The organism is Neorhizobium sp. DAR64872/K0K18, from assembly GCF_050500175.1.
Classification (GTDB): Bacteria; Pseudomonadota; Alphaproteobacteria; order Rhizobiales; family Rhizobiaceae; genus Neorhizobium; species Neorhizobium soli.
In genome coordinates this window covers 54,590-95,400 of the sequence record NZ_CP191447.1, presented here as the reverse complement: position 1 = coordinate 95,400, position 40,811 = coordinate 54,590, and the positions used below count along the sequence as shown (strand labels likewise).

The following is a 40,811-nucleotide window of genomic DNA, read 5'->3' as shown; positions in this document are numbered from 1 at the left end:
ATCCCTGACGGAAATGATCTCGTAAAGTGATCAGAACCGTCAAGAGGATTGAATGTTGCAGCTAGCTTCTCAGAGCGTCAGAGACACTGCGTCGAAGATCGAGGTCTACACCTCGAAACTCTCTGCGGAGCTGAACGATATGCGTGAAGCTGTCTATCCACCCTCTGCGCAGAAAACATTTGGCCGGACATTCTCAACCCTTGACCTAGTGAGGCTACTCAAGGTTCCGGAAAGTACTCTTCGCCAGTTGACGCTGGAAGGGAAGGGGCCTTTGCCCGAGCGCGCAGAAAACAATAGGCGAACGTACACGATAGAGCAGGTCAAGGAACTGAGGCGATTCCTGGCCGAACTTCGTCCTGACGAAGCTGGCGAGCTGCTTCCGCATCGTCGCAAAGGGGAAAAGCTTCAGGTAATTGCTACGGCGAATTTCAAAGGTGGTAGTTCCAAGACAACCACTTCTATCCATCTCGCACATTTTTTAGGGCTTCAGGGTTATCGGGTCTTGTGTCTGGATCTTGATCCGCAAGCATCGATGACTGCGCTATTTGGTATTCAGCCCGAGTTCGATCTCGGCGAGAACCAGACAGCCTATGCAGCCATTCGATATGACAATGAGAGGCGGCCGCTCGCTGAGGTGATCCGGCCAACCTATTTCCCAGGTGTCGATCTAGTTCCTGGCAATCTGGAGCTAATGGACTTTGAGTTTGATACCCCGTCCTATCTGACCTCGAAAACCAGAGATGACCTGGGTTTGTTTTTCGAGCGGTTAAGCAGTGCCCTGGCCCGCGTCGATGATCGATACGATATCGTTATCATCGACACCCCACCGTCCCTTGGATACTCGACACTCGCTGCTCTTTATGCAGCCACGTCCTTAATCATTACCGTTCACCCGGCGATGCTCGACGTTGCATCGTGCAATCAGTTCCTGATCATGATCTCCGATCTATCGGAGGTGCTGGGGCAGTTTGGAGCTAAATTTGAGCATGACTTTTTCCGCTTCCTGCTCACGCGCGTGAACCCGAATGACGGGCCGCAGAAGTACATGTCCGGAGTCATGCGCCGATTGTTTGGTGATGATGTACTCGTGGCGGAGGCGCTCGAAATCGACGGCAATCGCCGGTGCAGCGGTAGCGAAGAAGACCCTATACGAGCTTGAGTCGGGTGAGGTCGGTCGTGAGGCGTTGAAGCGCGCAATTGAGAGCGCTGACCGAGTTAACTCCGAGATCCTCGACCTCGTTCACAAAGTTTGGGGACGTAGCACATGAAGAAAAGCATCCTTCAGCGAATGGCGGCCGCCGAAACCCGGACGGAATCTCCTGTGTCGTCGGACGCGTCCGACAAGCCCTCGCTGGCGCGGCGGCACTCTTCACCTGTCATTTCCAATGTGGGTCGGGCACTGACACAGCTCACAGAAGATAGTGTCATTTCACTCGATCCTGACCGTATCGACCGCTCCCCCTATAGAGATCGCTTTGGCAACGACGAGGACGCGGCCAAAGAGCTCGAGGCGCTTAAGATTTCAATCGCAAGTGAAGGCCAAAAAATTCCGGTTCTTGTTCGGCCGCATCCGACGAAAGCGGATCATTACCAGCTTGCATACGGTTACCGTCGATGGGCAGCGATCAAGGCCATAATGGCAGAATCGGACCGCCCGGAGACCATAAAGATTCGAGCCTATGTTCGAGAACTTTCCGATCGGCAGTTGATTGAAGAGCAATCGCTCGAGAATGGTGTTCGGGAAAACCTGACCTGGATTGAGCAGGCAATGTGGGCCGTACAGCTGAAAAGTGCTGGCCTTTCCCATCGCGCCATGTGCCCAATCTTGGGAGCTTCAGAAGCGGCAATATCGCATCTTTTTCGAGTGACGGAGGCGGTACCCGAAGACATCATTCTTGCGATCGGAAGAGCAAAGGGAGTTGGTCGACCGAAATGGACCGCATTTGCCGAGTTGCTGAAAGATCCGAGCAGCGCAGCACGTGTTCGTAAAATAATCGACACGGTCGAGTTTCGAGGCGCTGACAGCTCCAGCCGTATTGCACAAGCGATACGTGCTGCAAGTTCGGCGGCCGACAAAGTGACTACGGAGCCAGCTGAAGAGATTGTTGACTTCGCCGTGGGTGACCGAGTTTTTGGCCGCATGAAGAGTAATTCGGCTGGAACTACGGTCTCAATCCCGAAGCAGGAACGCGCTTTCGCGCGCTGGCTCGCGGACCGAATGCCTGATCTTCTAAGCGAATACAACAATCGTTCAGATCCAACTCACAAAGAGGTGTGATCGAGACACTCGTTAATTGGTCAAGAGGAGAGACCGCGACAAAAGAAAAAGGCCCCCAAAACGTTTCCGTCATGGAAGCCTCTCTCAATTCCTAGCAAGATAGAGAATCGCATTTCCATGAATCCCAGTCAAGAGTCTTTGGCATCGTTTTGGTGAGCGGATTTCTTTTGCCTGAAGAAAGGTGAAGGAATATGCAGACGGGAAATGTGACGACGCCCTTTGGGCGGCGGCCGGCTGTGCTTGCTCTTGTAAAGAGGCAGCTCCAGACGTCCGAGACGAAACCAAGCCGCCAGGTCGAAAAATGGAAAGTGTTTCGCGACGCTTGTGAGGCCCGTGAACGCCTTGGCCTCCAGGACAGGGCGCTGACTGTGCTGGACGCATTGCTGACGTTTTATCCAGAGAGCGAGCTCAACTGCGATAGTGGATTGGTGGTCTTTCCATCCAATGCTCAGCTGTCTGTCAGAGCGCACGGCATAACCGGAACGACCTTGCGGCGGCATTTGGCTGCCTTGGTCGAAGCCGGGCTCATCCAGCGCAAGGATAGTCCGAACGGCAAGCGCTACGCTCACCGGGACAAGGGTGGCGATATCGAGCAGGCTTTTGGATTCGATCTTTCTCCACTTTTGGCTCGTGCTGCGGAACTTGCAGGTCTGGCACAGGAAGTCGCTGCCGAGCGCCTGCAGTTCAGACGAGCCAAAGAAGCGCTGACTATCTGCCGGCGTGATGTACGCAAGCTAATTTCCGCCGCGATGGAAGAGGGGGCCGACGGCGACTGGGAAGCCATCGAAAACATGTATGTCGGCATTGTCAGCCGACTCCCCCGCAATCCTGACCGTCGCCAGGTGGAGGTAATCCTCGACGAGATGCAGCTTTTGCGCACTGAAATCCTCAACCTTCTGGAAAATCAGTTAGATTCTCAAAATATGGACGGCAATGCTGTTCAAAATGGCTGTCACATACAGAATTCAAAACCCGAATCCATCCATGAACTTGAACCTAGCTCTGGAAAAGAGCCGGGCGGAGCCGTCGAGTTGGAAGTAGCACCCAAAGAGGTTGCTCAGCCGTTGGCAAAGCCGGAACAGATGAAGGCGTTCCCGCTGTCGATGGTCCTGAAAGCCTGCCCGCAGATTTTGGATTACGGGCCCGGGGGGACGATCTCCCATTGGCGCGAGCTGATGGGGGCCGCGGTGGTGGTTCGATCAATGCTTGGTGTTAGCCCGTCGGCTTATGAGGAGGCGTGTGAGGTGATGGGGCCCGAGAACGCGGCGGTTGCTATGGCTGCAATCCTGGAGAGGGCAGGGCATATCAATTCGGCAGGTGGATATCTCCGCGATCTCACGCGTCGAGCGAGGGCAGGGGAGTTCGGGCTCGGACCAATGCTGATGTCGTTGATGCGCGCCAATACGAACGGAGGCCGGAAAGCAGGGTGAGGGGCTGTGCTGACGCACTAGGGTGAGGTCTCGATGGAAAAGGCCTGAAGTCAGCCTTCCTACATTGACAGCACTTACAACCGGTTTCAGCTCTCATTCGTCTGTAGGTGTTTCGGTTGTAGATGACTTGCGACCTGGTGGGCGACCAGGCGGACGGCCTCTCCTGCTGGCTCTCGCAGCTTTTCGGTTCAATCGTTGGCGTTCAGCCTCAGCTTGCGCTTCAGCCTCCGCTTCCGCTTTCTGTCGAGCCTCAAGAACATCGCTTGGCGTCAATTGGCCAACTATGCCAATCAAACTGCGTATGGTGTCGTGGGGGAGGTCATGAATAAGTCTGAACAATTCAACCCGATCATCGGCCTCTTGAGGATCTTTGCCGTAAAGATGAGGTGCCGCAGCATGAATCATCTGCATTGGCAGGAAACCAAGGAGCTCGGAAAGGTGGATCATTCGTGATACGGTAAGGCGCGAAATGTTCAGTTCATAGCGGCTATAAACCACTCGTGCGAGACCAGCCAAGGTCGCGAAATCACTCTGGGTCAAACCAGTTTTCGCACGTTCGTCTAAGAGGAATGCGGAAAGCTTTGCGTCGATCTCCCCGAAGCTGACAATGCCGTCGAAGCCCTTCTGGCGGTACAAGGGTCTCTGGAAATCTGGATCTGTGGTCTCAACCAGTTCCCTTGAATTGATATAGTCGGATAGATTCCGCACCGTCGGTATTCCCTCAGTCCCCAAATCCGCCAGTGGCAGATATCACGCACCATAACGTGCCATTAAGGCACTGTCATCCTGCGCGCCAGTCACACAAACCTAACAATATTGGGGGGAATGATCTGTAACATTGCTCTCTTGGGATCGAAATGCGCAACTCAGAGGCGCGTTGTGCCTCGAGTCAAGTTTGACTGCGAGCATTCCTGTTCACCGCCTTCGCAGCAATCAAATTCCAGCTGTGGGCATTGGGTTGAAAAATGCCTTCGAGGATCCTCTCCTCGCTGACCCAACTCAACTTCACGCGCATTTCGCAAGCTAGGGAGAACTGGTCGATGCTGATGCATCTTGTGATCCGGATCTCAGACTTCGGTCCGTGTTCCTCGAAGTCCCACATTGCGAACCGGAACAGCTCGCGTTTGGCGCGATCGTCCGTTGGCCAGTCGGTTTGCTTGAAAGGCTCCGGTGGAGCGGCGCCGACACTGAGAAAAGTTCTCTTTATGGCGCGAATATCGATCCCGACCTTCTCCGTCGCTTCAGGGTTGATCAAAAATCCAAGAGTTGCGCCTAGCGCCACCCCGCCCAGGAATCGAAGGTCGAGGATCAATAACCATTATCCTTCAGAAACTGGTCAATCGCGGCCTTGACGATCACCGTCATTTTCAAGTCGTTTTCAGAGGCTGCTCGCTCCAGACGTTTCTTAGTATCGTAATCAAGGGGGCAGTTGACGAAGTGTTTGCTCTCTCGCGCTTTATTCTGCTTCAGCTCCTGCAGTCGTATTCTGGATGCCTCACGCTCTAACGATCTGCTCGTCGCTCTCTCCCGGCGAGCCTCCGGTGATGGCAGAATCAAGCTCGACCGTTGTGGCACTTGAACGTCAGGGACCTTCGCTGGAGCTTCTTCGATAGCAACCTGGTCTGGATGATCGCTGGCCACCAAGTTTTCTGCTTCGTTGTCTATAGCCGGCGGCGACATTGAATTGGGCACATTCCCCCGTGACCGTCGCGGTGCAACGGGAAAATCAGATATACTGGAAGTCCCTTTAGCCATCTTACGCCCTCTTTTCCTCGTTTGTCAGGAAACGTTCAATTTCTTGCATCATGCCCATAACCTCACTCCGGGCCTTTCTGACCGAGTCGCTGAGCTCAAGCATTTGCAGTGTCCCATATCCTAGTCTGATGTCCCGATAGGGGTTCCGCTCATACAGCTCGGTATCAAGGAGGTGTGAATCATATCCCTGCTCTTGCAGGTTTGCGATGAAGGGGCGGATCAGGCGGTAGGCTTCCAGTGAACGTCCCGGGAGAGTAATCCGGGTTCTGAAGTTGAGATGTGGAATGTTTCGCCCGGTACGATCGCAGGCGTCAGCCACGTCCATTGCTGCCTGGCCAGCAGCAAGGATCTCGTCTTGGTTTGGCTGGATCGGCGTCATAACGATCTGCGAGCCGGCGATGATCGTGTCCCGTAGCACGGTGTCTTGACCGGGCGAGTCGATCAGCACGACGTCAAACCCGGCGGTTTCGTTCTCCAGAATATGCTGAAGTGATGCATTGGTTACCGCCGTGCGAAGCTCAATGCCGTCTGGCCTGTTGTCTTTCGCCTCGGAACGGGACCACCACTCATTGAGGTTTTGTCGGCCATCGGCATCGACCAAGAGCACTTGCTTACCATGAAGCGCATATTCTCCAGCGACCAGGATTACGGCGGTTGTCTTGCCCGCTCCACCCTTGCCGCTTACCAGCGATATGCAGATTGTCATTGCGCGATCCTCTCAGACTAACGGTTCCCCCGCCCCCTAGCGATCCGACGTGGGTTCAATCGGCACATCAGTATCGTCGTTAAAATCTTCACATCGAAGCAAACCTAACATGTGAACACACGCAGGTTAAGATCAAAACAAACGTGTGATCACACGCCGTTGGACATCAATGAAACCACACGAGTTAGTCGTGTGGTTTTTACAAGGTCTGGGTCGAGTGGTGAACCCCGGAGCCGCGTGAGGCCTCACTTGGCGCTCGCACGGAGGGCGCAAGGGCGAAGAGCGAAGCGTCCCTTTCGCCTGAGTACGAGGGACAGACAAAGGCCTTCGAGAGCGGTTTTGGCGGTGAACCCTGGTGAGCGTTCCAACGGAAAGGGTGCGAAGCGAAGCGGAGCGTAGCCAGTCAAGAGGTGGAATTTGGTTGAAATTTTGGGATAGTGCTTTAGGTTTAGAGTGGCAGGATACGCAAAAATGTTTTACATTTTGCACTGCGATCGTGGGACAAGCCCACGATGATGGTCGCAAGGCTCCGGGAAGGCTTAATTGATTGATGAGTGAAGACACGATCGAAGCGCCGACAGCCAAGCAACGCAAGGGGCGTCTAATCAACGTCCGCGTCAGCGATGCAGAGCATTCGGCTATCGAAGAAGCGGCCAAGTCGACCGGTATGAGTGTGTCTGCTTTTTTCCGTTCGCTGCTCCTCGAGGGTGCTGGCGTTCGACCCATTCTGACTGCTGAAGACAGGTTGATCATGGCCGCGTTGCTCGAAGACATGCGGATGATCGGCATCAATTTGAATCAGGTAGCCCGCTCCCTGAATGCAGGAAAGGGTGTCCATCCCTCAGAGCTGGACATCAACCTTGGCAACGTCCAGCGGATTCAGGCGGCCGTTATGAGTGAGCTGCGGACACTTTCGCGCCGTGCCGGGCATGAGCGCCGAGGCGAGGTGTAGGCCGTGGAGTTCTTTTTCGGCACTTTCACAAGCGAATGGGAGCAAAGGCGCGCTGCGCTATTGCACGAAATGACGCTTGGCGGCCGTGGGAGCGCTGTCGAGGAAGAGCTTGAGAAGAGACTGAAGAATCTGCAGCACCAGGTTGGGATGTCGAAAGGCGGCTCGGGATCTAGGGGAGGCGTGAGGACTTCAGCATTCAACGTGTCATCGCCTTCGAGGACGATGGCTGCGGGTTCGGGTGCTATGCGATCAATGGATGTTCGTCTTGCGAGCGTTGCCAAAGGAAGCCAGCCAGCAGTTGTCAAACTGGCTTCCTACGGTGGTGGCGCCCGCGTCGGCTCGATGCTCAACTACGTTTCCAGAGGGGGGAGCTGAAGGTTGAGAACGAGAACGGCGAGACGTTGCGTGGCCGTGAGGAGCTGGCGCGTCTCCGTGGCGATTGGGATCACCTTTTCCAAAACAGGACCGAGAGCCGCGATATCGGCGCGTTTAGCGTCGAGGTGAGCGTTTCCGGCGGCTCGAACCCGCATGAGAAGGTGCGAGACATTCTCAGCAGTGGCTTTGGTGATCGACCCTACGCTTACTCTGTCGAAACCCGAAACAATGGATCGCTGAAGGTCGAGGGCTATGTCGTGCTGCGCAGCGGGCAGGGCGAGCGGCTGACGGCTGACGCGAAGGCGGCCGCCATCGTTCAGGAGCGCTTCAACGCCAGCGCCGTTGCGAAAGAGGCCCCTGCGGCTTTCTCGTTCACAGGCTATGGCAACGGCGTGGAATATGGCGCTGCCAAGTTGCGAGACCTGATCGCGCAGCGGAACGACGTTCGAGACGATCAGGGACGTTCGATTGCCGATGACAAGGCTGCGGGCGACCTGGTGCAAAAGGAATGGCGGGATGAGCTGCACAGCCGCAAGAGCCGTGACGTGATGCACGTGATCATGTCGGCGCGTGCTGGCACGGATGCTGTCGCGTTCGAAGGAGCTGTTCGCGACTTCCTGGCTGAGCAGTTTGCGGGCCATCGGTACGTATTCGCTATGCATGATCCGGAGAACGATCCGAAAGAAGCAGGGGAGGGGGGCAAGCGGCCGCATGTTCATGCCCATGCCATCGTTACCATGCGTTCGGAATCGGGCGACCGGATCGAGACGACTCCGGCCACCTTCCGGCAATGGCGTGAGGTCATGGCCGAGAAGGCGCGTGACCACGGCATTAATATGGAAATGACCGATCGGCGCGAGTTCGCTACGCCGCCAGCCTTCACGCGAAATCAGGTTCGCGCCGTCAGGCATGACGGTCGAACCGAGCATGTAGGCACCAGCGATCCGGCACAGGCGCGATATGACGCAAAGCGAGCTGGTCGACGCGTGGTGGCAACGAGCCAGAGGAGCCGCCAGTACATCCTAAAAGCGCAGGAGACTTGGCAGAAGATTGCAGTCAACGCTGGCGACACAGTGGTTGCGGCCTACGCCGCTCAGCATCGCTCCTATCTGGAAAACGGCCTTGTCCAAGTGGATCAATCGCCTGCTGGTTCGGTCATTCATGCGGATTTTGGCGGTGATTACCGCTCCAATATGTTAGCAATCAGAGACATGTTGTCGGAGGCAAAGGACATGCGCGAACAGACACGCCCGGAGTTCGAAGCGTACGAAAAGACGGTTGAAACGGCTCTGTTCAACCTTCAGCGCAGCGCTGGTCCAGAGGACCGGTCAGGCTTCGAAGAAGTGTCCTCCCTCGCTCGCGAGATCGTCGATCTGCGCAGGCAGATGCTCGAAATGAAGGAGCGTGGGCTTGATGAGCAGGATGGACGAAACGCTGCTGGTGACGTCTCCAGAGAAAGTGGTGCCGCGCCGGAAAGAACGGCATCCGAGGTGCAAGAGCAGACGAATGCTAACCTCCAGAGGGAGGCAGCTGTTGCCAAGCATGGAGAGGCTGTCGTTGAGGCAGGTAACGATGCGATGGAAAATGTGGAACACTATCGCTCCGGCCTCGCCCATATCGAAGCCGGCGAGCTCGGAGACGAAAACCGAGAGCAGTATGAGAAGGGCCTTGAGGCCTCGCTTCATCATGCAGCTCAACTCGCCGCTACCGGAAACGGCTATCTCCGGGATGTTGCCAACGAGGATCCAGAACTTCGCGCGGAGATCGAGACGATTGAACGCAATGAAGAGCGTGGGGACGAAAACAAGTCAAACAAGCAGCCGATAACTGCGGATACTGCCGACGATCGCCAACGCGATCTCAGGGTGGATCTGGAAGAGGAACGTCCGATTGGGCAAGCGGAGCGTGAGGCTCACCAGCTCGCTGAGACGGTGGACGCTACTCAGAGGCAGCAAGATCGTGTAAACAGAGACAGGGAAGCGGCCCAGCGGGGCGGCGAGACCACTCGGACTGATCCCGCGCAACAGCACATTCCTCGTCTCGAGGAGTTGGAGCGTGAACAGGTTGAACAGAGGGAGCGTAATCGGGACGACCGTGATCGCTAAAGTGTCATGCAGGACGGTAATCAGAACACCTACCTGGTGGAAGTAAACGACCCCAAGTCTGCCGACATCGTCGGCAAGATCATGGTGTGGGGCATGGTCTCCGTTGGGATCCTCGCGATGCTGATCAAGGTCTACGGGACCGTGATCGGCTGGTATCATGCTTCTGTAGCTTGGCTAACAGAGGCGGGTCAGTACGCATCGAGCTTCTGGCCCTTCTGAACCTGAATTAGCGGCCGGCCTATTCCATGATTGGATCAGGAACGGTCGCTGCGAATAGCTCTTCCAAGCTCTTCCTTTTGCGCGGTGATTTGCCTTCGGCTTCCCGTTCGACGACCTCCTTAAGGCGACTAACCCGATCATTGTGCGCTTTTTCGATGTCGTTCTCTGAGACAGGTGTTGTGTGCTTTTCGCGAGCGGGCACAGCTGCCTTTGCAGGTTCCGGAGTACCCCCGGCGCTGACCTTCTTGTTGGCCAAGGCGGATGGATTCACAACACGAGCGGGCGAGGTGGAGGGCGCTGGCTCTTTTGGAGTCTCCTCCTGGACAGGCGCCCGCGGCTCCTCCGCTTTCGCCTCAGTCACAGGCTTTATCGCTTCCGCTTGTTCAGCCTGTTCCTGGCCTGCATTGGCATAGGCTGGCGTGGTCGCTGGAACAGGTTTAGGTGGCAGATAATCGACAGTTGGAACGGTCGGTATATGCGTCTGAGAATAGGCCTCCGCCTCTTTGAAGGGCTGCGTCTTAAAGAAGCGCAGCTTGTCTCCAAAGATTGGCCGCTGACCCTCCACCAGCAAGATCATCTTGTTCTCGGGCATCTGGCGCACTTCCTGCGGCATCATCAGGTCCCGATCGCGAATTTGCTCGACCTTTGTTCGGCGCGGCAATCCCATAAGCTCGATCGTTCGTGATTCAGACTGATACCGAATGGTTCTCTTGCCAAGCGCCCGGGAGGCATACTCTGCCGTGGCCTGGTCATTGGCACCAAGGATGAGCTGATAGCCGCAGTTGCCAAGGAGCGAATGTCGGGACGTCTCACCATAGATCTCATCCAGGTTCTTCAGGTCCTGGATGATGAAGGCGAGCTTGATCTTATAGCCGGCCACATAGGGCAGCTTCGTCATGATCTCGTCCATGCGCTTCAGCTGGCGAAACTCATCCAGCAGGAAATAGACCGGCTCGGAGTTGGGATCATGCTCAAGGGTGAGTATGTCCATCACCTGTTGAACGAACAGCGTCAGCAGCGGCCTAAGAAGCGTGATGTCGGTGATGTTCGGGGCAAGGTAGATTGTGATGGGACGACGCTTCATGGATCGAAGGTCCATGTCGGTCATGTTCGTTGCGGCCACAACGCGTTCATTCTTGAACGGCCTCATCGCCTTCTGGATATCAAGCAGTGCCGAGGCCGCAGCCCGATCCGAGAGAGACAGGTAGGAATTGAAGCTCTCCATCGTGAACTTCGACAGGTATGGCTCCTTCTCCTTGATGTACTTCATCAAGGCCTGCAGATCGGTCCCGCTGTTGAAGAAGGAGTTGATCTCGCCGAGGTTCCTGCGCCCTTTGTAGAAGGGGCTTTCGAGAACATAGCTGATGGCCCCGGCCAGAACCTGTTGAGCTGTGGCCTGCCAAACTGAATTCTCGGATTCGGTGTTTTCCGGTACAAGAATGCTGGCGATATTTTGAATGTCAGTCGTGCGATTGCCTCGCTCCGGACGAACGAAATCCAAGGGATTATAGCTGTTGGTCGTCTCGGAACCCGGCGCGAACAAGAAGACCTGGCTCCCGTTGCGCTTCCGATAGCCGGCGGTTGCCTTGTAGACCTCGCCCTTCAGATCCGTGACGATCATAGAGCCTTCGTGCATGAGAGCGTTGGGGATGACGTAGCCCGCGCCCTTACCGGATCGGGTCGGGCCAATAATGAGGTGGTGGCGATCGTCATACGCGCGGAGGACGTTGCTCCCGATGCGGCCGAATATGTGACCCTTCTTGCCAAACCACTTCCCGCGCCGAAGTGTTGCAAGATCCTGAAAGGCCGCATCCCCCAATGGATTGCTGGTAGGTTTGAGCCCAAGGTAAGCAATGAGGCCTGATACGAGCAGCGCGGGCACTACGGAGCCGAGCGCGACTTTTTGAAGGGAAGGGGAGGAGCTATAGGCCCAGAACTGCTGAATTGGCGCGAATGGGTTTGAGGTGATTGTCGCCTCGAGGATCCTTCCGTCACCGTAGAAGAGCTGAAGCCCCGCCCCGTACGCCAGCATCCAGACTGCAAATGCGATCAACAGGCAGAAGAACAGATAGAAGGCCTGTAGCCCCTTACTCATGATGCATCCCGTGCGAAGTAGATTTCGGAAACCCCGCGCTTGCCGCCTTCCCGCCTGAGCTGGATCACGATCGGAATGACCATTTGGATGTAGGACATCAGATCCTGCTTGGAGTAGCCGGCGGACATGCCGGACTGCTGCATCATCATGGCGAGCTGTTCATAAGCGCCGAGCGGCGTATCGGCGTGTACTGTCGACATGCTGCCCGGGTGGCCTGTGTTGATGGCGCGAAGGAATGAAAAGGCCTCAGCTCCACGAATCTCGCCAACAAAGAGGCGATCCGGCCGCATTCGAAGCGCCGATTCAAGAAGGTTTTGAATCGCTACGTTTGCAGTGCCTTGCCCACCCTTGGAGGCGATCAGGTGGACCGCGTTCTTCTGTGGTGGGAATAGCTCACGAGTGTCTTCAAGCGTCAGAATCCGCTCATTCAGGTCTACCGAGTTCAGGCACGCGTTCAGAAAGGTGGTTTTGCCCGACGACGTGCCGCCACTGATCAGGATCGAAACCCGCTTCGTGATGGCCGTATGGATGAAGTCGTAGATCTTCTCCGCACGTAGAAAGGCGATCAGCTCCCGATCCACGTCGCTTAGGCCCCCGACAGCAACCGAGACTTTGTCGAGAGAGCCGTTGTCACGGTAGTCCTGCAGAGAGAAGTTCTGCACAACCTGCTTACGGATCGTGATCGACCCGCCGTCAGGTGCCGCGGGCGGCAAGACGACCTGGATACGTTCGCCGGTCGGCAGTGCTGCGCTCAGGATCGGATTAGCGGCGTTGAGGAACTGCTTTGTCGCTGCGGCAACCCGCTCGCCAATGTTCTCGATCTCGCGTGCCGTCAGAGCAACGATTTCATGATGCTCCATGTGATCAGCACCGAAGCGCTCAACATAGACTTGGCCTGGCCGGTTCACCGCAATCTCAACCACCTTCGGGTCATCGAGAAATTGCCTGATGGGCTCCAGAGACCGGTTCAGGAAATAGTGGGGATCATGAGCCGTCGTGTTACCTACCATAACGTTCACGTTTGATCTCCTTCATCGCTTCCGTGACAGGATCGTCGTACATGGCGCTGAAATCGAGGTCCTGGCGAACATAGACAAAGATCCGCTCGCCCTGCGGTACGCTGATCGTTGGCGGGATTCTCAGGTTTTCGGCAAGGACCGTGTTCGCCATGTCGCTGAAGGTCTGCGCGATCGTTTCTCGCGCCAATTCAGCACCTCGCTCAGTGTCATCGTTTCCGGAGCTGGAGTCGCTACCGTATCCGGTTAGATAGCTTGCACCGCCTCCGACGATCGACAGCAAGATTGATGCGCCAAAGCGCTCACGGAACTTGTTGTCGACATGACCCGTCAGGCCCGATCGCCCGAGGCTGTCCGTGCCGATAGAGTTCAAGCGCACCGACACGCCGTCATCCCGGATCAGCCTCGTCCACACGACAAAGACCCGCTTCTGCCCCCGCGTAACTTCGGACTGATATTCCCCGATCAGGCGTGTTCCTGTTGGGATCAGGACACGCCGCCCATCGAAGGAGTAGACATCCTTGGATGTGATGGCCCGGACCTGGCCCGGAAGGTCGCTGACGATCGCCGTTTCCAAGATGCCGGGGATCAGCGTGCCCTCTGGGATCATGGCGTCGATGCGCTCAATCTGCCGGGCCTTGGCGGAACGGTCACCGATCGCACTCGCTGAGGACAGGTACTGGCTGTTACGATCCTCGCCAGCGACGGTCAAAGGCGTGCCGCTGTTCGAGCCATCGAGCGAACCATTCGCGGATCCTCCCAGGTTCTGGTCAAGCGTGATTAGCTTTGACCGAAATCGCTCCGGAAACACCTCTTCGGCGGGCGGGGGGGCGCTCGCCGGTTGAGCTACTTCGGGCGGGGGAGGCACGTTGAATTCAGTGACGTCCACCGGCGGAGCTGGCGGCGGAGGAGGCGGAGGTGGAAGTTCCAAGACAGGCTGTTCGGGTGGTGGGAGAGTGGGTTCTCCATCGCGCACAAAACCAGGCGGCCGGAAGGTCGTAGTACGGAACTCCTCCTCACTTTGCGGGCTTTCAGGCGGGCTTTCTCCGGACGTCGCGAGCACCAGGTACGCGGCGAAGACGCCAGCCAGCAAAAGGGCGGCCATGCCGACCGTTTGATTGCGCTTCACGTTTCGATTGCTGATTTCGGCCTCGTCGGCCGCCGCCATTGCGTCGAGTTCAGGGCTGCGCTTCATTAGTTGCCGCTCCTCCTGCGTTTGCTGGCATCAGGATCCGGTTTCGGAGCCATGATGTCATGATCAGGTGCTGCAAAGTCCGGCTTTCGGAGGTTGAAAATGCACGTCCACTGGTTTCCGTCCCGGAGCGTGTATTGCGTGGCTACGCCGTCAACGACGATGTATACGCCTTCCTTGCGGAAGTTTCGCAGGGTCTCGGAGAAGTCGGATTGAACGGCAAAAATGGCCGGCACGGTCCCTCGGCCGAACTTGAAAAAGGTCTTCTTTCCGTCATCGAAGACCATTGTCGGCTTCAGCGCCGCGTCGCCCGAGAAAGAGTAGTCAATGTTGACGTTCGCTTTGTCGATGCTCGAAATGTTCGGGTTAGCTGCCCGAAACTCAGCCTCCTTCCGCAGAGACTCGTTCAGGTTCTTCTCCGGATAAACGAAGCGAATGCCGAAGACCTTTTTCCCTGCTTCCGGTGCATAGTCGTTGAGCTCAAGGAAGTAGATCCTCTTTGAGGTCACCACGTTCATGTTTGTGGAAACTTCCTTGGCTATCGGCTTGACGAAAAGGATGTTGCCCTTTTCGGACGGGGCAACCTGCCAACTGTCGGTGTCGCCAAGCGAGATCGTCTCAAACTTCTCATCTTCGTCGAAGATGATCATCGTCGAGATGCCGTAGGTCGCAGACACCTTCACGACGTTGTTCGGCTGATAGACAACACTGGTCACACGCGCATCCAGACTGCCAGGGCGGGGCTGTTGCGCCGCATAGGCGTGAGTCATCGTGAGAGCGGCGATCGACGCCGCCAGTAGGAAGCCATATTTCACTGCTGGCCTCCCGAGGTCACCGTTTCCTGATCACGGCGGTAGTCATAAACCTGGAAGCCCAACGGGTTTTCGAAGCGCCATTCGTTGCGCTCAGGCGTATCCGTGTAGCGATAGCGAACGATAGAGATGAAATGGCGCGTGATGACGTCTGAATCAGAGCGCTCATGCGTCGAGAACCGGACGAGCGCCGTTGTCGTGTTGGGGAAGGTGACAGACTTTATGTCAACGGTGATCGACTTGCTTTTGCCGAGCCGGCGAGCTGGATTGTCAGGGTTCGCGGCACTCCATTGGGCCTGGAGGTCGCGCGCTGCGTCGCCGGTGGAGAGCAAAGCTGCAATTCCAAAGTTCTGCTCGATGGCAAAAGGATCATAGCCCTCGCGGGATCGAATGTAACGGACGACATTCGCCTGAGTGACCGCCTGCTGATCGGTGATGTTCGATGTTCGGGTCAGCCCTGTCTTGACCTCAATGTAGCCAGTGTTCTTGTCGACCTCGACGATGTACGGCTCGAAGCTCTTGAGGGGCACGAGCATCACCAATGCGGATAGCGACAGGATCGTGATGCCGCCGAAGATCAGCGTAATCAGCCAAGCGAACGCCTTGGACCGTTTGGCCTTTTTGACGATCTCTTGTTCCCAACGGTCCCCATCCTGAAAATAGCTCCGGAGAGCATCGTTATTCTCTGCCATGTATCCTAGCCCTTAATTCCCGCCACCAGTTGCCTAGTTGGGCAGACTGTTGTTGGTAATTCTGTTTTGCATCGCTTCTGCTGCACCGGCGTTTTGGATGTTTTCCCTCATGCCGGCATGGGTTCTGGCGCGTGCGGCCATTCCTAATTCTCCAGCCCTCCCGGCTACAGAACGTGTCGCGGTCAAAGCTCGTGCCGGCAGTGCAACACCGGTCGCGTAGCCAACCGATCGAGCGATCTGCCCAACGCCCGTTGCCACGCCCCCGGTAATTCCCTGGGCGAGAGTTTGGATGTTGAAGAGGACAAAAGCACCAGCCGCACAGATCAGGACGAAAGCCGAGATATCGTCTAGCTGGATCTCGTTCGCGGATGCTGCCGCTGCGACCTTCTGCAGTTCAGCGTCCATGGTCGTGATGAGAAAGGCGGCGACGACGTAAACGAAGAGCGGAATAATCGCGTACGTCAAAACCTGCTGGAACCAAGCCATTCCGTACTGGCGCGTGGAATCAAACAATAGGCAGGCGATAAAGATCGGTGCAGTGCCAAGCAGCACCCACATCATCACCTTCGCAAGCACGAGGATGGCAAGCGCAACGGCAATGAACAGCCCAACCGCCAGCATGATCAGGAACCCTACAAGGCCCGGGAGAATGGCGAAGTAGCCTGACTGCTCCGCGAATGCTGCTGCTGCCTCATTCGCTGTCTCCCAAATCATGGAGAGGCCGTCTGTCGGCTCAGTTATCCCGGTACTGCTAGCCGTCAGGAGCGCCCGCCCCACGTCTTCCGGCGTGTTGTTCAGCCAGTCGTAAAAGAAGAGTTGGAAGTTGCCCCACTGATCAATGAAAGCGACGATAAGCATCATCCGCACGACCCGGCCGACGATCTCGCCGACGCTCACTCGCGCGGTCCCCATGACGAGTTGAAGTCCGTAATAGGCGACGTAGGCAATAAGCATGATCGTCAGCAAGGGCATGATCTCGTCGCCAACGACCTCATAAGCCCGTTGGGAGAAATTCCGCCCTGCATCTTCAAGAGCCTCAAGCAGGCCGCCTAGAAAGTTCATGGGGTCACTGCTCTCCGCTTGCAGCGAAAGCGTCGATCGCCGCCAGCGCTTCCGATGGGTTGCCATTCACGCTGGTCATTGGGCCACATTCCTGTCGCGGATCCTCGGCGTAGGATGTGAGGTTTGCCGGCCTCTTGCATGGTGCAGTCTTCTCTTTCGGAGCACCGGCGCAGCCAGTTACGCCGGCAGCAACCAGAACGGAGAGGAGCACATAACCATTCACTCGAAATGTCTTAGTCACCGTAGGTCAGCGCCTTCTTGGTATTGGAGATGTCGACAAGGCGGCGCTGGTTTTGAGCCTGCAGGGAGCCGACCGCCCCATTCATCACGCCAATCATTTCGTTGATCGTCAGGCCGGTTTGAACCTGCAGCTGCGTGTTCTGATCGATGGACCCCTTGATGTCTTGGGCCTGGCCGATCTGCTGACCTGCCTGCTGGAATGCCTGTGTTCGGGACTGAACGGCCTGTTGCGAGCCGGTGACTAGGGCAGCAACTCCAAGGACGGTGTTCATCATCTGTTCGTAGGACTTGTCGCCGGAGAACGTGCTGTCCGCCTTGCCAGACAAGTTCTTTACTAGCTGAAGACCGTTGATGAAGGTGGTGGCAATCTGGCCGATGTCACCGCCCATGCTGCCGAAGTTCGGGACTCCGCCCTGCATCAGGCTATCGAGTGACGGCATCTGAGAAACGCTGAAACCTTGACCAACGGCGAGGTTCTGCATGGGATTTGAAACGCTCCCGCGATCCCCCGTGACGGCTTTAAGCGTCTCTTCTACCGTCTTCAGAACCTCCTTGTTCGTATCCAGGATCTGATCGGTCGTCTGAGAGGTTTCCGTTGCAATCTTCAGGTTGGCGCTGTCGATCACGGGAACCTGTGCATGCGCAGTAGACGCCATCGCTAGCGAAAACGCAGTCAGAAATGCTCTTTTCATGGCCGTTCTCCTTGTCATTCGGCGCTCAACATCAGCTTCATGTCAGCCTCTGGTTCGAGTTTTCGAACGCAGGCCTGTTCCTCCGGATTCCACTCAAGCTGCAGTTCCTTGTCGCAGAGGTCAGCTACCTCGCGATCGTCTTCTTTCTCGTCTCGCTTGTAGTCGCTGGACCGCGAAGACCCCGAGAGCCCGCCTAGATCGAGTGCATTTTGAGAATTCATAAGCTCCGCCATCGTTGTTCCGAGGCGGATGACCTGGTTCATCATTTCAAGATTGGCGTTACGCGCCCCGGAATTGTGATCCCAGCTGTCTTGGATCGTGCCGCTTTCCATCTGGCCGAGCTGCTGAAGCCATGAGGCGACGTTCCCGCTGTTTTCGGAAATCGACTGGCTGGTTGCCATGGAATTGATCGTAGCGTCTCTCGCACCTGAAAAACCCGAGCTGCCCCCGCCGAAGTTCTCAGGTATGTTCGAGACGTCGGAGCCACCAAATTGCGGCATCCACTTGCCCTTAATCGCGGCGACATAGCCCTGCGTTTCCTTGAACGGAGGGATGCCGCCATACTTGCGAACGTTACCTGGCCCTGCGTTGTAGGCGGCAAGTGCGAGGCTCGTGTTGCCGTTGAAGGTGCGAAGCTGCTGCTTGAGATATCGTGCCCCACCTCGAAGGTTGTCCTCGATGTCGTGAGGATTGACACCAAGATCCTTAGCTGTTCCAGGCATCAGCTGTGACAGGCCCATCGCTCCAACCGGCGACTTGGCACAGGGATTGAACCGGCTTTCCTGGTACACGAGGGACATGAAGAGGGTTTCATCAACACCTTCCTCACGCGCCACTCGCTTCACGAGCCCAACAATCTCCGGGTTGGCCTGCGCGGCCGAAGGCGCGTCACCACCACGGCCGGGTCGGTACATAGAGCACGTCACACTTTTGCTAACCGAGTGCCGGCGACTGTCGGTCTCCTCGATCTTTCTAGTAGTCTCGTTGCGCACTGAATCGGTCGCGGTATGAGCGCCATCCGTAACGGGAACCTGAGTAAAAGCTGGCTGCGCTGTTCCCAATGCCAAGGCTGCCGCAAGCAGCGTCAGAGTCGGACTGTTCCTCATTCGGCCTTCTCCCATCCGCAGAATTTCGCCAACCAGTTTTCCGGTCCGTCTCCGTACTGCTCGCGAAGTGCCGCGCACTCCTCGATCGTCTCCTTGCGTCCCGAAAGCACCTTTACAAGGTCCGGCATTGTCGACAGATCGAGACGTGCAATGACGGAGTCATTGCCGTGCTTGATCAGGAAGGTTCTCTTTTCAGGAGGCGTGTTCTTGATGAACTTGAACTCCTTCACCGTCAGGCCGAAGCGCTTGATGTAGCTCTCTTCGTCAGCCCGTGGGTTCGGGAAGTGGATGTTGGTCGCCGATTGCTCAATGAGCGTGTGCGACGCTTTGGATTTGGTAATGTCAGCAGCCGACTGCGTACCAAAGCCCACGATGCCGTTGAGCTTTCGGATCGTCTTCATCTTGTCGACGATGAAGGCGCTGAAGGTGTCATCCATAAGTAGCTGCCAGCCTTCATCCATGAAGAACATGACGGGGTTACCGTCCAGCAGCTCGTCCAGCCGATGGTAAAGATACATCAGCGCAGGGGTTCTTAGCTCCTCGTTTCCGAGGATGTTGGTCATATCAAAGCCAAACACGCTGTGACCCGAGAAGGAAAGGACGTCATGGGGCGCGTTGAACAGCCAGGCTTTTTCGCCTTCGATCCAAGGGCGAAGCCGCGAGTACAGATCGTTGGCATCGGCCTTGGACCGCCCCATCAAGAGGCCGGCAAGATTCGGGAGGTTCCGCTGAGCTGCCGGCTCCTGCATGATCCGGACGATTGCCTTTTCCAGCGTGTCCTCGTCCTCTTGCGTGAAGTCGGTGCGACGATCGCCGCGCAGCATGGCCTTGAGCAGACGGACCAGAAATTCCCGGTTCTCGCCGGTGTTTTCCAGTTGCAGCGGGTTAAAGCCCGTGGGCGTTCCCGGAGACAAAACTTCGTAGGCTCCGCCGATCGCCCTGACGAAGATCTCAGCCCCACGGTCCTTGTCGAAGAACACGGCGCGAGGCGTGGGTGAAACCCGCATCGCCTGAGCCAGCAGGAAGGTCAAACCTACGGTCTTGCCGGATCCTGTCGGACCAGTCACCGTGAAGTGCCCGATATCCCGGCGGTGGAAGTTGAACCAGTAGGGGGTTTGTGAGGTCGTTTCCAGAATGGTGATCGGCAGGCCCCAATGGGTGCGATCCGCTTGTCCGGTCGCGAAATTATGCATCGAGGAAAGGCCGGAGAAGTTGGCGCTCGACAGCATGGCGATGCGGGAGATGTAGGAGCGGTTTCCAGGCAGCTGCGCCCAGAACGCCGCCTCAAGATTAAGGTCTTCCCGGAGCCAGTTGATGTTCATGTCGGTGAGGCAAGCGCCAAGTTCCGACACGCAACGGCTTAATCCCTCGAGGTCCCGCGAAATGCACAGAAGCGAAAAATGATGGAAGCCGAATACAGCCTCCTGATTGAGAAGGCTGTTCAAAGCATAGTCGATGTCGGATTCGACCGAACTACCCGCTTCGTCGGAGGCCTTGATTTGGCGTTGAAGGCGGCTGATCCGCTCTTGTGCGATCGGTTTGTCTGCAAGGGTGAAGGACTGCGTCAGGATGAACTCGTGGTTCACCTGCAGCAACCCATCCAACATGCCGGGACCAGTGAATGGAGGATATTCTTTGATTGAGAGTAGAGCGGCATAGCGGCTATCTTCTTCCACCGCCGCTTGTGCTTGCATCGTCCGCTTTGAAAAGTGAAGCCGTGAAGTGCCGACGTAGTTGCGAATTCCCATGCGCGGAAGCCGCATCTTTCGCGGCACACCGCAGGTCAGGATCGTGTTGAAGAACTCGCAGGGCTCCGAATACGGATCGCCCTTAGCGTCTTCTCCATCGATGTCCTTTTTCGCGGTATCGTCTGATTTCTTGCGATACGTGATGCCAAGCGGCTTTGCGCCGTACTTGTGCAACTCTCTCACGATGTTCCCAACCAGCTCTTCGAGGTCGGTCACGTCTTCACGGGTCGCTTGGGCCCTGGCCTCCTTGCTCGAGCGTTCAAAGATCCGCTTCAGCGAGTCGCCGAGGCCAAGCGCCCCTTTCATGCCCGAACGCACGATCGTCAGGTAGATTTCGTTCGTGAACATCCGCTTCTTGCGAAGTTGGTCCATATAGCGATCGTTCAGGATCTCGCAGAAGGAGGAATCGAACGAACTGCCGATTTCGGTCTCGACCTCACGACGGATTACAGTCGACCAAAGAGAATAGCGGCTGGAACCTAGTGCTCGGATCATGGTGTTCTGCACAACAGAACGCATGTTCAATTCGGCCTGGTCCTCCGTCTGGAAGAACAGTCCATCAAGCTTGATGACGCTGATCAGGGTTCCATTCTCGAGCCCGATGACCGTGTCAGACACATGCCGCATATAGGGGATGTGAACGGACATAGGCCGCTCGTTGCCGGCGACCTTCCCAAACCCAAGCTCTTCCTTGACGACTTTCAGCATCTACTATGGTCCGTATGAGTTGGTGCCCCAAAAGCGCTTGTTGGGGGTCCTTGGCGTCTTGCGGGACGTGACCTGCAGGACGTCGAGAATCTTGCTGTCCCAGGCACAAAGCGAGAAAAGGACAAGGTAGGCGGCTGGCGCGATCAGCAGTGCCGCCAGATGGTTCGTCACCAGCCACCCAATGATTGTCACGCCGATGATCAGGACGACCGCCATGTAGGGCACGCCCCATAGCGTCGGAGAACGGGTCAAGCCGATCACCAACGGCGTCAAAGCTGGCTTCTCGTCCTGAAAATCGCTCATCAGCCGCCGCCTACCGACGAAATCATCTGGTCAACGATGGCAGGGGCGCCGAACACGAGACCGATGCCAATGACGACGGCTCCGGCCGTGAACCACGAAAGCCTGCCGGCAAAGGCAAGGAAGCCGAGGCCAATCACGGCGATGATTGCCATCAGACGTCCGAAGGGGCCGGTGATGAAGTCAACGATCATCTGTACGGCTGTCTGAAGGGGGGCGAATGCACCGCCGCCGCCACCGCCAGCCTGTGCAAGCGCTTGATCAGCGCCTGCAACCTGCAGGGCTGCCACCAAGCCAATGACGGCTACTGCCTTCAATGCCCCGGAATGCCGGGAAACGACGTTCTTCATAGTTCTCTCCTTAAAAATGCATCACGCCGCCGACGAACTTGCCGGTCTTCTCCACAGCGATGACTCCGGCATCGCTGGTGTTCTTTGCCGCCATGTCTCGGACGATCCCGCTCGCCTTCCGTTTGCCGGTTGGCATCGGTAGGCCAAGCTGGAAATTCACGACCTTTGCGACATAGCCGACGGTTTCTTGGAATGGCGGAACGCCGCCATATTCGTAGATGCGCCCCTCCCCGCTGTTGTAAGCGGCTGCCACCAGAAGCGGGTTCTGAAACTCATCGAGCAGGAAGCGGAGGTACTTCATCCCGCCCTCGATGTTTTGAGCGGGATCACAAATGTCCTGAACACCGAAGCGAGCCGCCGTTTCGGGGATAAGCTGCATAGGTCCGCGTGCGCCTTTCGGTGAATTGCGGATCTCATCGAAGCGGCTTTCGGCCCAGGCAATCGCAACCGCGAAGCCCTCATCGACGCTGTATCGCCGCGCAGTGGATGCAACCAACGCTTTAATCTCGTCAGGTGACAGGCGCGACGGCCCACACTCTTCAACGGGAGTTCCTGCCCCTAGATTTTCGCGGGTATCACTAGATGTAGTATCTAGAGTGGGAGTTAGGACAGGCTCAATGCGGCCGGTGGCGCGCTCCGAGACATCAAAATATGCGCTGACAGACGCATCAATGTGATGCCCTTTGGCGCCCGCGTCTTTCGACGCCGTTGTGCCCAATACTTCAGCTCCGCCCTTCGTGACAACACCGTTTGCACCAAGGACAAATTCCTTCTCCGATGTCTCGACACCGCTCCAGCGATCTTCGAAGTTCGTGACAAGAGATTCCTCATTGATTGTCACAGAATCGTTGTAATCGCTGGAAATACGCCCTGTTGTGGCTAGGTCTTGTGACGCAGCAGTATTGGCCGCGAGCAGCACGGATAATGCTGCGCTAGTCAGGGTTCGCGGGCCTAGGTACCCTGCATAGACAGTGTTTTTATCCATCGCACCCGCCCGTCAAACGGTGTTGTGATCGCCACGAAAACCGACTAGAGTTAATGCACCCATGATACCGATTTGATGCACTCTTACAAGTTTTCTGATCGGCGTTAAACCCTATTTTGCAGGGTCAACAATCGCACTACGGATGGTTAGGGCTAGAATATGAAACAGGCCATCATTCCCGCGCTTCTAAGTTGCACATTGGCAACACAAGCGCTTGCCGCTCCTGCGGTGAACAAGGACTACATCAGGTCACTGGCGGCGCCGGGCAAGACGGTTCTTGTCGTCGAGTATTACGACGGGACCGGCAAAGTCGCTGATCGCAAAGGTTACGCCACTGCCAATGGCTTCAAGGCTATCTCGGCGACTGAGTTTCGCGTCGATGAAGCGACAACGTTGCATCTGTATGGCGTTCAGCCCTGCAGCGGCGATCTGGTCAATCGCGCAGAGGACTATTCCGGGACTTGCGAGGAGTTTGGTACGCAGCAGCTGCAAACGATGCTGCAGAGCCCCAAGGTTCTGTTCTGCAGGGCCTTCATCAGCGAGCAGACTGCCCCCGTCCAGGATGTCACTTGCTACGGCTACTATAACTATCCTGGAGCAATGGACACGGTTGATAATCTTGAGGAGCAGCTTCTGTCGTTAGGAGCGGTTCGCCTGACTAAGAAAGCCGATGGTTCATTCGAACGTCCTGATCTCACGGAGGCTCAGGAAATCGGCCAGAAGGGTTCCTACGGCATGTGGGCAGATCCTCGGGTGAAGGCGCAATGAAGCTTGCTGCTGCACTCTTCGCGACCCTACTGCCCTTTGCAGCCAATGCCGCACCTGAAGGGTACTTCGATCTTGCTCCCGGCATCACCTTGGAAACGGGGGACACCTGGATCTCGAACGGAGAACGGTTTCGTCTCTATGGCATCCAGTCCTGCTTGCGCGGCACTGCCTACACGGATGGTCAGGGCAACAAGAAGGATTGCGGCGAGGCATCGCTTGCGATGTTGGCTGCCTACATCAAGGACACCAAACCGATCTGTGCCCCCGTGGCGAAGCTCAACGGCATCTCATATGTCGTTTGTTACGCCACGGTTGGCAGTCAAAGGCTCGACCTCGCGCAGATCATGGTGACAAGCGGCTATGCATTCGCTGCCTTGAAGACCGATGGTCTCCCTTATCATGCCCCCTACGCCATAGCCGAGCAGCTTGCTCAGCAAAAGAAGGCCGGCCTTTGGCAATTCTCCGACGTTCAGCATCCTTCCATCCTGCTTAGTCGTGAGGCGAACCAGCGATCGAGGAGCGCCCAGCCATGAGAAGCCACCTTTTCCATTTTATCGCCGCAAGTTGTTTGGCCCAGCCGGCGTTTGCCGCCGATCCGATCTATCAGAACTGGCACGCCCTACGCGGTCAGGCTGCGCCTCCAGTTGCTGCTGCTGTTCGGTTGCCGACGTTCAAAGGCTCGGTAACCGTTCTTGACGGCCGCACGCTATGGTTCGGCACGCTTGGCAATGGCTATAAAGTGAGATTGGCTGGCATCGACACCTGTGAGCTTCCTCAATGGGCTTTGAACCCAAAGTGGACCAACCGGGACAAGCAACAGGCCCCTACCCCCGTTCCATGCGGTCCCTTCGCCAAGGCCTGGCTGAAAAGGACTGTCGGAAACAGACCCACGACTTGCGTCGGTCTGGCCTACGCGAACGATGGGATACCCGTCGCACAATGCACGACTAGCGGTGTGGATCTCGCCGCCGAAATGCTGCGCGTCGGTTGGGCTCGTCTCGATTCCCCTTACATCAACGCCCAGTATTACGCTTATCAGACCAACGCGATGGCCGCCCGGTATGGGATGTGGGGAACCTACGTGTTGGACATGAACGAATGGCGCCGCAAAGCCGTCGACAAGACGCTAGATCGGCATCCGATCGCCGACTTCAATCTATTGGCCGAGAGGAAAAGCGAGATCTCTCCTCCTTTTGCTGATGCGCGAAACAAGCCGAAGAGGACAGAGCGATAGTTGCCAGACCTCGCACATATTGCGAACTCTCTCGCAACGGATCCCTTGGCTGGCTTGCTGCTTGCCATCTCCCTCTCGATCGCCCTCATAATCCCGGCGCAGAGACTCTGGTGGATCCACGCGCTACTAGCGGCCTTCCTTCTCATCCTGTCGCTGGCTTTCCACGACAAGCGTCACTTGTCCTTCGACAGCTACCTGGTCGGGCTCCTAGCCTTCGCCGCGGTTTCTCGGGACATTCCCAATCAGCCACTGCTCTATCGCATCGGCATTTCCTGGTTTGCGTGCTTCGCGCTGATCTCGGCCGTCATCTACGCTGCAGGCGAACGCAACCAATACAGGACTCCGCTCGAAAGACCTTTTTCCGAGCCGGCAATATCAGCAGCATTGATCAAGAGGGACACCTGATATGAAACCAGTGTTTTTTGCCGTAGTCGGGCTCACGGCTTTTGCCGTCTCTCCAGCATCTGCCAAGGCTGAGGATGCCTCATGGGGTTGCCAGGTTCTCTTGTGCGCAGCCTCACAAAGCCCGTCATGGCATGGCGTCCCCTACTGCGTTCCCCCGATGAAAAGGCTCATATCAGCTATGGCGAAGCCCGGCTTCTCCTGGCCGATCTGCCATGAAGCAAAAGCCGGCAAACCGGGCTATGAACCTTACGAGGAATGCCCTGCCGGCATGACCGCCGTTTCCTCCCGCACCGATGGGGATCGGTCGTTCTTGGGCCGAGACGACAAGGATCAGTGCACGAAGACCGTCAACCAGTGCAGCAACCGTGCCGCCTTCCGCACCCAATTTGGTGACAAGCGCGAAAACGAGCGCAAGGGTGTCACGATCCGGCAGATCAACCAGAACAACGACAATGATGTTTTCAACCGAGACAATGGCTGCATGGTGCAGATCACTCAGCCCCGCCCTCGCCGCGCGGATCCTTATTATTTCGACATTCCGAACGATAAGGGCATCAAGAAGCGCGCTTGGTTCAACCTGAATGACTGAGTGGATGACATGAAAAGCAACATTCTCATCGTAGCAGCCGCCGGTATCGGCATCCTCGCCGGTGCTGGAGGTACTTATCTCATCATGCCGGAGCCAGAGCCGGTTGTTCGGGCCCCTACTGATGCGGAGATCGCGGCCCTTATCGCAGCCAATCCCTCCCTAATTCCCGAACCTCCGGCCCCTGTGCTTGAAATACCGACAGAAGAGGAAGCTCTAGCCGCATACCGTAAGGCTTATGCCCGCAATCCTCTGAGGACCGGCCGCGGTGAAGCCGATGTCACCCTTGCTTTGGGAGAGTGTGTCGAGAGCGCCAGCGGTCCAGGCGTATCATGCGTTGCGGCCATCAAGAGGAATCCGAACGCAGCTCCTCTCGATCGCGTCCTCGGATTTGCCAAGTCTGCATCCGGCGAATGGGTTGCCACCAACTACTGATTTCAGGGCCAGATGCCCGTTGATCATCAATGCCCCGATAGTGAGATGGAGCCTGAAAGAAGAAGCTCCATTTCCTCAGGGTTTAGGCTCCGCTTGGAGGCTATTAGATACCCCGCTACGTAAAGTAGCTTCTGATCTCTCTCATCCTGATCTGACGGCGCGTGCCTGATGATTTCCATATGTGCCTTCGCTTCTTGATCCATGTCAGCGCCGCCCTCGCCGTTGACAGCCGCCAGGTACACGGCCCGGTGACGTTCGACCTTCACGGACAATGGCTCGTTGGGTTGCAGCTCAAGCTTTTCGGTCATCTTTCCCTCTCCACAAGCGCAAGCGATCACTCCTTGACCTCCCGAAATCGAAGGGAGGGCAGGAGCCCCGCTCCCGCTCCCGAGCTCGTGCGGAACAGCTGGAGAGAGGGGGACAAGCGCTAAACCGGAGGGGGATCACCCACCCGGAGGGCCGAGACGGATTTCAGGGAAATGCGGCCGGTGCTGCAGGCCGCAGGCCGAAGCATGGGGAGACCGGTTTAGTGCTTGCGGGGGAGAGAGGGCAGAGCGCCTTTCTCCCCTCTCAGTGAGTTAGATCAAGTCGCCTTTCGGCCCTAAGCGGTCATCACCGGAGTTGCTTGCCTCCCAATACAAGCAGGAGAAAAGCAAGCACTGCGCAAGCCATCGGCCGGACATACATCGGGTTTCGAGGTGAGTTCCAACTAAGCCGCCTGCCGCCACAGCCGCAGGTCTACTGGATATGCTCCCGAGCCGCACAGCCACCAACTCCTTAGATTCATTTCGGCTTGCTGCAGCGCTTGGCAAGCTCCCGATAAAACGCCTCCGGACTCACGCCGATCTCCTCTGCGACTTGCCTCCACTTCCCCTTTGACGGAAGCTGCTCGTGCCATGCGATCCAGGCATCCAGCCGTTCGGCAACTGTCTTCAGCGCAAGGATTTCTGCACGCATGCGGGTGTTCCTGATCTCGTGAGCTAAATAGGCCGCCCACGCTGCTGCAAAATCCGGTTCTCTGGCGAACTTCAACCTTATCCGTCGGCTCTCGATGATGCGAACCCGGGACACAGCAACTGCCACGGCCTCACAATGATAGACGTCGCTGAACATCGAAGCTTCCGCCAGGACCGAACCTGCCGAGGCACGTTGCAGGACTACAGCACGCCCATCATCCTGATGCCGAACAAGCCGTACCTCCCCAGAAAGAACCAGCATCAGAGAAGACACCACGTCGTTTCTGCTAAAGAGGACTGCACCTTCGTCGAAGACCCGCTCGGTTCCGGGCATCTCTATCAGTTCATGAAACATGATCGCTATCATGTGAATGTTTGCATCGAAATGACAAGGTGGTTCTTGATCGATGAAAGGAAATGCAGATGAACCTCCCGGTTACCGCTTTGTCTCTTCTATTGCTGTTTTCGACGTCCGTCCCTGCCCAGGAACATTCTGGAACTCACACATGCACGGTATGGACGATGCAGCCATGACGGACGACGGTGAATTTCCCATCGAAGCTGGGCAGGCCGCTTTCGCGGCCATTCAGGAAATTGTCGCTTTGCTGGAGAACGATCCCACGACCGACTGGTCAAAGGTCAACATAGAGGCTTTGCGTCAGCACCTCATAGACATGAACAACGTGACCATGTCAGCTCGTTGCCTCCACGGAGCGGACTCGACGCCAATCAAGTCCTGCAAACAGCGCTTCGAACTGGGCATGGCCCAAGGTCATCAGGCCGTCCCGAATGTCTGGCCAAGTGAACGTATGCTCCTCCAGGCGCTTGTAGGCCATCACCAAACCGCTGCCATCCCAATAGATCAGCTTCAATCGGTCCGCCTTGCGGGATCGGAATACGAAGATCGTTCCTGTAAACGGGTCCTTGTGCAACTCGTTTCTGACCAGCGCTGCCAGTCCATCATGGCCTTTGCGGAAATCGACGGGCTTGGTCGCCACCATGATCCGAACCCGGTTCGATGGAAAGATCATGCCGGAACCGCACAGGCACGCGCGACAGCGGCGATCCGGGCGGCGGACGCGCCTTCTTCCAACCTGATCGTGACAGCGCCGACGATGATCTCGGGGCGGCTGGCTTTCTTGAGGGGCGGCTCCGCAACGGGTGGATCGACGACAACCGCCGCGAACTCCACCGCATCCTCGGGTGCTGGCAGAACCAGCTTGCCCTGCCGTGCCATCGTTCGCCAAGTCGAGAGGTGGTTTGGCTTCAGGCCGTGGCGTTCTGCAACTTCATTCACCAACGCTCCGGGCCGAAGGCTCTCCGAAACGATCTGGGCCTTCACTTCGTCCGGCCAGTGCCGCTGTGGCTCACGCCCAGACTTCCTGGCCGTGAGAAACTCCAATGTAGTATCCATGGAGAAACTCCCGTTGCTCGTCCATGAATAGGCGATCACAGATCAGAGCGGCGAGGACAACGTGGGAGCGGGACACCGGTTACTGAACACCTACGCACTGGAACATGTGTTCTGGAGCGAGACCCGAGCCTGGATGGCCCTGGTCATGGGATCGACTATGGCGGTCATCATGCTCGCCTTCATGCTCGGTATGTACAAGAAGCAGATGCTCAACATGGCCATCTTCGGCGGGTCCGTCGCGGTCTTCGCGTTGTCGCTGTGGCTCGTCCGCAGCCAGGTGACGGTCGACGACGCCGAATACATGAGCGCGATGATCCCGCATCATTCGATTGCCATCATGACGAGTGAGCGTGCGCAGATTTCCGATCCCCGCGTTCGAAAGCTGGCCGACGAGATCATCGAGGCCCAGGAGCGGGAGATCGCAGAGATGAAGTATCTGATCGAGGACCTGGAGGAGCGTGACTGATGAAGAACTCCCTCCTTTCACTGCTGCTCCTTACCTCGGCCAGTCTCCTGTCGGGATGTGGCGAACGGGAAGCTGCTGACGACATCATTAGTCCTCCGCGTTCTGAAGAGGCTGCCCGCGTGCTCTAAGGTGAGGAAGCCATAGCTGGCGCTGACATACCCACACTCGACCCCGCGACGATGGTGGACGCGGAGATCGCCAAAGTCCTTGGTTCGCCTGCTCAATGCACGTTCAGGTACACGAGTGCTGGAAAGCCGATACTTGCCCTCAAGGGAACACCGGGCGCTACCGTGACAACTGCTGTCCTAAAGGTGAACGCTCACCTTGTGGAACTGCAGCCAGCTGGCGGGGACGGCAACCTCTTCCTGACCTCTGGGCCCATCAGCGTCACTCTCTCCGTCGATGAGGTCCAAGCGGGAGAGAAGGTGGAAGCCGACATGGTATTCGCGATTGGTGAGAGCCTGCGCGTGGGATATTCAGGTTACTATCAGTGCGGCGGCTAGCGCGGCACGTGATTGCTTGAAGCACTCTGGCTGAAACGTGCAAACGCTGGAGGCGGGAGCGGCTTTCTGCAGCCCGCCTCCTGCGCTGTGCCGATCAGTGCGTCTCGTGCTTACCATGTTCCGCCTGAGCAGTGCGTGTCGTTGCTGCCTTGAAGACCTCGGTCCGCTCGTCTCCCTTGACGACCAGCTTGCCCACCAGGCCACGGGCTGCCCGTGACAGAGCATGGTCCACCAGCACGTACTCCCCCGGAACGTCCATCGTCATGTCGACCACCGCAGCTCCGCCGGGCGGAACCGTGATGGTCTGCACGTCGGTCAGCGGCTCCGTCGTCAGCGACGCGAGCTGATACACCTTGTCGAAGATTTCGCCGATCACGTGGAAGCTCGACGTCTTGTTGGGGCCGCCGACACCGAAGTAGATGCGAACAGTCTCGCCGACCTTTGCGGTCAACGCATTGTCGCCGGTCAGCGCATTGGCTGCACCGTTGAACACATAATATTCCGGCGTCTCGTCCATCAGCCTGTCCAGGCTCTCCGTCAGCTTGCCCTTCGTGCCATAGGCCTGCGCCGTATAAACCTCGCCTTGCATCACGTAGAATTCGCGGTCCACCGGAGGAAGACCACCTTCCGGTTCCACCAGGATCAGACCATACATGCCGTTGGCAATATGGTGGGCGGCCATCGGTACAGCGCAGTGGTAAACGTAAAGGCCCGGCTTCAGTGCTTTGAAGCTGAAGCCTTTCGTTTCTCCCGGTGCAGCGTCCGTCGCCTCCGCTCCGCCTCCCGGTCCCGTGACCGCATGGAAGTCCACGCTGTGGCGTTCACTGCTATCGGCAAGGTTGGTTAGTTCAACTTCGACGGTGTCGCCGACTCTTGCTCGGACGAAGGGGCCTGGAACCTTCCTGTTGAAGGTCCAGTAGTGGTAGGTCGCGCCGTCCGCCAGGCTGCCAGTAACTTCGACCGTGTCGAGCTTCACCTTGATCGTTTCCGGACCCCTCGCACCTACTGGCTGAGCAAGGTCTGTCGCCGCCCGTACGATATCGAGGGGAGCGGCAGCTGTCCCGTTCGCCGCCGGATGGTTGTGGGTGGCGTCGGCCAGCACCGGCATTGCCGTCGCCGACAGGAGTGCGACGACGACGGCGGCGCGGAAGAGTGTTCTACTGGTCATAATTCTGGTCCTGCTATTTATGTCTGCGTTGCCTATTATTGGACACTGCGTCCGTCGGAGCATCCTTGCGATGCCGCAAATAGAAGCTTCGCTCGCGTCTTCGTGATCGCCTGCAGGTGTCGGGTTCGAGCCTACGGCGTCTGCGGAGCGGGGCGGAAATGCGCAATCGCTCCGGCGGTCATCTTCGTCACGCACCAGTTGGCGTAGAACCCGCCCAGCAAGCGCCCCAGCAGCCTATCGGGGAGACGGGTGGGCAGGTTGTACTCGATCCTGACGTTCAGGCTGCATACCGATCTGGCGGGACTGATCCTGAATCCCATACGGTAGGAACCGATGACGAGGAGACGCACCGTTCCGCGCGTCTCCCAAGTCTTTGAGAGCGGAGGATGTCGTTCCGTCACGACTTCCTCCACGGAGAGCGCCCGGTCGAGTATCAGCCCCCTCATTCTAATGACAGAGCCGACGGCACGTCCTTCCGCTTCGTCAAAGTTGTACTTCATGGAAGCCCCCAGCATCATGACTGAGGGCTCTTCCATGTGCGCACCGAGGAAGGCCGGATTGTCGAGCAACTCGAAAACCCGTTCGGCTAATGCCGACAAGGCTACAGTGCTCGATGCCGACCGCTGGTAGGTCACGACCGGTGATCCTTGTGGCCGTGACCGCCATGTCGATGAAACAGGTGCATCAGTGGGCAGGCCAGCAGGATCAGGTAGGGGGCGTAGCCCAGAACGTGCCCCCAGTGCTCACGAAGGATGTAGAACACCAGGATCAGGGCCAGGGATGCGCCCATCAGCAGGAGCGTGCGGTTGACCGTCATATCTTCATGCTCCTCAACCTGAGAGAGTTGGCGATCACACTGACCGAAGACAATGCCATTGCCGCCGCCGCGATGATCGGTGAGAGCAGCAGACCAAAGACAGGGTAGAGGACGCCCGCCGCGACAGGCACGCCTGCAGCATTGTAGATGAAGGCGAAGAAGAGGTTCTGCCTGATGTTGCTCATCGTGGCGCGGCTCATCTGCCGCGCCCGGACAATGCCCTGCAGGTCTCCCTTCAGGAGGGTGACGCCCGCGCTTTCGATGGCGACGTCGGTTCCCGTTCCCATAGCCACGCCGACATCGGCCGCCGCAAGCGCGGGAGCATCATTCACACCATCGCCCGCCATGGCGACGATCCTGCCTTCACTGCGCAGGCGCGAGACGATCTTGCTCTTGTCCTCGGGCAGGACTTCCGCCTCCACCTCGGTAATCCCGAGGCGTCGCGCGACTGCATGAGCAGTCGTCTTGTTGTCGCCCGTCAGCATCACGACCCGAACACCGTCTTCGACGAGCGCCTTTACCGCATCCGGTGTCGTCGGCTTGATGGGATCGGCGATAGCAAACAGACCGGCCAGCCTGCCATCGATGGCGGTGAATATGACGGTAGCGCCTTCGTTGCGCAGCTCTTCCGCCTTCGCGGTCATGGCGCTGACGTCGACACCCTCTTCCCCCATGATGCGGTGACTGCCGAGGATCAGCCGCTTTCCATCGACCGTCCCCGTCACTCCCTTGCCCACAGGGCTGTCGAAATCGATGGCATCTCCCAGGGCGATGCTACGCTCACCTGCCGCATTGACAATCGCGAGCGCCAGCGGATGTTCGCTTGAGCGTTCGACCGTGGCGGCCAGCCGCAGCAGCTCGTCTTCGGAGATGCCTTCCGCTGGTGCAATGGCCGTGACCTTGGGCCGTCCCTCTGTCAGGGTTCCGGTCTTGTCGACCACGAGCGTGTCGACCTTTTCGAAGCGCTCCAGTGCCTCCGCGTTCTTGATCAGTACGCCGAGACTAGCTCCCCGACCGACACCGACCATGATCGACATAGGTGTCGCAAGCCCCAGGGCACAGGGGCAGGCAATGATAAGAACGGCGACGGCTGCCACCAGGCCGTGGGCGAAGCGAGGCTCAGGCCCATAGATCATCCAGGCGGCAAAGGCGACGAGCGCAACCACAATGACGACCGGAACGAACCATCCCGAGACCTCATCTGCGAGGCGCTGGATGGGTGCGCGAGAGCGTTGGGCGTCCGCGACCATGCGAACAATCTGGGAGAGCATCGTGTCGCGTCCGACCTTGCCCGCCTCCATGATGAAGCCACCGGTCTGGTTCATGGTGCCGCCGATGAGCGTCGACCCGACCTCCTTGGTGACCGGCATCGACTCGCCGGTGATCATGGATTCGTCCACAGAGCTGCGGCCCTCCAGAAGCACACCATCAACAGGAACTTTCTCTCCCGGTCGAACCCGGAGGCGGTCGCCGACGGCCACGGCGTCAAGACCGACATCCTCGTCCGTCCCATCCGCAAGAACCCGACGCGCCGTCTTTGGTGCCAGATCGAGAAGCGCGCGGATCGCCCCGCCTGTCTGTTCGCGTGCCCTCAGTTCCAGAACCTGCCCGAGCAGGACCAGGACGGTGATGACGGCGGCCGCCTCGAAGTAGACGGCGACTGAACCTTCTTCCGCGCGGAACGTGTCGGGAAAGACGCCTGGCGCAACCGTTGCAACGACGCTGTAAATCCAGGCGGCACCCGTCCCCATCGCAATCAGGGTGAACATGTTCAAATGACGGGTCACCAGGGACTTCCAACCCCGTTCAAAGAACGGCCAGCCCGCCCAGAGGACAACCGGTGTCGCGAGTACCATCTGCAGCCAGTTCGACGTCTGTGGCCCCAGTATCATGTGGAGATTCGTGAGATGGCCACCCATCTCCAAGGCAAGGACCGGGATGCTGAGGACGAGGCCAATCCAGAACCGTCGGCTCATGTCCACCAGTTCCGGACTTGGACCCGTTCCCAGGGTCGCCACTTCCGGCTCCAGTGCCATGCCGCAGATCGGGCAGTTGCCGGGGCCGATCTGCCTCACCTGCGGATGCATCGGGCAGGTGTAGATGACGCCTTCCCCCAGCATGCCCGGAGGAGGTACTTGCTTCTCTGCCACCTGATGGTGGTGCTCATGGTCATGCTCTTGATGATGATCATCGTGAGCATGATGGCCGTGATGTTCGTGCTTCATCTCCGCTCTCCGATCAGATCGCGCGATTATAGGACACGAAGGACATCATCCCTGCCGCCATGTGGTAGAGCTGGTGGCAGTGGAACGGCCAGCGGCCCGGGTTGCTCGCATCGAACTCGATAGCAACCTCTGCCATGGGAGGAACATGAACCGTATCCCTCACGGCTCCCCGCATGCCTTGTCCGTTGATGCCGACCACCTGGAAATGGTGTCCGTGAAGGTGCATCGGGTGTGTCATCATCGACATGTTGCGCATCACGAGGCGGACCCTGTCATCAGGATTGACGGCCATCGCATCGCCGCTGATCCCCCATGAGTAGCCGGTCATGCTGCCGGAGAGGATCAGAGGATAGGTCTTCGTTGCGGGCCGTTCGTCCAGAGGTGACGTCGCTTTGAGGATCGCCTCCAGTGAAAGGTCGAGGACCGGTCCGGCGGAAGAAGCTTTTGTGGCAACCTTCGAAATGGTCGCGTCCGCCGTTGCGAGGATGACGCCTGTCTGCTCCTCGGAGCCTTCGCGTAAGGCAAGGATCGGAAGTGACGCGGTGCCCAGCGGGAGTTGCAGTACGATATCCAACCGCTGGCCCATGCTGATCGGGAAGCGGGTGCCGGTGACGGGCTCGATGGCCATGCCATCGACGGCGGCCAGGCTTCCCACGACGCTTCCCGTGTCAATGGTGAAGGCGGTCGCCGTTGCACCATTGACGATGCGTAGCCGAACGCGGCCACCCTTCTCGACCTGTACGATCTCCGGATCGTCCAGCGTGCGGTCGTTGGCGAGGTATGCATCATACTCGATGTCGTTCAGGTCCATCATGCCCATGCCCATGCCCATGCCGCCCATCGCCATGCCACCCATGGGCATCCCGCCGCCGTGCATTTTCGCCATGTTGGACATCATGCTACCGTGATCCATCGGCATCTGGCCCCCATGACCGCCGCCCATTGCGGAACCTTGCTGCAGTTCCGCCAGCAATTCCTCGGGTGACCTGAACGAGAAGTCGTGGAGAAGGATCACGACGTCCTGCTCGTCACGAGCGCGGTCCTCCGCCGTCCGCACGATCAGAGGGGCTGCCAGAAGGCTTTGTTCCTGCAAGGTGTGGGCGTGCATCCAGTGGGTGCCGCCGCCTGCGAGGTCGAACTGGTAGTGACGCTTCTCTCCTGCAGCGAGGGGCGCTGCGGGATTGTCCGGGACACCGTCCATCTCCCATGGAGGGGTAAGCCCATGCCAGTGAATAAGCGTGGCTTCATTTGTAGTGTTGGCCAGCATGACATTGAAGCCATCTTCTGCATCCAGGACAAGGCCGCTCCGTCCATTGCCTTGAACAAGGCCGAAGACGCTGGCGGATCGGCCATTCACTTCAATGGAGCGCTTGGTGACTGCGAGTTCGATGGGTAAAGACTGTCCAGAGTTGGTAAGAGCCCAGGACTTTTGCGCAAGGGGTGAAATAGCTGCCGCACTGACGGCGAGCGTCTTCAGAAATTGACGACGAAACATGACGTTCTCTCGATCTTCTTGGCCGTAATCGGCCCAATGGTGGGAATGGCCCGCCAGCGGCGAGCAGTTCATCAACCGAAAGATCGAGGAGGCTCAAGGCCGGGAGACGGGTCGTGACCAGCGACATCGTCAGCGATATCCAGGACCCTGGCCAGAAGGAGGACCGACTGAACCGATCCTGCGGGCTGCGCAGCAACCGCGAGGCAGAAGACGCAGATGACGCTGCAGCAGTTCTGCTCGGGTGAGTGGTGAAGCTTGGAAGTCGCGTCGCCTGGATCACCGTCCACCATCTGGTGGTGTCCGTCCAGGCAGGTCTGGGGAGCGGCATGCGCAACCGGCGCACTGAACACGAGAGCAACAGCAAGGAGTGCCGCGAGCAGCCTCCATACCAACGCTCTCTGTGCTAACGTGCGCATCGTCGATCCTCCGTCATCTCACCATGCCACGCCTCCCATTGTGCACCTTGATCTTTATCAATGTTGGGGTGCCATTATGGTCGGTGGTCGCTTGGCATCGATTGCCAGGCTGCCGATGCTGGTGCTTCCAACGTGGGAAGGTCAAGGCCGTCACTCAGATGAATGTGTGTACCTGCCACGTTACCTTATCGATGTGTGGTCGGAGGTCCGCGCCCGTTGCAGAGCGGCGGCGGGAAGAAGCGAAGCCGACTCTGCGCCCATGTGGCCTTGATGAAGGCGAGAGGCAGCATCTCCAACCTCTCGCCTCAACGGGTTAGAGCGATGCCCTGCCGCTACCGCCAACAGGCCTGATCATCCAAGGCTTCACAGCAGGTTCCTTGGCAAGGATGCCCTTCTTCTTAGCAAAAGAGCGTATCGCATCGCGTGCTGCCCGAAGAGGTTTCAAACCGTCATGTGCCATGTAGCAGGTCCTCAAGGCCGCCTCATGGATCAGGTCCCGTTCCCGTTCTGGCCAATCCTCCAGATAATCAATCGCCTCCTCCACGGCCGTAATCTCGCGGACGAGGTTCTTTTGTTCCTTCAGATACACCGGACGATCAAAGAGCTTCGAGATCATTTCCACCTCACTGATTCTGTTTGTGATCAACAAGGAAGGCGCTGTGGCCAACGCCGATTATCGATGTGGTTTGCCGCGTCCTTCCGTTCAAGTCGGAACACCACTCAGGTCACTAAATCTGATAGGGAAACCGTATATGTCGACGGGAGCGAACGCAGGCGCTTACTGCACAGCAAGCCAGGTTGGCGGGTAGCTGATTGCCCCATACCAGAGCGGGATTACGCGGCGGCGAAAAATTTCCTCCCAGGTTCTTGAACAGGCATTTTTCGCCAACCAGATTCATTGCATCGGCAGCCTTAGTAGGGGCCGATAGGCCGGAGACGCAGGTTTTCGGTGGCGTCTCCAATCCATGTTGCTTTACGGAGGATATGGTAATGAGAACGGAACTTGATTTCGCACCCCTCTACCGGTCCAGCATTGGCTTCGACCGTGTGTTCAACCTTCTCAATAACGCGCAGCGCCTGCAGGCGGTTGACCTCTGGCCACCCTACGACATCGTCAAGCTTGGCGATGACGAGTATGCGATCACCATGGCAGTCGCAGGCTTCAGCCAGAGCGATCTCGACGTGACCCAGGAGCGCAACGTCCTGATCATCAAAGGGTCGAAAGCAGAGAAGAAGGAAGGGGAGTACCTACATCGGGGCATTGGCGGACAGTCGTTCGAGCGTCGCTTCGAACTGGCTGACCATGTTCACGTCGAGACGGCGTCGCTCTCCGACGGTCTCCTGCGAATTGTCCTAAAGCAGGAAGTGCCGGAGGCGATGAAGCCCCGGCGAATCGAGATAGGCAATGGGACGGCGGCCCGGCCGCTCCAGATTGAGTCTGACAAGCAGGTCGCCTGAACTCGCTGAACTTCCCACAATCAGGCACGATCACGAATAGAGGGCCCGCGTAGGGCGGGCCCGCCATTCGCACTGCATTCAGTCAAGCGGCACCCCGTGTTTCTCAGCTTTGATGGCCGCTATTGGCGCGAAGCGGAAGACGCCTCTCGCACCTTTGCAGACATAGAAGAGCCTATCGCATTCTGAGCTATTTCGGACCAAGAATCATCTCGAGTGCGGCATCCTGGGGCAGACCACCCATCTGCCCGATGCTACCATCCGCTTTCCTGAAGACAATCGCAGGGGTCCCAGAGAAGCCAAGCTCGGTCATCAGAGTGGCATTGTGCTCGAGCTTTTCTGCCACTGCCGGGCTGATCGTTTCCAAAGGGACTATGCCGCCGTCCCCGTACTTATGTTCGTTTTCAGCCAGCGCCTCCTCAGGAGACTTGGCCTCAAGAATAGCAGCCGCCTTGGCTGGGGAATCCTGTCTGATCACGCCGACCATGACATGTCGGAGTTGTACCTTGCCCGACTCGACCCAGGGCCTGGCAGCCGTCCAGAACTGGTGGCAATAGGGGCAGTTGGGATCCGTAAACACGTAAACGGTCCTCGGCGCGTCTGGCCTTCCATCTTGGACCCACGTCGACCCCTCCAGCTTTTCCCATCCCTCTTCCGGGATCGGCGCCTCCACCATTTCCTTGAGCTGGGCTTCCGCCATGTCCTGTCCTGCCTCGTCGACAAGTGTGCCGACGACAACATGTTCGCCATCCGGGGTGAGGTAGATTGTCAGAGGTTGCGCGCCAGCTTTTGCGGCGAATGCTCTCAAACCGCCTGGTACCTTCATCTCTCCGAGGATTGTCAGTCCCTGTTGCTCGATCGCCTTCAGGATCCGGGGATACTCTTTGGGCTGGGGACTATCCTCGGCTGCGGCGATCTGTGGCGCGAAACCAAACAGCAGCGCTGCGAACAGCATCAGGGCAGGTCTGAGGTAGGTGAGAACGATGAGGCGCATTTTGGTTCCTTCAAAAGCCCTCGCTTGACCTGCTCACCTTAAGGCAGGCTGAAGGCAGCGGCCATTGTGAATAGGACAGGAGTTGCAGCTATGGGATGCGCTGCTGCCTCAGCCGGTCCAGAAGGTCCCCCAGTTCCGATAGAGGATGTAGGCCGCCACCACGAGTACGAGGGCCGCGAACAGGCGGTTGAGGATGTTCTTGTAGGCGCTCAGGCGTGTAGCGAGCAGCATGCCAAGTACGCCGCCGACTATGCCGCCGCCAATGAACTCAACGGCAAGCAACCAGTCCACCAAGCCGGAGGCGGCATAGTTCAGGGCGGTGGCGAGGCCGAACACGCCGACGGAGAGGAGCGAGGTGCCGATCGCGTTGATCATCGGCATGCCCGTCGCCAGCATCAGGCCTGGAACGATCAGGAAGCCCCCGCCGATGCCGAAGAAGCCGGAAGCGGCACCGGCGGCGAGCGCGACGGCCGCTGTGACGAGGCACATCCTGAGGTCCACCGGGCGGCATTCGGCCGATGCCGGTTTCCTGGACTTCAACATCAGGACGCCGACGACGACCATGAGGATGCCGAACAGGAAGATCAGCCGATCGCCATCCATGGCCTTGCCGAGGCTCGAGCCTGCAAGTGCGCCGACGACGCCGAGCGCCGAAAAGACCGCCGCGCAGCGCCACCAGACGTGACCCTTTATCGCGTGGCTAGTAAAGTTCGCGAAGGCGTTGACCGAAACCGCAAGCGCCCCTGTTCCAATGGCAATGTGCGGCTGCGTGACGCCGACGACGTAGAGGAGCAGCGGCGTCGCCAGGATCGACCCACCGCCACCAAGCAGGCCGAGCATGAAGCCGACGATCCCGCCGGAGCCGACCGCCGTAAGGATAGAGGCGCTCATGTCCGTCTGCTCCACACCCTGTCATGCAAGGTCATTCCGACCAGCATGGCGACAACGAACAGGGCCGTCTGTGGGATGCCGATCGACAAGGAAGCGACCGCCGGGCCGGGGCAGAAGCCGCCGATCCCCCAGCCGAGGCCGAAGAGGGCCGACCCTATTATCAGCGGTGCGTCGATCCTGCGGCTCGTGGGGACATGGAAGCTGTCGTCGAAGGCGGGATGGCGCATCCGCTTCATCACCTGCACGCCGATGAACGCGACGACGACGGCGCCGCCGAGGACGAAGGCAAGGCTCGGATCCCAGGCGCCGAAGACGTCGAGGAAGCCCTGGACGCGGGCCGGGTTCAGCATTCCGGAGAGGGACAGGCCGAAGCCGAAGACGATGCCGGAGGCGAGAGCGGCTCCGAACTGGTAGATGTTCCTGTTCATAGTCCGAAACTCCTCAGAACTGTGACGGCCACTGCGCCGGAAGTGAGGAATGTCGCGACCGCAGCCATGGATCGCGGAGACAGGCGCGCCAGGCCGAGGACGCCGTGGCCGCTGGTGCAGCCGGATCCCATGCGCGAGCCGAAGCCGACGAGCAGACCGGCGATAACGATCAGCGGCCACCCTACCGTGATCTCCACTGTCGGCCAGCCGTCGAAGATTGACAGGTAGGCGAGCGGTCCGAGCAGCAGGCCAACCACGAAGGCGAGGTTGGTGGTCAGGCCGAAGCCCTGGGCGAGACGGCCGACGATCCCGCTGATGCCAGCGATTCGCCCAGTGAGGAGCAGTAGCATGACGGCAGATGCGCCGATCAGCATGCCGCCGGCCAATGATGGGAGATAGGTGTTCATTTGCCTTCCTTCACGCAAAAGATGTCATAGAGGGCGGCAACCAGTTGCGCGGCCTTCTCCTCCGTCAGGGAATAGAAGATCTGCTTGCCGTCCCGCCGGGTCTCGACAATGCCGGAGCCGCGCAAAACCGTCAGGTGCTGCGACAGATGAGGCTGGTGGAGGTCGAGCTTCTCTTCAAGCTCGCCCACCGAGTAGCTGCCCTCAACGAGCGTGCAGACGATCATCAGGCGCGCCGGATGGGACAGCGTCTTCAGGAGGTTTGCCACCTCCCCCGCCCGGCTCGCCATCTCGGCTGTCGAAAGTCCCGCCTTCAACATAGCTTTCAGGTCGGCACTCATTCCCATGCTGCTCCCTGCAGGGCATCGAGCGGAAACTTGAGGTAGCGCTTGCCGTTCGCTTCCGGCTCCGGCAGGCGGCCGCCGCGGATATTCACCTGCAGGGCATGGAGGATGAGCTTCGGCATCGGCAGCGTCTTGTCGCGCTTCGTCCTCAGCGCCACGAACTCTTCTTCCGTCACGTCGGCCAGATGCGGGTTGGAATTCTTCTGTTGGGCCACCGTGCTTTCCCAACGCGGTGCCCGGCCGTCCGGCTGATAATCGTGGCCCGTGAAGATCCGCGTTTCGTCCGGTAGCGCGAGGATGTCCTGGATTGACTTCCAAAGGATGCGGGCGTCGCCGCCCGGAAAGTCGGCGCGTGCCGTGCCGCTGTCCGGCATGAAGAGCGTGTCGTGGACGAAGGCGGCGTCGCCGATCACATAGGTGATGGAAGCGAGCGTATGTCCAGGCGAGAACATCACCTTCGCATCGATCGATCCGACCTTGAAGGTCTCGCCGTGGGCGAACAGCCGGTCCCACTGCGAGCCGTCGGTGGCAAGCTCAGGCCAGTTGTAGATGCCCTTCCACAGCTTCTGGACATCCACGACGCGCTCGC

48 protein-coding genes and 2 pseudogenes (1 of these 50 cut by a window edge) are annotated in these 40,811 nt (G+C 58.1%); 17 read left to right on the top strand and 33 right to left on the bottom strand.

What is annotated here, in order from left to right; genetic code table 11:
* The first annotated feature begins 52 nt into the window (after window positions 1-52).
* The 3 genes and pseudogenes from repA (at window position 53) to repC (ending at window position 3,708) form a co-directional block, all read left to right on the top strand.
* Window positions 53-1,268 (top strand): annotated as a pseudogene (gene repA, locus ACQY1P_RS23075) (plasmid partitioning protein RepA).
* Window positions 1,265-2,278 (top strand): plasmid partitioning protein RepB, encoded by a 1,014-nt coding sequence (gene repB, locus ACQY1P_RS23070; RefSeq protein ID WP_145162306.1) that lies wholly within the window; start codon window positions 1,265-1,267, stop codon window positions 2,276-2,278. Before repA ends, repB begins: the two are co-directional and overlap by 4 nt.
* A 191-nt stretch (window positions 2,279-2,469) precedes the next feature.
* The gene (gene repC, locus ACQY1P_RS23065; protein WP_145162304.1) at window positions 2,470-3,708 is read left to right on the top strand and encodes a plasmid replication protein RepC; all 1,239 of its coding nucleotides are present in this window, start codon (window positions 2,470-2,472) and stop codon (window positions 3,706-3,708) included.
* Window positions 3,709-3,801: 93 nt separating this feature from the next.
* Here repC and ACQY1P_RS23060 read toward each other — a convergent pair whose 3' ends face one another.
* The 4 genes from ACQY1P_RS23060 to ACQY1P_RS23045 all read right to left on the bottom strand — a co-directional run bounded on the left by ACQY1P_RS23060 (window position 3,802) and on the right by ACQY1P_RS23045 (window position 6,169).
* Window positions 3,802-4,344 carry a helix-turn-helix domain-containing protein gene (locus ACQY1P_RS23060; RefSeq protein WP_302079820.1) on the bottom strand — a complete coding sequence of 181 codons (543 nt, stop codon included), beginning with the start codon at window positions 4,342-4,344 and terminating at the stop codon, window positions 3,802-3,804.
* A 253-nt stretch (window positions 4,345-4,597) separates the two neighbouring features.
* Complete coding sequence (locus ACQY1P_RS23055; protein WP_145162301.1) at window positions 4,598-5,020, bottom strand: hypothetical protein; 423 nt, start codon at window positions 5,018-5,020, stop codon at window positions 4,598-4,600.
* Complete coding sequence (locus tag ACQY1P_RS23050) at window positions 5,017-5,463, bottom strand: hypothetical protein (protein ID WP_145162298.1); 447 nt, start codon at window positions 5,461-5,463, stop codon at window positions 5,017-5,019. The genes ACQY1P_RS23055 and ACQY1P_RS23050 overlap by 4 nt, the downstream gene beginning before the upstream one ends.
* Before the next feature lies 1 nt (window position 5,464).
* Window positions 5,465-6,169: a ParA family protein gene (locus tag ACQY1P_RS23045; RefSeq protein WP_145162295.1), complete on the bottom strand. Its 705-nt coding sequence runs from the start codon at window positions 6,167-6,169 to the stop codon at window positions 5,465-5,467.
* Between the two features lie 550 nt (window positions 6,170-6,719).
* Between ACQY1P_RS23045 and ACQY1P_RS23040 the strand changes: the two genes are divergently transcribed.
* The 3 genes and pseudogenes from ACQY1P_RS23040 to ACQY1P_RS23030 all read left to right on the top strand — a co-directional run bounded on the left by ACQY1P_RS23040 (window position 6,720) and on the right by ACQY1P_RS23030 (window position 9,820).
* A complete protein-coding gene (locus ACQY1P_RS23040; RefSeq protein ID WP_145162291.1) occupies window positions 6,720-7,121 on the top strand; it encodes a DUF6290 family protein in 402 nt (133 codons plus the stop codon).
* 3 nt (window positions 7,122-7,124) lie between these two features.
* Window positions 7,125-9,601, top strand: a pseudogene (locus ACQY1P_RS23035) (relaxase/mobilization nuclease domain-containing protein).
* Between the two features lie 6 nt (window positions 9,602-9,607).
* Window positions 9,608-9,820 (top strand): hypothetical protein, encoded by a 213-nt coding sequence (locus ACQY1P_RS23030; protein WP_186447680.1) that lies wholly within the window; start codon window positions 9,608-9,610, stop codon window positions 9,818-9,820.
* Window positions 9,821-9,839: 19 nt separating this feature from the next.
* Here the strand turns inward: ACQY1P_RS23030 and ACQY1P_RS23025 are convergent, their stop codons facing one another.
* Genes ACQY1P_RS23025 through ACQY1P_RS22965 form a run of 13 tightly spaced genes read right to left on the bottom strand, consistent with a single transcriptional unit; the run spans window position 9,840 to window position 22,818 of the window.
* A complete protein-coding gene (locus ACQY1P_RS23025) occupies window positions 9,840-11,915 on the bottom strand; it encodes a type IV secretory system conjugative DNA transfer family protein (protein ID WP_145162283.1) in 2,076 nt (691 codons plus the stop codon).
* The gene (virB11, locus tag ACQY1P_RS23020) at window positions 11,912-12,934 is read right to left on the bottom strand and encodes a P-type DNA transfer ATPase VirB11 (RefSeq protein ID WP_145162279.1); all 1,023 of its coding nucleotides are present in this window, start codon (window positions 12,932-12,934) and stop codon (window positions 11,912-11,914) included. The genes ACQY1P_RS23025 and virB11 overlap by 4 nt, the downstream gene beginning before the upstream one ends.
* Window positions 12,915-14,126, bottom strand: coding sequence for a type IV secretion system protein VirB10 (gene virB10, locus ACQY1P_RS23015; RefSeq protein ID WP_145162276.1), 1,212 nt, complete (start codon window positions 14,124-14,126; stop codon window positions 12,915-12,917). Before virB10 ends, virB11 begins: the two co-directional genes overlap by 20 nt.
* The gene (gene virB9, locus ACQY1P_RS23010) at window positions 14,126-14,938 is read right to left on the bottom strand and encodes a P-type conjugative transfer protein VirB9 (protein ID WP_145162273.1); all 813 of its coding nucleotides are present in this window, start codon (window positions 14,936-14,938) and stop codon (window positions 14,126-14,128) included. Before virB9 ends, virB10 begins: the two co-directional genes overlap by 1 nt.
* Window positions 14,935-15,627 carry a virB8 family protein gene (locus tag ACQY1P_RS23005; protein WP_145162270.1) on the bottom strand — a complete coding sequence of 231 codons (693 nt, stop codon included), beginning with the start codon at window positions 15,625-15,627 and terminating at the stop codon, window positions 14,935-14,937. The genes virB9 and ACQY1P_RS23005 overlap by 4 nt, the downstream gene beginning before the upstream one ends.
* 33 nt (window positions 15,628-15,660) lie before the next feature.
* Complete coding sequence (locus tag ACQY1P_RS23000) at window positions 15,661-16,689, bottom strand: type IV secretion system protein (RefSeq protein ID WP_037093751.1); 1,029 nt, start codon at window positions 16,687-16,689, stop codon at window positions 15,661-15,663.
* A 4-nt stretch (window positions 16,690-16,693) separates the two neighbouring features.
* Window positions 16,694-16,930, bottom strand: a complete 237-nt coding sequence (locus tag ACQY1P_RS22995) for a hypothetical protein (RefSeq protein ID WP_145162268.1) — start codon at window positions 16,928-16,930, stop codon at window positions 16,694-16,696.
* Complete coding sequence (locus ACQY1P_RS22990) at window positions 16,923-17,621, bottom strand: type IV secretion system protein (RefSeq protein WP_145162265.1); 699 nt, start codon at window positions 17,619-17,621, stop codon at window positions 16,923-16,925. Before ACQY1P_RS22990 ends, ACQY1P_RS22995 begins: the two co-directional genes overlap by 8 nt.
* A gap of 14 nt (window positions 17,622-17,635) precedes the next feature.
* On the bottom strand, window positions 17,636-18,727 hold the full coding sequence (locus ACQY1P_RS22985) for a lytic transglycosylase domain-containing protein (RefSeq protein ID WP_145162339.1): 1,092 nt from the start codon (window positions 18,725-18,727) through the stop codon (window positions 17,636-17,638).
* Window positions 18,724-21,183 (bottom strand): VirB4 family type IV secretion/conjugal transfer ATPase, encoded by a 2,460-nt coding sequence (locus tag ACQY1P_RS22980; protein WP_145162263.1) that lies wholly within the window; start codon window positions 21,181-21,183, stop codon window positions 18,724-18,726. Before ACQY1P_RS22980 ends, ACQY1P_RS22985 begins: the two co-directional genes overlap by 4 nt.
* Window positions 21,184-21,186: 3 nt before the next feature.
* Window positions 21,187-21,486 (bottom strand): type IV secretion system protein VirB3, encoded by a 300-nt coding sequence (locus ACQY1P_RS22975; protein WP_081950740.1) that lies wholly within the window; start codon window positions 21,484-21,486, stop codon window positions 21,187-21,189.
* Window positions 21,486-21,833 carry a TrbC/VirB2 family protein gene (locus tag ACQY1P_RS22970; RefSeq protein WP_037093745.1) on the bottom strand — a complete coding sequence of 116 codons (348 nt, stop codon included), beginning with the start codon at window positions 21,831-21,833 and terminating at the stop codon, window positions 21,486-21,488. The genes ACQY1P_RS22975 and ACQY1P_RS22970 overlap by 1 nt, the downstream gene beginning before the upstream one ends.
* Window positions 21,834-21,843: 10 nt before the next feature.
* Entirely contained in the window at window positions 21,844-22,818 is a 975-nt protein-coding gene (locus ACQY1P_RS22965) for a lytic transglycosylase domain-containing protein (protein ID WP_145162260.1), read from the bottom strand.
* A gap of 159 nt (window positions 22,819-22,977) precedes the next feature.
* Between ACQY1P_RS22965 and ACQY1P_RS22960 the strand changes: the two genes are divergently transcribed.
* From ACQY1P_RS22960 to ACQY1P_RS22935, 6 genes are all read left to right on the top strand, one after another.
* Window positions 22,978-23,586, top strand: coding sequence for a hypothetical protein (locus ACQY1P_RS22960; protein WP_145162257.1), 609 nt, complete (start codon window positions 22,978-22,980; stop codon window positions 23,584-23,586).
* A complete protein-coding gene (locus ACQY1P_RS22955) occupies window positions 23,583-24,119 on the top strand; it encodes a thermonuclease family protein (RefSeq protein WP_145162255.1) in 537 nt (178 codons plus the stop codon). The genes ACQY1P_RS22960 and ACQY1P_RS22955 overlap by 4 nt, the downstream gene beginning before the upstream one ends.
* Complete coding sequence (locus ACQY1P_RS22950; protein WP_145162252.1) at window positions 24,116-24,820, top strand: thermonuclease family protein; 705 nt, start codon at window positions 24,116-24,118, stop codon at window positions 24,818-24,820. Before ACQY1P_RS22955 ends, ACQY1P_RS22950 begins: the two co-directional genes overlap by 4 nt.
* A gap of 54 nt (window positions 24,821-24,874) precedes the next feature.
* Window positions 24,875-25,225, top strand: coding sequence for a hypothetical protein (locus ACQY1P_RS22945; RefSeq protein WP_313293325.1), 351 nt, complete (start codon window positions 24,875-24,877; stop codon window positions 25,223-25,225).
* 178 nt (window positions 25,226-25,403) lie between these two features.
* A complete protein-coding gene (locus tag ACQY1P_RS22940; RefSeq protein WP_430256768.1) occupies window positions 25,404-25,814 on the top strand; it encodes a hypothetical protein in 411 nt (136 codons plus the stop codon).
* Between the two features lie 9 nt (window positions 25,815-25,823).
* Window positions 25,824-26,246 (top strand): hypothetical protein, encoded by a 423-nt coding sequence (locus ACQY1P_RS22935; protein ID WP_145162244.1) that lies wholly within the window; start codon window positions 25,824-25,826, stop codon window positions 26,244-26,246.
* Window positions 26,247-26,272: 26 nt separating this feature from the next.
* Here ACQY1P_RS22935 and ACQY1P_RS22930 read toward each other — a convergent pair whose 3' ends face one another.
* The 4 genes from ACQY1P_RS22930 to tnpA all read right to left on the bottom strand — a co-directional run bounded on the left by ACQY1P_RS22930 (window position 26,273) and on the right by tnpA (window position 28,616).
* The gene (locus ACQY1P_RS22930) at window positions 26,273-26,554 is read right to left on the bottom strand and encodes a hypothetical protein (RefSeq protein ID WP_145162241.1); all 282 of its coding nucleotides are present in this window, start codon (window positions 26,552-26,554) and stop codon (window positions 26,273-26,275) included.
* A 475-nt stretch (window positions 26,555-27,029) separates the two neighbouring features.
* Window positions 27,030-27,557, bottom strand: coding sequence for a Crp/Fnr family transcriptional regulator (locus ACQY1P_RS22925; RefSeq protein WP_234823790.1), 528 nt, complete (start codon window positions 27,555-27,557; stop codon window positions 27,030-27,032).
* A gap of 337 nt (window positions 27,558-27,894) precedes the next feature.
* The gene (gene tnpB, locus ACQY1P_RS22920; RefSeq protein ID WP_145162238.1) at window positions 27,895-28,233 is read right to left on the bottom strand and encodes an IS66 family insertion sequence element accessory protein TnpB; all 339 of its coding nucleotides are present in this window, start codon (window positions 28,231-28,233) and stop codon (window positions 27,895-27,897) included.
* Entirely contained in the window at window positions 28,230-28,616 is a 387-nt protein-coding gene (tnpA, locus tag ACQY1P_RS22915; RefSeq protein ID WP_145162235.1) for an IS66-like element accessory protein TnpA, read from the bottom strand. Before tnpA ends, tnpB begins: the two co-directional genes overlap by 4 nt.
* Before the next feature lie 145 nt (window positions 28,617-28,761).
* On the opposite strand from tnpA, the gene ACQY1P_RS22910 reads away from it, so the two are divergent.
* The 3 genes from ACQY1P_RS22910 to ACQY1P_RS22900 are packed head-to-tail and all read left to right on the top strand — an operon-like array spanning window position 28,762 to window position 29,585.
* Window positions 28,762-29,082 (top strand): DUF305 domain-containing protein, encoded by a 321-nt coding sequence (locus ACQY1P_RS22910; protein WP_430256766.1) that lies wholly within the window; start codon window positions 28,762-28,764, stop codon window positions 29,080-29,082.
* Window positions 29,082-29,210, top strand: a complete 129-nt coding sequence (locus ACQY1P_RS22905; protein WP_430256765.1) for a hypothetical protein — start codon at window positions 29,082-29,084, stop codon at window positions 29,208-29,210. The genes ACQY1P_RS22910 and ACQY1P_RS22905 overlap by 1 nt, the downstream gene beginning before the upstream one ends.
* 51 nt (window positions 29,211-29,261) lie before the next feature.
* Window positions 29,262-29,585 (top strand): hypothetical protein, encoded by a 324-nt coding sequence (locus ACQY1P_RS22900; RefSeq protein ID WP_430256763.1) that lies wholly within the window; start codon window positions 29,262-29,264, stop codon window positions 29,583-29,585.
* 94 nt (window positions 29,586-29,679) lie between these two features.
* Here the strand turns inward: ACQY1P_RS22900 and nirK are convergent, their stop codons facing one another.
* From nirK to ACQY1P_RS22875, 5 genes are all read right to left on the bottom strand, one after another.
* On the bottom strand, window positions 29,680-30,753 hold the full coding sequence (gene nirK, locus ACQY1P_RS22895; RefSeq protein WP_062654007.1) for a copper-containing nitrite reductase: 1,074 nt from the start codon (window positions 30,751-30,753) through the stop codon (window positions 29,680-29,682).
* 131 nt (window positions 30,754-30,884) lie between these two features.
* Entirely contained in the window at window positions 30,885-31,388 is a 504-nt protein-coding gene (locus tag ACQY1P_RS22890) for an SRPBCC family protein (RefSeq protein ID WP_113732140.1), read from the bottom strand.
* Window positions 31,385-31,570, bottom strand: a complete 186-nt coding sequence (locus ACQY1P_RS22885; protein ID WP_052820539.1) for a DUF2933 domain-containing protein — start codon at window positions 31,568-31,570, stop codon at window positions 31,385-31,387. The genes ACQY1P_RS22890 and ACQY1P_RS22885 overlap by 4 nt, the downstream gene beginning before the upstream one ends.
* The gene (locus ACQY1P_RS22880; protein ID WP_082186117.1) at window positions 31,567-33,795 is read right to left on the bottom strand and encodes a copper-transporting P-type ATPase; all 2,229 of its coding nucleotides are present in this window, start codon (window positions 33,793-33,795) and stop codon (window positions 31,567-31,569) included. Before ACQY1P_RS22880 ends, ACQY1P_RS22885 begins: the two co-directional genes overlap by 4 nt.
* A gap of 13 nt (window positions 33,796-33,808) precedes the next feature.
* Window positions 33,809-35,290, bottom strand: coding sequence for a multicopper oxidase family protein (locus ACQY1P_RS22875; protein WP_145162232.1), 1,482 nt, complete (start codon window positions 35,288-35,290; stop codon window positions 33,809-33,811).
* 113 nt (window positions 35,291-35,403) lie between these two features.
* Between ACQY1P_RS22875 and ACQY1P_RS22870 the strand changes: the two genes are divergently transcribed.
* Window positions 35,404-35,535: a hypothetical protein gene (locus ACQY1P_RS22870; protein ID WP_286079970.1), complete on the top strand. Its 132-nt coding sequence runs from the start codon at window positions 35,404-35,406 to the stop codon at window positions 35,533-35,535.
* A gap of 484 nt (window positions 35,536-36,019) precedes the next feature.
* Here the strand turns inward: ACQY1P_RS22870 and ACQY1P_RS22865 are convergent, their stop codons facing one another.
* Window positions 36,020-36,322 carry a DUF982 domain-containing protein gene (locus tag ACQY1P_RS22865; RefSeq protein WP_052820535.1) on the bottom strand — a complete coding sequence of 101 codons (303 nt, stop codon included), beginning with the start codon at window positions 36,320-36,322 and terminating at the stop codon, window positions 36,020-36,022.
* Between the two features lie 374 nt (window positions 36,323-36,696).
* Here ACQY1P_RS22865 and ACQY1P_RS22860 point away from each other — a divergent pair, with 374 nt between their 5' ends.
* Complete coding sequence (locus tag ACQY1P_RS22860) at window positions 36,697-37,164, top strand: Hsp20 family protein (protein WP_052820534.1); 468 nt, start codon at window positions 36,697-36,699, stop codon at window positions 37,162-37,164.
* Window positions 37,165-37,351: 187 nt separating this feature from the next.
* Here the strand turns inward: ACQY1P_RS22860 and dsbG are convergent, their stop codons facing one another.
* The 6 genes from dsbG to blh form a co-directional block, all read right to left on the bottom strand.
* On the bottom strand, window positions 37,352-38,155 hold the full coding sequence (gene dsbG, locus ACQY1P_RS22855; protein ID WP_197283341.1) for a thiol:disulfide interchange protein DsbG: 804 nt from the start codon (window positions 38,153-38,155) through the stop codon (window positions 37,352-37,354).
* Window positions 38,156-38,263: 108 nt separating this feature from the next.
* A complete protein-coding gene (locus tag ACQY1P_RS22850) occupies window positions 38,264-39,046 on the bottom strand; it encodes a sulfite exporter TauE/SafE family protein (RefSeq protein ID WP_153423400.1) in 783 nt (260 codons plus the stop codon).
* On the bottom strand, window positions 39,043-39,474 hold the full coding sequence (locus ACQY1P_RS22845; RefSeq protein WP_052820532.1) for a YeeE/YedE family protein: 432 nt from the start codon (window positions 39,472-39,474) through the stop codon (window positions 39,043-39,045). The genes ACQY1P_RS22850 and ACQY1P_RS22845 overlap by 4 nt, the downstream gene beginning before the upstream one ends.
* Entirely contained in the window at window positions 39,471-39,881 is a 411-nt protein-coding gene (locus tag ACQY1P_RS22840) for a YeeE/YedE family protein (RefSeq protein ID WP_052820531.1), read from the bottom strand. The genes ACQY1P_RS22845 and ACQY1P_RS22840 overlap by 4 nt, the downstream gene beginning before the upstream one ends.
* A complete protein-coding gene (gene bigR, locus ACQY1P_RS22835; protein WP_107341307.1) occupies window positions 39,878-40,225 on the bottom strand; it encodes a sulfite-sensing transcriptional repressor BigR in 348 nt (115 codons plus the stop codon). The genes ACQY1P_RS22840 and bigR overlap by 4 nt, the downstream gene beginning before the upstream one ends.
* On the bottom strand, window positions 40,216-40,811 hold the 3' end of the coding sequence (gene blh / locus ACQY1P_RS22830; RefSeq protein ID WP_052820529.1) for a bifunctional sulfur transferase/dioxygenase Blh. Its footprint extends 703 nt past the window's final position; the window shows 596 of its 1,299 coding nt (coding positions 704-1,299); its start codon lies off the right edge, out of view; it ends in the stop codon at window positions 40,216-40,218. Before blh ends, bigR begins: the two co-directional genes overlap by 10 nt.

Coding starts and splice junctions, on each gene's coding strand:
- ACQY1P_RS22925 (WP_234823790.1), bottom strand. CDS start 27,557: ATGTTTCATGAACTGATAGAGATGCCCGGAACCGAGCGGGTCTTCGAC.
- tnpA (WP_145162235.1), bottom strand. CDS start 28,616: ATGGATACTACATTGGAGTTTCTCACGGCCAGGAAGTCTGGGCGTGAG.
- ACQY1P_RS22940 (WP_430256768.1), top strand. CDS start 25,404: ATGGCGAAGCCCGGCTTCTCCTGGCCGATCTGCCATGAAGCAAAAGCC.
- ACQY1P_RS22980 (WP_145162263.1), bottom strand. CDS start 21,183: ATGCTGAAAGTCGTCAAGGAAGAGCTTGGGTTTGGGAAGGTCGCCGGC.
- bigR (WP_107341307.1), bottom strand. CDS start 40,225: ATGGGAATGAGTGCCGACCTGAAAGCTATGTTGAAGGCGGGACTTTCG.
- ACQY1P_RS22900 (WP_430256763.1), top strand. CDS start 29,262: ATGGTGGACGCGGAGATCGCCAAAGTCCTTGGTTCGCCTGCTCAATGC.
- ACQY1P_RS22970 (WP_037093745.1), bottom strand. CDS start 21,833: ATGAAGAACGTCGTTTCCCGGCATTCCGGGGCATTGAAGGCAGTAGCC.
- ACQY1P_RS22910 (WP_430256766.1), top strand. CDS start 28,762: ATGGGATCGACTATGGCGGTCATCATGCTCGCCTTCATGCTCGGTATG.
- ACQY1P_RS23050 (WP_145162298.1), bottom strand. CDS start 5,463: ATGGCTAAAGGGACTTCCAGTATATCTGATTTTCCCGTTGCACCGCGA.
- repB (WP_145162306.1), top strand. CDS start 1,265: ATGAAGAAAAGCATCCTTCAGCGAATGGCGGCCGCCGAAACCCGGACG.
- ACQY1P_RS22840 (WP_052820531.1), bottom strand. CDS start 39,881: ATGAACACCTATCTCCCATCATTGGCCGGCGGCATGCTGATCGGCGCA.
- ACQY1P_RS22905 (WP_430256765.1), top strand. CDS start 29,082: ATGAAGAACTCCCTCCTTTCACTGCTGCTCCTTACCTCGGCCAGTCTC.
- ACQY1P_RS22930 (WP_145162241.1), bottom strand. CDS start 26,554: ATGACCGAAAAGCTTGAGCTGCAACCCAACGAGCCATTGTCCGTGAAG.
- ACQY1P_RS22850 (WP_153423400.1), bottom strand. CDS start 39,046: ATGAGCGCCTCTATCCTTACGGCGGTCGGCTCCGGCGGGATCGTCGGC.
- ACQY1P_RS22990 (WP_145162265.1), bottom strand. CDS start 17,621: ATGAAAAGAGCATTTCTGACTGCGTTTTCGCTAGCGATGGCGTCTACT.
- tnpB (WP_145162238.1), bottom strand. CDS start 28,233: ATGATCTTTCCATCGAACCGGGTTCGGATCATGGTGGCGACCAAGCCC.
- ACQY1P_RS22975 (WP_081950740.1), bottom strand. CDS start 21,486: ATGAGCGATTTTCAGGACGAGAAGCCAGCTTTGACGCCGTTGGTGATC.
- ACQY1P_RS22955 (WP_145162255.1), top strand. CDS start 23,583: ATGAAGCTTGCTGCTGCACTCTTCGCGACCCTACTGCCCTTTGCAGCC.
- ACQY1P_RS23040 (WP_145162291.1), top strand. CDS start 6,720: ATGAGTGAAGACACGATCGAAGCGCCGACAGCCAAGCAACGCAAGGGG.
- ACQY1P_RS22965 (WP_145162260.1), bottom strand. CDS start 22,818: ATGGATAAAAACACTGTCTATGCAGGGTACCTAGGCCCGCGAACCCTG.
- ACQY1P_RS22885 (WP_052820539.1), bottom strand. CDS start 31,570: ATGACGGTCAACCGCACGCTCCTGCTGATGGGCGCATCCCTGGCCCTG.
- ACQY1P_RS23000 (WP_037093751.1), bottom strand. CDS start 16,689: ATGAACTTTCTAGGCGGCCTGCTTGAGGCTCTTGAAGATGCAGGGCGG.
- virB10 (WP_145162276.1), bottom strand. CDS start 14,126: ATGAAGCGCAGCCCTGAACTCGACGCAATGGCGGCGGCCGACGAGGCC.
- ACQY1P_RS22880 (WP_082186117.1), bottom strand. CDS start 33,795: ATGAAGCACGAACATCACGGCCATCATGCTCACGATGATCATCATCAA.
- ACQY1P_RS22950 (WP_145162252.1), top strand. CDS start 24,116: ATGAGAAGCCACCTTTTCCATTTTATCGCCGCAAGTTGTTTGGCCCAG.
- ACQY1P_RS22875 (WP_145162232.1), bottom strand. CDS start 35,290: ATGTTTCGTCGTCAATTTCTGAAGACGCTCGCCGTCAGTGCGGCAGCT.
- nirK (WP_062654007.1), bottom strand. CDS start 30,753: ATGACCAGTAGAACACTCTTCCGCGCCGCCGTCGTCGTCGCACTCCTG.
- ACQY1P_RS22985 (WP_145162339.1), bottom strand. CDS start 18,727: ATGAGGAACAGTCCGACTCTGACGCTGCTTGCGGCAGCCTTGGCATTG.
- ACQY1P_RS23005 (WP_145162270.1), bottom strand. CDS start 15,627: ATGGCAGAGAATAACGATGCTCTCCGGAGCTATTTTCAGGATGGGGAC.
- ACQY1P_RS23025 (WP_145162283.1), bottom strand. CDS start 11,915: ATGAGTAAGGGGCTACAGGCCTTCTATCTGTTCTTCTGCCTGTTGATC.
- dsbG (WP_197283341.1), bottom strand. CDS start 38,155: ATGCGCCTCATCGTTCTCACCTACCTCAGACCTGCCCTGATGCTGTTC.
- ACQY1P_RS23045 (WP_145162295.1), bottom strand. CDS start 6,169: ATGACAATCTGCATATCGCTGGTAAGCGGCAAGGGTGGAGCGGGCAAG.
- ACQY1P_RS22860 (WP_052820534.1), top strand. CDS start 36,697: ATGAGAACGGAACTTGATTTCGCACCCCTCTACCGGTCCAGCATTGGC.
- ACQY1P_RS22960 (WP_145162257.1), top strand. CDS start 22,978: ATGAAACAGGCCATCATTCCCGCGCTTCTAAGTTGCACATTGGCAACA.
- ACQY1P_RS22935 (WP_145162244.1), top strand. CDS start 25,824: ATGAAAAGCAACATTCTCATCGTAGCAGCCGCCGGTATCGGCATCCTC.
- ACQY1P_RS23030 (WP_186447680.1), top strand. CDS start 9,608: ATGCAGGACGGTAATCAGAACACCTACCTGGTGGAAGTAAACGACCCC.
- repC (WP_145162304.1), top strand. CDS start 2,470: ATGCAGACGGGAAATGTGACGACGCCCTTTGGGCGGCGGCCGGCTGTG.
- ACQY1P_RS22865 (WP_052820535.1), bottom strand. CDS start 36,322: ATGATCTCGAAGCTCTTTGATCGTCCGGTGTATCTGAAGGAACAAAAG.
- ACQY1P_RS22845 (WP_052820532.1), bottom strand. CDS start 39,474: ATGAACAGGAACATCTACCAGTTCGGAGCCGCTCTCGCCTCCGGCATC.